The organism is Ancylobacter amanitiformis (assembly GCF_030814815.1).
Taxonomy (GTDB): Bacteria; Pseudomonadota; Alphaproteobacteria; order Rhizobiales; family Xanthobacteraceae; genus Ancylobacter; species Ancylobacter amanitiformis.
In genome coordinates this window covers 1-53767 of the sequence record NZ_JAUSVR010000004.1, presented here as the reverse complement: position 1 = coordinate 53767, position 53767 = coordinate 1, and the positions used below count along the sequence as shown (strand labels likewise).

General features: G+C 65.8%; 63 protein-coding genes and 1 tRNA gene. 11 read left to right on the top strand and 53 right to left on the bottom strand.

Annotated features, from left to right (window positions below; all coding sequences use genetic code 11):
* Window positions 1–41 precede the first annotated feature (41 nt).
* Complete coding sequence (locus tag QOZ99_RS07645; protein WP_306889385.1) at window positions 42–1754, top strand: serine hydrolase; 1713 nt, start codon at window positions 42–44, stop codon at window positions 1752–1754.
* Window positions 1755–1763: 9 nt separating this feature from the next.
* Here the strand turns inward: QOZ99_RS07645 and QOZ99_RS07640 are convergent, their stop codons facing one another.
* Entirely contained in the window at window positions 1764–2462 is a 699-nt protein-coding gene (locus QOZ99_RS07640; RefSeq protein WP_306889384.1) for a DnaJ domain-containing protein, read from the bottom strand.
* On the bottom strand, window positions 2459–3175 hold the full coding sequence (locus QOZ99_RS07635; RefSeq protein ID WP_306889383.1) for a VWA domain-containing protein: 717 nt from the start codon (window positions 3173–3175) through the stop codon (window positions 2459–2461). The genes QOZ99_RS07640 and QOZ99_RS07635 overlap by 4 nt, the downstream gene beginning before the upstream one ends.
* 255 nt (window positions 3176–3430) lie before the next feature.
* Between QOZ99_RS07635 and panC the strand changes: the two genes are divergently transcribed.
* Window positions 3431–4291, top strand: a complete 861-nt coding sequence (gene panC, locus QOZ99_RS07630) for a pantoate--beta-alanine ligase (protein WP_306889382.1) — start codon at window positions 3431–3433, stop codon at window positions 4289–4291.
* 19 nt (window positions 4292–4310) lie between these two features.
* Here the strand turns inward: panC and QOZ99_RS07625 are convergent, their stop codons facing one another.
* The 3 genes from QOZ99_RS07625 to QOZ99_RS07615 all read right to left on the bottom strand — a co-directional run bounded on the left by QOZ99_RS07625 (window position 4311) and on the right by QOZ99_RS07615 (window position 5799).
* A complete protein-coding gene (locus QOZ99_RS07625) occupies window positions 4311–4481 on the bottom strand; it encodes a hypothetical protein (protein ID WP_306889381.1) in 171 nt (56 codons plus the stop codon).
* A gap of 69 nt (window positions 4482–4550) precedes the next feature.
* Window positions 4551–4985: a DUF1489 family protein gene (locus QOZ99_RS07620; RefSeq protein ID WP_306889380.1), complete on the bottom strand. Its 435-nt coding sequence runs from the start codon at window positions 4983–4985 to the stop codon at window positions 4551–4553.
* A gap of 127 nt (window positions 4986–5112) precedes the next feature.
* Entirely contained in the window at window positions 5113–5799 is a 687-nt protein-coding gene (locus QOZ99_RS07615) for a glutathione S-transferase family protein (RefSeq protein WP_306889379.1), read from the bottom strand.
* A 640-nt stretch (window positions 5800–6439) separates the two neighbouring features.
* Here QOZ99_RS07615 and QOZ99_RS07610 point away from each other — a divergent pair.
* Window positions 6440–7168, top strand: coding sequence for a DUF599 domain-containing protein (locus tag QOZ99_RS07610; RefSeq protein ID WP_306889378.1), 729 nt, complete (start codon window positions 6440–6442; stop codon window positions 7166–7168).
* Window positions 7168–7503 (top strand): DUF3253 domain-containing protein, encoded by a 336-nt coding sequence (locus QOZ99_RS07605; RefSeq protein ID WP_306889377.1) that lies wholly within the window; start codon window positions 7168–7170, stop codon window positions 7501–7503. Before QOZ99_RS07610 ends, QOZ99_RS07605 begins: the two co-directional genes overlap by 1 nt.
* Before the next feature lie 2 nt (window positions 7504–7505).
* Here the strand turns inward: QOZ99_RS07605 and QOZ99_RS07600 are convergent, their stop codons facing one another.
* The 3 genes from QOZ99_RS07600 to mgtE all read right to left on the bottom strand — a co-directional run bounded on the left by QOZ99_RS07600 (window position 7506) and on the right by mgtE (window position 12179).
* The gene (locus QOZ99_RS07600) at window positions 7506–8297 is read right to left on the bottom strand and encodes a YdcF family protein (RefSeq protein WP_306889376.1); all 792 of its coding nucleotides are present in this window, start codon (window positions 8295–8297) and stop codon (window positions 7506–7508) included.
* A 12-nt stretch (window positions 8298–8309) separates the two neighbouring features.
* Window positions 8310–10616, bottom strand: coding sequence for a putative bifunctional diguanylate cyclase/phosphodiesterase (locus tag QOZ99_RS07595; RefSeq protein ID WP_306889375.1), 2307 nt, complete (start codon window positions 10614–10616; stop codon window positions 8310–8312).
* A gap of 159 nt (window positions 10617–10775) precedes the next feature.
* Window positions 10776–12179: a magnesium transporter gene (mgtE, locus tag QOZ99_RS07590; RefSeq protein ID WP_306889374.1), complete on the bottom strand. Its 1404-nt coding sequence runs from the start codon at window positions 12177–12179 to the stop codon at window positions 10776–10778.
* A gap of 154 nt (window positions 12180–12333) precedes the next feature.
* On the opposite strand from mgtE, the gene QOZ99_RS07585 reads away from it, so the two are divergent.
* Window positions 12334–12624 carry an acylphosphatase gene (locus QOZ99_RS07585; protein WP_306889373.1) on the top strand — a complete coding sequence of 97 codons (291 nt, stop codon included), beginning with the start codon at window positions 12334–12336 and terminating at the stop codon, window positions 12622–12624.
* An 89-nt stretch (window positions 12625–12713) separates the two neighbouring features.
* Here QOZ99_RS07585 and lipB read toward each other — a convergent pair whose 3' ends face one another.
* Complete coding sequence (gene lipB, locus QOZ99_RS07580) at window positions 12714–13487, bottom strand: lipoyl(octanoyl) transferase LipB (RefSeq protein ID WP_306889372.1); 774 nt, start codon at window positions 13485–13487, stop codon at window positions 12714–12716.
* A gap of 199 nt (window positions 13488–13686) precedes the next feature.
* Here lipB and QOZ99_RS07575 point away from each other — a divergent pair.
* Window positions 13687–13771, top strand: a tRNA-Leu gene (locus QOZ99_RS07575).
* Window positions 13772–13851: 80 nt separating this feature from the next.
* Window positions 13852–15540, top strand: coding sequence for a site-specific integrase (locus QOZ99_RS07570; RefSeq protein ID WP_306889371.1), 1689 nt, complete (start codon window positions 13852–13854; stop codon window positions 15538–15540).
* A 35-nt stretch (window positions 15541–15575) separates the two neighbouring features.
* Here the strand turns inward: QOZ99_RS07570 and QOZ99_RS07565 are convergent, their stop codons facing one another.
* The 3 genes from QOZ99_RS07565 to QOZ99_RS07555 form a co-directional block, all read right to left on the bottom strand.
* A complete protein-coding gene (locus tag QOZ99_RS07565) occupies window positions 15576–16850 on the bottom strand; it encodes a hypothetical protein (RefSeq protein ID WP_306889370.1) in 1275 nt (424 codons plus the stop codon).
* 308 nt (window positions 16851–17158) lie between these two features.
* Window positions 17159–17614 carry a hypothetical protein gene (locus QOZ99_RS07560; protein ID WP_306889369.1) on the bottom strand — a complete coding sequence of 152 codons (456 nt, stop codon included), beginning with the start codon at window positions 17612–17614 and terminating at the stop codon, window positions 17159–17161.
* Between the two features lie 180 nt (window positions 17615–17794).
* Window positions 17795–18397, bottom strand: coding sequence for a recombinase family protein (locus QOZ99_RS07555; RefSeq protein ID WP_306889368.1), 603 nt, complete (start codon window positions 18395–18397; stop codon window positions 17795–17797).
* A gap of 209 nt (window positions 18398–18606) precedes the next feature.
* On the opposite strand from QOZ99_RS07555, the gene QOZ99_RS07550 reads away from it, so the two are divergent.
* Together QOZ99_RS07550 and QOZ99_RS07545 are read left to right on the top strand one after the other, a co-directional pair.
* Entirely contained in the window at window positions 18607–18831 is a 225-nt protein-coding gene (locus QOZ99_RS07550; protein WP_306889367.1) for an AbrB/MazE/SpoVT family DNA-binding domain-containing protein, read from the top strand.
* Between the two features lie 14 nt (window positions 18832–18845).
* Window positions 18846–19223, top strand: a complete 378-nt coding sequence (locus QOZ99_RS07545; protein ID WP_306889366.1) for a type II toxin-antitoxin system death-on-curing family toxin — start codon at window positions 18846–18848, stop codon at window positions 19221–19223.
* Window positions 19224–19665: 442 nt separating this feature from the next.
* Here the strand turns inward: QOZ99_RS07545 and QOZ99_RS07540 are convergent, their stop codons facing one another.
* The 6 genes from QOZ99_RS07540 to QOZ99_RS07515 form a co-directional block, all read right to left on the bottom strand.
* Complete coding sequence (locus QOZ99_RS07540) at window positions 19666–20280, bottom strand: hypothetical protein (RefSeq protein ID WP_306889365.1); 615 nt, start codon at window positions 20278–20280, stop codon at window positions 19666–19668.
* Window positions 20281–20488: 208 nt separating this feature from the next.
* Window positions 20489–21046, bottom strand: coding sequence for a DUF2293 domain-containing protein (locus QOZ99_RS07535; protein WP_306889364.1), 558 nt, complete (start codon window positions 21044–21046; stop codon window positions 20489–20491).
* Between the two features lie 379 nt (window positions 21047–21425).
* On the bottom strand, window positions 21426–25100 hold the full coding sequence (locus QOZ99_RS07530; RefSeq protein ID WP_306889363.1) for a hypothetical protein: 3675 nt from the start codon (window positions 25098–25100) through the stop codon (window positions 21426–21428).
* A 476-nt stretch (window positions 25101–25576) separates the two neighbouring features.
* Window positions 25577–26413, bottom strand: coding sequence for a DUF3102 domain-containing protein (locus QOZ99_RS07525; protein WP_306889361.1), 837 nt, complete (start codon window positions 26411–26413; stop codon window positions 25577–25579).
* A gap of 205 nt (window positions 26414–26618) precedes the next feature.
* On the bottom strand, window positions 26619–26801 hold the full coding sequence (locus QOZ99_RS07520; protein WP_306889360.1) for a hypothetical protein: 183 nt from the start codon (window positions 26799–26801) through the stop codon (window positions 26619–26621).
* A 2-nt stretch (window positions 26802–26803) separates the two neighbouring features.
* Complete coding sequence (locus QOZ99_RS07515; protein WP_306889359.1) at window positions 26804–27517, bottom strand: hypothetical protein; 714 nt, start codon at window positions 27515–27517, stop codon at window positions 26804–26806.
* 719 nt (window positions 27518–28236) lie between these two features.
* Between QOZ99_RS07515 and QOZ99_RS07510 the strand changes: the two genes are divergently transcribed.
* Entirely contained in the window at window positions 28237–28530 is a 294-nt protein-coding gene (locus QOZ99_RS07510; RefSeq protein WP_306889358.1) for a YciI family protein, read from the top strand.
* A gap of 317 nt (window positions 28531–28847) precedes the next feature.
* On the opposite strand, the gene QOZ99_RS07505 is transcribed toward QOZ99_RS07510, so the two are convergent.
* Complete coding sequence (locus QOZ99_RS07505) at window positions 28848–29783, bottom strand: Rha family transcriptional regulator (protein ID WP_306889357.1); 936 nt, start codon at window positions 29781–29783, stop codon at window positions 28848–28850.
* Window positions 29776–30027 (bottom strand): hypothetical protein, encoded by a 252-nt coding sequence (locus tag QOZ99_RS07500; RefSeq protein ID WP_306889356.1) that lies wholly within the window; start codon window positions 30025–30027, stop codon window positions 29776–29778. Before QOZ99_RS07500 ends, QOZ99_RS07505 begins: the two co-directional genes overlap by 8 nt.
* A gap of 669 nt (window positions 30028–30696) precedes the next feature.
* Here QOZ99_RS07500 and QOZ99_RS07495 point away from each other — a divergent pair.
* Complete coding sequence (locus tag QOZ99_RS07495; protein WP_306889355.1) at window positions 30697–31392, top strand: SOS response-associated peptidase; 696 nt, start codon at window positions 30697–30699, stop codon at window positions 31390–31392.
* A gap of 519 nt (window positions 31393–31911) precedes the next feature.
* Here the strand turns inward: QOZ99_RS07495 and QOZ99_RS07490 are convergent.
* From QOZ99_RS07490 to QOZ99_RS07330, 33 genes are all read right to left on the bottom strand, one after another.
* A complete protein-coding gene (locus QOZ99_RS07490; protein ID WP_306889354.1) occupies window positions 31912–32694 on the bottom strand; it encodes a polysaccharide deacetylase family protein in 783 nt (260 codons plus the stop codon).
* 332 nt (window positions 32695–33026) lie between these two features.
* Complete coding sequence (locus QOZ99_RS07485) at window positions 33027–34421, bottom strand: exopolysaccharide biosynthesis polyprenyl glycosylphosphotransferase (protein ID WP_306889353.1); 1395 nt, start codon at window positions 34419–34421, stop codon at window positions 33027–33029.
* A gap of 308 nt (window positions 34422–34729) precedes the next feature.
* Window positions 34730–35947, bottom strand: a complete 1218-nt coding sequence (locus QOZ99_RS07480; protein ID WP_306889352.1) for an RluA family pseudouridine synthase — start codon at window positions 35945–35947, stop codon at window positions 34730–34732.
* 294 nt (window positions 35948–36241) lie between these two features.
* Window positions 36242–37564, bottom strand: coding sequence for a replication-associated recombination protein A (locus QOZ99_RS07475; RefSeq protein WP_306889351.1), 1323 nt, complete (start codon window positions 37562–37564; stop codon window positions 36242–36244).
* 7 nt (window positions 37565–37571) lie between these two features.
* The gene (locus tag QOZ99_RS07470) at window positions 37572–39005 is read right to left on the bottom strand and encodes a DegQ family serine endoprotease (protein WP_306889350.1); all 1434 of its coding nucleotides are present in this window, start codon (window positions 39003–39005) and stop codon (window positions 37572–37574) included.
* Between the two features lie 124 nt (window positions 39006–39129).
* Complete coding sequence (gene rplQ / locus QOZ99_RS07465; protein ID WP_306889349.1) at window positions 39130–39555, bottom strand: 50S ribosomal protein L17; 426 nt, start codon at window positions 39553–39555, stop codon at window positions 39130–39132.
* Between the two features lie 70 nt (window positions 39556–39625).
* Window positions 39626–40666 carry a DNA-directed RNA polymerase subunit alpha gene (locus QOZ99_RS07460; RefSeq protein ID WP_306889677.1) on the bottom strand — a complete coding sequence of 347 codons (1041 nt, stop codon included), beginning with the start codon at window positions 40664–40666 and terminating at the stop codon, window positions 39626–39628.
* A 105-nt stretch (window positions 40667–40771) separates the two neighbouring features.
* Entirely contained in the window at window positions 40772–41161 is a 390-nt protein-coding gene (gene rpsK / locus QOZ99_RS07455; RefSeq protein ID WP_018390623.1) for a 30S ribosomal protein S11, read from the bottom strand.
* A 117-nt stretch (window positions 41162–41278) separates the two neighbouring features.
* Window positions 41279–41647, bottom strand: coding sequence for a 30S ribosomal protein S13 (rpsM, locus tag QOZ99_RS07450; protein WP_306889348.1), 369 nt, complete (start codon window positions 41645–41647; stop codon window positions 41279–41281).
* A 188-nt stretch (window positions 41648–41835) separates the two neighbouring features.
* Window positions 41836–42420, bottom strand: a complete 585-nt coding sequence (locus QOZ99_RS07445; RefSeq protein WP_306889347.1) for an adenylate kinase — start codon at window positions 42418–42420, stop codon at window positions 41836–41838.
* Entirely contained in the window at window positions 42417–43748 is a 1332-nt protein-coding gene (gene secY / locus QOZ99_RS07440; RefSeq protein WP_306889346.1) for a preprotein translocase subunit SecY, read from the bottom strand. Before secY ends, QOZ99_RS07445 begins: the two co-directional genes overlap by 4 nt.
* Window positions 43749–43802: 54 nt before the next feature.
* Window positions 43803–44291 (bottom strand): 50S ribosomal protein L15, encoded by a 489-nt coding sequence (rplO, locus tag QOZ99_RS07435; protein WP_306889345.1) that lies wholly within the window; start codon window positions 44289–44291, stop codon window positions 43803–43805.
* A 19-nt stretch (window positions 44292–44310) separates the two neighbouring features.
* On the bottom strand, window positions 44311–44502 hold the full coding sequence (rpmD, locus tag QOZ99_RS07430) for a 50S ribosomal protein L30 (protein WP_183189300.1): 192 nt from the start codon (window positions 44500–44502) through the stop codon (window positions 44311–44313).
* 26 nt (window positions 44503–44528) lie between these two features.
* Window positions 44529–45080 (bottom strand): 30S ribosomal protein S5, encoded by a 552-nt coding sequence (rpsE, locus tag QOZ99_RS07425; protein ID WP_152301896.1) that lies wholly within the window; start codon window positions 45078–45080, stop codon window positions 44529–44531.
* A gap of 40 nt (window positions 45081–45120) precedes the next feature.
* Window positions 45121–45483 (bottom strand): 50S ribosomal protein L18, encoded by a 363-nt coding sequence (rplR, locus tag QOZ99_RS07420; protein WP_183189299.1) that lies wholly within the window; start codon window positions 45481–45483, stop codon window positions 45121–45123.
* Between the two features lie 12 nt (window positions 45484–45495).
* Window positions 45496–46029: a 50S ribosomal protein L6 gene (gene rplF / locus QOZ99_RS07415; RefSeq protein WP_183189298.1), complete on the bottom strand. Its 534-nt coding sequence runs from the start codon at window positions 46027–46029 to the stop codon at window positions 45496–45498.
* 21 nt (window positions 46030–46050) lie between these two features.
* Window positions 46051–46449 carry a 30S ribosomal protein S8 gene (rpsH, locus tag QOZ99_RS07410; protein ID WP_183189297.1) on the bottom strand — a complete coding sequence of 133 codons (399 nt, stop codon included), beginning with the start codon at window positions 46447–46449 and terminating at the stop codon, window positions 46051–46053.
* 13 nt (window positions 46450–46462) lie between these two features.
* Complete coding sequence (rpsN, locus tag QOZ99_RS07405) at window positions 46463–46768, bottom strand: 30S ribosomal protein S14 (RefSeq protein ID WP_306889344.1); 306 nt, start codon at window positions 46766–46768, stop codon at window positions 46463–46465.
* Window positions 46769–46827: 59 nt separating this feature from the next.
* Entirely contained in the window at window positions 46828–47385 is a 558-nt protein-coding gene (gene rplE, locus QOZ99_RS07400; protein WP_183189295.1) for a 50S ribosomal protein L5, read from the bottom strand.
* Window positions 47378–47695: a 50S ribosomal protein L24 gene (gene rplX, locus QOZ99_RS07395; RefSeq protein WP_183189294.1), complete on the bottom strand. Its 318-nt coding sequence runs from the start codon at window positions 47693–47695 to the stop codon at window positions 47378–47380. Before rplX ends, rplE begins: the two co-directional genes overlap by 8 nt.
* Window positions 47695–48063: a 50S ribosomal protein L14 gene (rplN, locus tag QOZ99_RS07390; RefSeq protein ID WP_018390610.1), complete on the bottom strand. Its 369-nt coding sequence runs from the start codon at window positions 48061–48063 to the stop codon at window positions 47695–47697. Before rplN ends, rplX begins: the two co-directional genes overlap by 1 nt.
* 75 nt (window positions 48064–48138) lie before the next feature.
* Window positions 48139–48387: a 30S ribosomal protein S17 gene (gene rpsQ, locus QOZ99_RS07385; protein ID WP_183189293.1), complete on the bottom strand. Its 249-nt coding sequence runs from the start codon at window positions 48385–48387 to the stop codon at window positions 48139–48141.
* Between the two features lie 10 nt (window positions 48388–48397).
* A complete protein-coding gene (gene rpmC / locus QOZ99_RS07380) occupies window positions 48398–48607 on the bottom strand; it encodes a 50S ribosomal protein L29 (protein WP_306889676.1) in 210 nt (69 codons plus the stop codon).
* 11 nt (window positions 48608–48618) lie between these two features.
* Window positions 48619–49032, bottom strand: a complete 414-nt coding sequence (gene rplP / locus QOZ99_RS07375; protein WP_183189292.1) for a 50S ribosomal protein L16 — start codon at window positions 49030–49032, stop codon at window positions 48619–48621.
* Window positions 49033–49062: 30 nt separating this feature from the next.
* Window positions 49063–49770: a 30S ribosomal protein S3 gene (rpsC, locus tag QOZ99_RS07370; protein WP_183189291.1), complete on the bottom strand. Its 708-nt coding sequence runs from the start codon at window positions 49768–49770 to the stop codon at window positions 49063–49065.
* Complete coding sequence (gene rplV / locus QOZ99_RS07365; protein ID WP_183189290.1) at window positions 49770–50150, bottom strand: 50S ribosomal protein L22; 381 nt, start codon at window positions 50148–50150, stop codon at window positions 49770–49772. The genes rpsC and rplV overlap by 1 nt, the downstream gene beginning before the upstream one ends.
* 10 nt (window positions 50151–50160) lie before the next feature.
* Window positions 50161–50439 (bottom strand): 30S ribosomal protein S19, encoded by a 279-nt coding sequence (gene rpsS / locus QOZ99_RS07360; protein ID WP_306889343.1) that lies wholly within the window; start codon window positions 50437–50439, stop codon window positions 50161–50163.
* Window positions 50440–50456: 17 nt separating this feature from the next.
* A complete protein-coding gene (gene rplB, locus QOZ99_RS07355; protein WP_306889342.1) occupies window positions 50457–51290 on the bottom strand; it encodes a 50S ribosomal protein L2 in 834 nt (277 codons plus the stop codon).
* 23 nt (window positions 51291–51313) lie between these two features.
* Complete coding sequence (locus tag QOZ99_RS07350; protein WP_183189287.1) at window positions 51314–51610, bottom strand: 50S ribosomal protein L23; 297 nt, start codon at window positions 51608–51610, stop codon at window positions 51314–51316.
* Window positions 51607–52230, bottom strand: a complete 624-nt coding sequence (gene rplD / locus QOZ99_RS07345; RefSeq protein ID WP_306889341.1) for a 50S ribosomal protein L4 — start codon at window positions 52228–52230, stop codon at window positions 51607–51609. The genes QOZ99_RS07350 and rplD overlap by 4 nt, the downstream gene beginning before the upstream one ends.
* Complete coding sequence (gene rplC / locus QOZ99_RS07340) at window positions 52230–52967, bottom strand: 50S ribosomal protein L3 (RefSeq protein WP_306889340.1); 738 nt, start codon at window positions 52965–52967, stop codon at window positions 52230–52232. The genes rplD and rplC overlap by 1 nt, the downstream gene beginning before the upstream one ends.
* 22 nt (window positions 52968–52989) lie before the next feature.
* Window positions 52990–53298, bottom strand: a complete 309-nt coding sequence (rpsJ, locus tag QOZ99_RS07335; RefSeq protein ID WP_013166261.1) for a 30S ribosomal protein S10 — start codon at window positions 53296–53298, stop codon at window positions 52990–52992.
* Between the two features lie 97 nt (window positions 53299–53395).
* Window positions 53396–53767: EF-Tu C-terminal domain-related protein (locus QOZ99_RS07330; RefSeq protein ID WP_503128551.1), on the bottom strand; the 372-nt coding region annotated here is incomplete at its 5' end.

Genomic DNA, 53767 nt, shown 5'->3' with positions numbered 1-53767 from the left:
AGGTTCCGGCTCGAACCGGAACCAAATAGCGGGACGGATAGATGCGGGTTCCGGTGATCATTGGCACTTGTCTGGCGCGAGCGGGCGTGGCGCTACTGGCGGTTTCGCTGCTTGGCGCGGGCGTTGCCGATGCCGCGACGAAAAAGAAGAAGCAGGCGCGCAACAAGTCGGTCGTGACCCGCACGGTCGCCACCAGCGGCGTGTGGAAGCGCGGATATTCCGACATCGTCATCGACGCCAATACCGGCAAGGTCCTGCACGAGGACAATGCCGACGCCCTGCGCCACCCGGCCTCCGTCACCAAGGTCATGACGCTCTACGTGCTGTTCGAGCAGCTGGAATCGCGGCGCATGACGCTCGGCACCCAGCTGCGCGTTTCTGCCTATGCCGCGGCGCAGCAGCCTTCCAAGCTCGGCGTCAAGGCGGGCTCGACCATCTCCGTCGAAGACGCCATCCAGGCCTTGGTCACGCGCTCGGCCAATGACGTCGCCGTGGTCATCGCCGAGAACATTGCCGGCGATTCCTCCAGCTTCGCGCGGCAGATGACGCAGCGCGCCCGCTCGCTCGGCATGTCGCGCACCACCTTCAAGAATCCGAACGGCCTGCCCGATCCGCAACAGGTGACGACGGCGCGCGACCTCGCCACGCTCGGCCGCGCCATCCAGGAGCGCTTCCCGCGCTATTATGCGTATTTCTCCACCCGCAGCTTCGTCTATCGCGGCGTCACCATTCCCAGCCACAACCGCATGTTCGGCCGGATCGAGGGCGTGGACGGCATCAAGACCGGCTATACCGCAGCCTCGGGCTTCAACCTGCTGACCAGCGTCAAGCATGAGGGCCACTACGTCATCGCGGTGGTGATGGGCGGCACCAGCGCCGGCTCGCGCGACAACCGGATGGTGGCGCTGCTCAACGACAGCCTGCCCCGTTCCTATGCCGGCCGGCAGATGGTCGCCCGCATGAATGCCGCCCCGGCCCTGTCGACCGATGACGAGGCGCCGGCCGCCGAGGTGGCTGTCGCCGAGGAGCCCGAGGCGGCTCCGGTTCCCGCGCCGCTGCCCCCTCCGGTCGTCGCCACCCGCGCTCCCGCCACGATCGCGGTGCCCACCGCCAGCCCGCGCCTCGCCATGGCTTCCGCCGCCGGCACCGACATGCTGACGACGGCCTCGATCCCCACGCCGGCCCCCGCCCCGGCCCCCGTTGCGCGTGAAGCCGCCCCCGCGGCGCAGGTCGGCACCGCCCAGCCGATCGTCCCCGTTGCGGTCAAGACCGTCCCGGTGGCCCGCCCGGCCGCCCCCACCGCCACGCTCAGCAACCAGCCCGGCATTCTCGGCACGCTGTCCTTCTCGAGCGTGGATGGTTCCAGCCCCGTCGCGATGTCGGCGACAACAGCCCAGACGGCGCCGGCCCAGCGCGCGATCAAGCAGGTCAAGCTTGCCAGCGCCGGTCCGACCGAGCTTCCCCGCCAGGAGGCCGAGGCGGCCGAGACCACGGCCCGTCCCCGTGCCGGCGGATGGGGAATCCAGATCGGTGCCTATGGCAGCGAGGCGGATGCGCGCGCGCAGATGGCGAAGGCCAGGGAGAAGGCGTCCGGCCAGCTCGCCAGCGCCGAGCCTTACACGGAGCAGGTCGCGAAGGGCTCCTCGAAGATCGTTCGTGCGCGCTTCGTGGGCTTCGACGCCCAGGCCGCCGCCCAGAAGGCCTGTCAGGCCCTCAAGCGCAGCGCCTTCAGCTGCATGGTCTTCCGGAACTGACGGGTGAAATCAATGTATCTCGAGCAAGACGTCCTTGGCTTCGTTCACCCGGGCAGCGAGATAGTTCGACCCGCCCTGATCGGGATGGAGTTTCTTCATAAGGGATCGGTGGGCCTTGCGGATGTCATCCGCCCCCGCGCCCGGCTGAAGCCCCAGGATCTGGTAGGCCTCCTCTTTCGTCATCGTGCCGCTGCGCGGCGGATGAGCGCTCCGCCCGCCCATGTCGCCCTGAGCGTGTTCACGCCAGCCGGGCGCCCGGCGGTCAAGATATGCTTCGAGTAGCTGACGGCTCTCGGGGTCGAGGTCGAGGGCGAGCCGGGCAATCTCCGGCACGGGCAACCCTTCGAGCGACTGGCCGGCCAGCGATCCGCTGATCACCGTGCCCGACAGCCGCCCGCTATCATGGTCGAGCACCATGTCGAGCGCGGCGGTGCGGACCGAGGAGGTCCGGCCCTTGCTGGGCTTGAGCCGCTGCCAGGGCAGCGCGTTGCCGAGGTTCCAGCCAATCAGCGACAGGCCGAATATGCCCAGAGGCAGCGCTGTCTCGAAATGACCGCGCATTCCGAGGAAGCCGGCCACCAGCAGGGTGAGCGCGCCCCCGACCATGCGGCCCATGCGCGCCAGCGACTTGGAATCCGCCCGCCCGAAGGCCTTGAGGCCATAATAGAGCAGCGCGACGATGGCCGCGCCGATGAGAAGATTGATCATTGTGAATCCCGCATCGCGGCGAGGAGCTGGCGGGCGCCGGCGGAAGACGCGGACAGCGCGGTGAGGGCCTGCGTGCCGCCCGCGGCATAGCGCGCGGCGGCCCGCAGCAGGGCCCGCAATTGCGCGCTCGCACCGGCATCGAACCGGCACCACGCCCCTTTCGTCAGCCGCGCGATTTCGCGGAAGGCGCGCTCGGCGCCCGGGTCATGCCCCTCCTGGAACAGGAATACCGGGATGCCGCGCACGGCCAGCGGACCGGCCTCCGCGCAGAGGTGATCGAGCGTCTCCTCCATGGCATCGCCGATGAAGACCACCGCGCCGAGCGGCCCGCGCGCGGCTTCGGCGCCGGCGTGCTTGAGCACCCGGCCGATCTGCGTTCGCCCGCCGCGACACGCGATCCGCCCCATCAGCGCGCCGAACCGGGAGGCATCGGCGATCCAGGGCGATGCCCGGCATTCGCCGATGCCGCGATAATAGACCAGCTGAATGTCGAGCCCGCCGACCGCCGCCGCTTCCTCGAACATCTCGGCCTGCAAGGCGCAGGCGAGATCCCAGGTCGGCTGTCGGCTCATCGTGGCGTCGAGCGCGAAGATGAGCCGTCCGCGGCTCTCCACCGGCGCGGGAGGGCGGGCGCGCACCTCCGCGAGGAAGGCCGCGACCTGCGAGGTGGCGGACGGGAGGGGAACTGTGGGTCGTGTCTTGTCTGAAGTCATGATCATCCGCCGGATTCGGCGCGAGTGTAGCGGCGACCTCGCCGTCTCGAACAGCCTCCTCCCGAACGGTTGACCGGCGAAGGCCGCCGGCCCGCCGCGTGCGGCGCAGCATGACGCGCCCGAATGGGCGCGCCCGCCGCATGGGCGCGCCTGCGACGGGCGCCCCCATGCCGGGGAATTCCCTTGGCGACGAAAAGGCATTAGACCACGACGCGCTCTTCCCGCCCCTGCCCTTCCGCCAGCGGATGAACCATCATGCCGTCCTCCTCGCCCCGCATCCGCACCCTTCACACCGTTGCCGAACTGCGCGCGCAGCTGCGTGCCTGGCGCGCGGGCGGCGAGCGGGTGGCTCTCGTGCCCACCATGGGCGCGCTGCACGCCGGCCATGTGGAACTGATGAACGTGGCGCGGACACTCGCGCAGCGGATCGTCGTGTCCATCTTCGTCAACCCGACGCAGTTCGCCCCGACCGAGGATCTCGGTCGCTACCCCCGCACGCTGGCGGCGGACCTGGAGAAGGCCGGCGCGGCGGGCGTGGACATCGCCTTCGTGCCGGATGTCGCAGAAATGTATCCGCCGGGCTTCGCCACCACCATTTCGCTCGCCGGCCCCGCGCTCGGGCTGGAGACCGATTTCCGGCCGACCCATTTCGCCGGCGTCGCCACCGTGGTGGCCAAGCTCATCCTGCAGACGGGGCCGGACGTCGCCCTGTTCGGCGAGAAGGATTACCAGCAGCTGCAGGTGATCGCCCGCATGGCGCGGGACCTCGACCTGCCGGTGGAGATTGTCGGCGTGCCGACGGTACGTGAGCCGGATGGCCTCGCCCTCTCCTCCCGCAATGTCTATCTGAGCGCGGCAGACCGCGCCGCCGCGCCGGCCCTGCATCGCGCGCTGCAGGGCGCGGCGGCGGCGATACGGGCCGGCGGCGATATTGCGGAGGCGGTGGCGACCGCGCGGGCGCAGGTGAGCGCCGCCGGCTTCGCGCTCGACTATCTGGAGGCGCGCCACGCTCGCAGCCTCGCCCCGATCGCCGCGCGCGAGGAAGGGCCGATCCGGCTGCTGGTGGCCGCGCGGATCGGCGCGACGCGCCTCATCGACAATATCGGCGTCGACTGAATGCGGCGGTTTGCTCGGGTCAGACCACGCCGAAATAGCTGACCGCCATGCCGAGGATGACGAGCACGAGGCTGATGCCGAGCACGTAGCGCATCGGTCGCACCTCAACCGCCTGCCGCTCTTCCGGCCGCGCCTTGACAACGACCTCGCCGTCCTCGACCACGCGGCGATCATCCGTATCCTGGGTCATCCGTTCGCTCCGTTGCTGTGGCTTCGGAGGGACAACGCCCAGTGGGGGTGTGAAGTTTCCCCAAGGGGATCAGAGCAGGCCGAGCGCGCGCAGTTCGCGCCGTAATTCGTCCGGCAGCGGAGCCTCCTCGCCGCCGGTGGCGAGGTCGGGCGGCGCATCCTTGGCGGCGAGATAGCGCCAGCCCTGGAACGGACGGCTCGGGCGCGGGCTGACCCGGTGGACGACCGGATCGAGCACCAGCCGGCAGCGGCGGATGCCATCCGCATCCACGAAGGGCCGGATATCGGACAGCACCTGCCGGCAGGCGACTTCGCCCTTGATAACCCAGTAGAGCGAGCCGCCGGCCAGCAATTCGTCATTGCGCGTCGGCACCATGCGGGTGGTGTGGAACGGTTCGGCCGGCTCGCCCCGCGCGATCCTGGCGGCGCCATTCTCGGCGATCCATTCCTCCAGGTCCTGGACCGATTCGGCACCGACACAGAGCTTGAGCAGATGAAGCGGCATGTTCGAACGGTTTCGGGCCAGGGCGTTTTCGAGCGAAGGGGATACCGGTTCACGAGCCTCACCCTGATTCAATGAAGCGGGGAAAGGCTCCGGGGAAGCAGTCGCGGCGCGAACCGCCAGCCGCGCCTTATACGCGCTTCACCACCGGCCAGTCGACCTCGTCTTCCGGCAGCACCTCGCTCTCCGCCAGCGCCAGCGTCTTCCATTCGACAAAGGCGGAATGCGCGTGGATCGCATCGACATAGGCGAGCGCGACCGGGCCGACCTCGATGCCATAGGTGCGGATCCGCGTGGCGACCGGCGCATACATCGCATCCGCCCCGCTGAAGGCGCCGTAGAGGAACGGCCCGGCTTGCCCGTCACCCTGCCCGAAACGCGCGCGCGCCTCGCTCCAGCGGCGCTCCAGCGCCCGCACGTCCTTCAGCGCCGCCTCGGGCAGTTCCCGGGTCTCGATCGGCCGCCACAGGTTCATGGGCGCCACCGAGCGCAGGGCGCCGAACCCGCCATGCATCTCGGTGGCCAGCGAGCGCGCATGCGCCCGCGCCACCGGATCGGCCGGCCAGACGGCCTTGCCCGGAAACCGCTCCGCCAGATGCTCGAGGATGGCGATGGATTCCCACACCACGGCCGGCCCGTCCAGCAGCACCGGCACACGGCCCGCCGGCGAATGCGCCCGCACCTGCTCCTTGAAGTCGGCCGCGCCGAGCGACACCGTGGCCTCCTCGAACGGAATGTCGAAGGCCTTGAGGGCCAGCCAGGGCCGGAGCGACCACGAGGAATAGTTCTTGTTGCCGATCACCAGCTTCAGCGTCATGGTCCGTCTCCCACACGAATGGTTGCGCAGGATCGACCGGGCGACGCCGCGAGGCAAACGCACAGATGAAATGCCGGCCATCAGAAGCGGTGATGGCGCGACCGACCTGCCCCGCTGCCAGGCCGCCTGAATCAGAACGGCCCGGACCTGTGCCCGGGCCGCGATCCGCGGCGGTCATGGATATCCATTGAATGGCTGTCGTGAAGTAGCCCGGTCAGCCCGCAGCCACCTGGACGGCCTGAAAGCCGCCGAACAGGTAAACCAGTGCCACAAGGGCCAGGAAGGCGATGACAGTCCAGCGTGCGACTCCCCAACAGGAGCGCTCGGATACGGAGTTCATCGAAAATCCCTAGATTGATTGGCCTCCGCACGCGCCGGATGCGACTCCGGTCTCAGCGCGCGACGCATTGATATTTAATGAAACGTGAACTTATTCGCAATCGCAAAATGGTCACAATGCCACGCGTCGCGCGCAACCCTGACACGCGGCGGTCGCCGAATCGGGTATTCCTTGAGCAGGTGCTGCCTGCGGAACGGGCCGGCATGATTGCCGGTGCGCCCGGCCAGCGTCGGTGCGGTGCGCCGATCTTCATCCGAGATGTGAGGTTCGTGGCGTAAGGCGATGTTGGGATTTACCGCTTTGGACGGGCTTGCCTTCGCCGCCTTCCTCGTGGCGTGGGCTGCCTATCACCATTTGATGGAGGGTGAATGGGCCGAACGGCGCTCGTTCAACCGCCGCATGGACCTGTTCCGCCTCGAATGGATGCAGCGCATGCTGGCGCGGGAGAACCGGATCGTCGACGCCCAGATCGTCGCTGCGCTGCAAAACGGGACGGCCTTCTTCGCTTCCACCTCGCTGCTCGCCATTGGTGGCACGCTGGCCATCCTGCAATCGGCCGACGCGGTGATGGCGATCTTCTTGGACCTGCCCTTCGTCACCTCCAACCGCTCCAACTGGGAGCTGAAGACGCTGGGCCTGACGCTGATCTTCGCCAATGCCTTCTTCAAGTTCGCGTGGGCCTATCGGCTGTTCAACTACACCACGATCCTGCTCGGCTCGACGCCGCCGCCCGCCGAGGCGGGAAGCGCCCACGCGCATGCCCATGTGCTCAAGGTCGCCCGCATGGCGACGCTGGCCGGCCGCCATTTCAATCGTGGACAGCGCTCCTTCTTCTTCGCCATCGCCTATCTCGGCTGGTACGTGAACGCGTGGGCGTTCATGGCGGCGACCACCGCGATCTTCATCGTCATGACCAACCGCCAGTTCGGCCGGGATGCCCACTGGGTTCTCGACGACGGGGATTCCGATCCACTGGCCATGTCCCGGAATGCCGGGATTCATCGCGACAACGAGCCGGATGCCAGCTGATGAGCGAAACACACCCGCCCGCCCCCACCGCCGAACCGAACTCGCCGGATCTGGAGACGGAGGCGGCGATCCTTCACCTCGCCGCGAATGCCCCCAAGGGCCGGTCCATCGCGCCGGAGGATGTCGCCCGCGCGCTCGTCGACGGGCCGGACTGGCAGGCCCGGTTGCCGCGGGTGCGGCGCGCGGCGCTGCGGCTGGCCCATGAGGGGCGGCTGGTGATCTATCGCAAGGGCAAGCCGATCGACCCGGACGAGTTGCGCGGCGTGTACCGGCTCGGCCTGCCCTCCGGCTCCGATACCGCCGGCACCCATGACACCGAGGGCACGGCCGACTGAGCCTACGGCGCGGGGAACAGCGCGTCGGTGCGCCCGGTCCAGTAATAGGCCGCGAGGCCGATCCACTGCCGCAGCGCGGTATCGAAGAAATCGAGCCCCTGCGCCACGGAATCGAAAGGCTGCCACCCGGGCGCCTGCCCCGTCGTGCGGAAATCGACGGGATAGGCGACCACCGGAAATCCCGCGGCGCGGAAGCAGCCCATGGCGCGCGGCATGTGCAGGGCGGAGGTGACGAGCAGCCAGCGCTCGCCCGGCTTCGGCTCGGCCAGCGCGCGCGAGAACCGCGCATTCTCCGCGGTGTTGCGCGAGCGCGTCTCGAACGCCACCCGCGCGGGATCGACGCCCAGCTGCGGCAGCGCCATCCGCACCACGTCCGCCTCCTGCATCGCTGCCGGAAGGAGCGCGCCGCTGCCGCCCGAGAACAGCAGGCGCGCCTGCGGATAGCGCCGGCTGAGATCGGCCAGCGCGAACATCCGTTCGGCCGATTCCTGGAAGGCCGGCTGGCCGCGCGCGGCGGTGATGCCAGGCAGTTCGGCGCCGCCGAGCACGATGACGCCGTCCACCGGGCGGCCATCGTCGACGAAGGGCGGGAAGCGCTCCTCGAGCGGCACGGTCAGAAGCCGCCCGAACGGCCCGAGCCCGGCCAGAACCAGCCCGATCACCCCGATGGACGTGAGCACGGCGCCGACCCGCTTCCAGCGCGCGAGGACGAGGAGCCCGGCGAGGGCGATCATGGTCAGCAGCGTCGACGGCACGCTGACCATCCAGAGCAGCTTGGACGCGGCAAAGAACATCGCGGTCCCCGCTCAGTTGACGAGGCGGGGGTGCCGGGCGGAATCGGGCCGCTTCGCCCGTTCGAGATAGCGGTCGATGCTGCTGAACGGCACGGGGCTGGCGAGCAGGAAGCCCTGCACATAATGACAGCCGACCGATTGCAGGTAGCGCAGCTGGTCGCGCGTCTCCACGCCCTCCGCCGTGACCGTGATGGCCAGCGCGCGGGCCAGCCGCACCACGCAATCGATGATGGCGGCGGCGTCGTCGCTCTGGCTGATATTCTGCGTGAAGCTGCGGTCGATCTTGATCGTGTCGACCCGAAAGCGGCGGATATAGCCGAGCGATGAATAGCCGCTGCCGAAATCGTCGAGCGCGATGCGGATGCCCATGCTGCGCAGCGCGGAGAGCGCGGCGAAGGCTTCCGCGTGGTTGCCGAACAACAGGTTCTCGGTGATCTCGATCTCCAGCCGCTGCGGCGGGAAACCAGTTTCCCGCAGGATGGCGGCGACGGAACCCGCGAGGTCGTGCGAGCGGAAATCGACCGGGGAAAGGTTCACCGCCAGCTTCACTTCGCCCCAGTCGCGCGCCTGGGCGCAGGCGCGGCGCAGCACCCACATGTCGAGCTCGGTGATGAGGCCGGTCTGCTCGGCGACCGGGATGAACTCGCCGGGCGAAATCAGCCCCTGAAGGGGGTGGATCCAGCGCACCAGCGCCTCGAAGCCGACCACGACCTCGCCGCTGACAGAGAATTGCGGCTGGTAGTAGACGGTGAGTTCGTCGTGCCCCAGCGCCCGCTTGAGCTCCAGTTCGAGATCGCGGCGCCGGATCAGCTCGCGTTCCATGCTGGGCACGAACAGCCGCAGCGCACCGCGCCCCTCGGACTTGGACCGGTAGACGGCGATATCCGAGCGCCGGATCAGCTGGCTCGCCTCCGTCCCGTGATCGGGCGCGATCGTCGCCCCGATCGATCCGCCGATCACGAGCATCTGTCCGGCAATCGATACCGGCTGGCGGATGGCATCGAGCACCACCGCCCCGATCGCCGCCACCTCGTCGTCTTCCGGGCCGACCGTGGCGAGCAGCACGAACTCGTCGCCGCCGAAGCGGGCCGCCAGCATGCCCGGCAGGTCGAGCGTGTTGAGGCGCTTGCCGATCTCGGCGAGCAGCAGATCGCCGGCATAGTGGCCCAGCGTGTCGTTGATGTCCTTGAAGCCGTCGAGGTCGAGGAACAGAACGGCGAGCCGTTGCTGCGGCGTCACGCGCGGAAGACGCTCGGCGAGCGCGCGCATCAGCATGGAGCGGTTGGCCAGCCCGCTCAGCGAATCGATATAGGCGAGCCGCGTGGCCAGCGCCTCGCTGGCGGCAATCTCGCGATTGGCGCGACGGGCGTAGAAGAGGATGATCGCCGCCGCCACCAGCAGCAGCACGGCCGTGCCCAGAAGGGCGGGCAGCAGCGCCCGCAGCAGTGCCGCGCCGGGGTTCTCCGGCTCCCAGTTGAGCCAGGCGGGCGCGATGGCGCCATCGTGAAACGGCACGGCCACCGACAGCCGCTCCGGCGACGGGGGCGTGTCGGACACCGCCGGATTGGTGACATGCAGTTCGGCGACCACGTCCCGCAGGAAGTCCCCATCGAGGAAGATCACCGTCACCGCGACCGGCGGCACCCGCTTGGGCGAGACCACGCGGCCATAATCGGGGGTGATGCTGATGGCCCCGACCAGCGCCGGCCGGCCCTCGATACGCAGATACCCGGCCCGGAAGATAGGCTCCACCTGGCGCGGCCGCGTGTTCTCGCTCGCGCTGCGCGGAGCGACCTGTGCGAGCCGCGTGGCCTGGTCGAGAAAGGCCGCCTGCACCCCGCGCACCAGCGGCATCAGGGCCTCCGAATCGAACGGCGCGCGCTCGACCTTCACCAGTGTTCCGTTGACGGAGGCGTAGCCGAGCCCGCCTTCCAGCACGACATAGGAGCGGTCGTGCCCCTGCGTCTCGTGCAGCCACTGGCCGAAATTCTCGTGAACCCACTCGGTGTCGAGGAAATAGGCGGTGCGCAGCACCGACTCATCCCAATGCGCGAAGCTCGCGAGGTCGCGCTCCATGTCGCCGGCGCGCCGCTGAAGCGAATCCAGCATCAATTCGGCCCAGCGCGCGCGGGACGCGGCATCGACCCGCTCGGCCGCGATCAGCGAGAAGGCGACCATGGCCGCGATCGCCGCCGCGATGACCATGGCGACGGCCAGAATGGTCCGGTCGCTCTTGGGCGACGCCTCGTTCCCGCGTATGCCGGCCGACGGGGTGTCGTGAGGCGGGAAATCGGGAAGACGACCGGTCGGCGCCCTCATCCCTTTGCCTCCATGGATTCGCCGGCCACTCTAGCGAGATCCCCACATATAGCTTCAAGTAAATCAATCTTGGACTGCGCCGTCTACCTGTCGTCGCCGCCCGTCCACGCCTCCCATTGCGCCCCGCGCGCCAGGGCGGCGCGCTAGGACGGCGCGCCGCTAGAACCACAGCGAGGCGATGCCGAGGAAGGCGAAGAAGCCGACCACGTCCGTAATCGTCGTCACGAAGGGGCCCGAGGATACCGCCGGATCGACCTTCAGCCGGTCAAGCGTCAGCGGGATCAAGATACCGCCCAGAGCCGCCGCGACCAGATTGATGATCATGGCGAGGCCGATGACGAAACCGAGATCCATGACGCCGAAGCGGGCGAACACCACCGCCGCCATGATCACCGCGAACACCACGCCGTTGAACAGGCCCACCAGCAGTTCGCGCGCGACGATGCGCCGCGCATTGCTCGGCTTCAGTTCGCGGGTGGCGAGCGCGCGCACCGCGACCGTCATGGTCTGCGTGCCGGCATTGCCGCCCTGGCTGGCCACAATGGGCATGAGCACGGCCAGCGCCACCATGCGCTGAAGCTCATTCTCGAACAGGGCGATGACGAAGGAGGCGAGATTGGCGGCGATCAGGTTCAGCAGCAGCCAGGCGAAGCGGCTCTTGGCGATGTACCAGAAGCTGTCCGACAGTTCTTCGTCGCCCGCCACGCCGCCGAGCGCCTTGAGGTCCTCGTCCGCCTCCTCCTGGATCACGTCGACGATGTCGTCGACCGTGAGCACGCCGACGATGCGCCCGGCCGCGTCCACCACCGGGGCGGAGATCAGGTTGTAGCGCTCGAAGATCCGCGCCACGTCCTCCTGGTCGTCCAGCACGTTGACCACGTGACGGTCGGGCGTGACCACCTCGCCGAGCTTGGTGCCGCGCTTGGTGCGCAGCAGCCGGTCGAGCGGCACCGAGCCGCTGAGGCGGAACGTCGGATCGACGATGAAGACCTCGAAGAAAACCTCGGGCAGCCCCTCGGTCTCGCCGATATAGTCCAGCGCCTGACCCACCGTCCAGAACGGCGGCAGGGCGATGAACTCGGTCTGCATGCGCCGGCCGGCGCTCTCTTCGGGGTAGTCGAGGCTGCGCTGCAGGGCGGCCCGCTCGGGCACCGACAGGCCGGCGAGAATCTCCTGCTTCTCGGCGTCGCCGAGGTCTTCCAGAATATAGACCGCGTCGTCCGAATCGAGGTCGCGCATGCCCTCGACGACGGTCTGGGTCGACAATTCCTCGAGAATGCGGACGCGGGTGGTCTCGTCCAGTTCGGTCAGCGCGGTGAAGTCGAAATCGGCGCCGAGCAGTTCGATCATGCGCGGCCGGTCGGGCGGCGGCAGCGCCTCGATCAGCCGGCCGAGGTCGCTCTCGTGCAGGTCGGCGATGAGGCTGCGCAGAATGTCGCGCTCACCCGCCTCGATGGCGCCGACCACCGCTTCCACGAAGCCTGGCGCCTCGATGCGGTCAATGTCATGCTCCCCCTCGCGTCCCACATGCGCGGATCGGGCGGCGTCGTTCTCTTCGCGCATGCCGCACTCCGGTTGACAGGTTTCTGACGGAGATCGAGATTCGAATGGCTGGAGCCGTTCTTAGGAAGCGACGCGGGGGAAGGCAATTCGAACGGCCCGCAGGCGCCGTCGTGCCCGCGCCGTCGTGCTTCGCGGGCAACAGGACGAGGGCAGGATGGCAGGGGAATACGCGCGTCTGATCATTTCCGGCCGCGTGCAGGGGGTGGGATACCGCGCGTGGTTCGCGCGGGAGGCGGAGCGGCGCGGCCTCACGGGTTGGGTGCGCAATCGCCGTGACGGCAGCGTCGAGGCGCTGGTCGCCGCGGATACCGCGACCCTCGGGGATCTGGTCGCCGCCTGCCGGCAGGGTCCGTCCGCCGCCCGGGTCTTCGAGATCGAGATCCTCGCCGCGGGCGAGAGCGACATCGCCCTCCTCGCCGGCGTCACGGTGCTGCCGACCGCCTAGAGCGCTTCCGTGTTTCACGGACGCGCGCTAGATCTTGTCCGTACGCCTTTTCTTGACGCGAACCGGCATCCACTTCGCTGGAAAAGGCTCTAATCGTCGACCGTCGGGCCGAACACGTCCTCGAAGGCGCGGCGCAGGGCGATGTCGGCATCCTCCATCGTCACCGGCAGGCCGAGGTCGACCAGGCTGGTCACGCCATGCTCGCGCACGCCGCAGGGCACGATGCCGTCGAAATGGCCGAGATCGGGCTCCACATTGAGCGAGATGCCGTGCATCGTCACCCAGCGACGCACGCGGATGCCGATGGCGGCGATCTTGTCCTCGCCCTCCCCGGCCTTGGTGGGATGGCGCACCCACACGCCGACACGATCCTCCCGCCGCTCGCCGCGAACATTGAACGCGGCGAGCGCAGCGATCAGCCATTCCTCCAGCGCCGCCACATAGCGGCGCACATCCGGCGTGCGGCGCTTGAGATCCAGCATCACATAGGCCACGCGCTGGCCCGGCCCGTGATAGGTGAACTGCCCGCCCCGGCCGGTCTGGAAAATGGGGAATCGGTCGGGCTCGACCAGATCCTGCGCCTGCGCGCTGGTACCCGCCGTGTAGAGCGGGGGATGTTCCAGCAGCCACACGGTCTCGTCGGCGCGGCCGCTCGCGATCGCCTCGGCCATCCGGTCCATCTCCGCCAGCGCCTCGGGATAGCCGACGGGTTGCCCGGCCACGCGCCAGCGCACCGGCGCGCTGCCCGGCGCGGGCCGCAGCAGCGCCGCCAGTTCGTTGCGCGGCGGTTGGCGCGGCAGCTGGCGCGGCAGCTGCCGCTTCGTCAGGCCCTGTTCGGCACTCTCGTTTGCATCGTCCTTCATGCTCCCACAGATAATCATCGCCGTGGCATCTGTCTGCCCCGCGTGCTGTCCCGCCCACCGGCACGGCGCGCCCGAGCTATCCACAGGCCGGGACAGGACCCGGGCGGCCCTTGTGGACCCTGATTTGATCTGTTAGACGATGCCCCGCCCGGACGGGCTGCCAACGGCCTCAGGCTTCGGCGGTTCGATGGGGGAAGATGCGGTCGTGGCGGAATTGGTAGACGCGCTGCCTTGAGGTGGCAGTGGGTAACACCGTGGAGGTTCGAGTCCTCTCGACCGCACCAACCTTTCTTGGTGCATTGTCAGTAGGTTATTGATTTTCAAGGCTTTCCGGTCGCCTCCTTGGTCCAGTGAGGCGGTCCAGATGAAGATGGCGTACCCTCCCCCGAAGCGTGATCCGAAGTCCGGCAATTGGCGCTTTCGGAAGGTCGTTCCTGAGAGACTCCGGCAGCAGATAGGGCGCGGCGAGATTGTCCGCTGGCTCGGCACGAACGCAGCCGAGGCCCGGAAGCTAAACGCCGACTTGCATCTCGAATGGGACGCCAAGTTCGCCTCCCTGTCGAAGGGCGTCACGACGCTTACCCGCAAGCAGGCACGGGCACTGGCTGGCCGCTGGTACCGCTGGTTCGTCGCGTCGCGCGAAGATGACCCCGGAACAGACCCCGAAGGCTGGCTCCTTACCCTCGAAACTCTCCGCGATTTAGAGCCCCATGGCGGCGTAGTCGATGATGGCTCCGACATGGAGGAGCACGAACGGCCGCGCGGTCCTCGCACCACGCAGCGGGTGCACGCATTCCTGCATGACCACGGAAACCTCGCTCAGTTCTTTCTGAACGAAGGCGTGACGCTGGCGGACGGGTCCCGGCCGATCTTCATGGAGGAGATGGAGGAAGAATTCTTCGCTGCCCATCACCGCCTCATGAACCTTGCGCGAGGCGACTACCGGAAGGACGATAGGCTTGAGCAGTTCCCAGAATGGAAACACCCCGCACCGGCCGCTACGGCGCCCGTGAAGGCGGCGAAGGCTTCTGCCGATAAGCTTACCCTCCCGGCTTTGTTCAACCTCTGGAAGGCCGGCAATCCGCAGGCATCCCCCGGCACGATCAAGGTCTATGCGCCGAAGATTGAGGACTGTGACGCTTTCCTAGAAGGGCCGGATGCGCGGACCATATCGGTAGATGACATATGGCGATGGGCAGAACACCGTCTCACCGTCAAGAAGCTCTCGCCCAAGACCGTGCGTGATAACGATATCGCCGCGCTGAAGTCCGTCATGGGGTGGGCGACGACGCGCGAGGGCGGGCGCCTCCTGATATCCAACCCGGCCGCCGAAGTGAAGATGAAGGCGGTGAAGCAGGTCCGGGAGCGCGAGCCAGTGTTCCGGGAGGCTGAGGTGCGCGCCATTCTCCGCGCTGCCCTTGCTGTGACCGATGACCCCAAGAACCCCACGAAAGCGTTTGCGAGGCGTTGGGTTCCTTGGCTGTGCGCCTACACGGGTGCGCGCGTGCGGGAGATAACGCAGCTTCGCGGTGCGGATATCTATCAAGAAGCCGGCGTGTGGGTGATGAACATCACGCCTGAGGCGGGCACCGTGAAGAATGGCCATTCTCGGCGCGCCTTCCTGCATGAGCATCTTCTGGAACTCGGGTTCCCGGAGTTCGTTCGTGCTCGGGGACAGGGACCCCTATTCTATGACCCGGAGCGGCGCACCAAGGCAGACGCCAAGACATCGCAGGCGGAAGTCCAAGCCATTCACCTCGCCGCGTGGGTGAGGAAGGAGGCGAAGCTGGATGCCCGCCTCAACCCGAACCATGCGTGGCGCCATACCTTCAAGACACGGCTTCTGGAGGCCGGCGTAGAGCAGGGCGTGCGTGACCTTCTGGTCGGTCACACCGTATTCGGCGTGGCAAGGTCTTATGAACACGCGAGCGCGACGTTCTTCGCGGCTGAGTTGAACAAGGCACCAAGGTACTCGCTTGAGGATGCACCTTCGGCAGGAGCCAACAAGCTCACACCTCGCGAGTTTCCTTCGGATCTTCCGACAACCGATTGATTGTCAATAGTTTTTCGTCATTTTCCTTATGCCTCTTATAAATGGAAGGAAGAGTCTTGTACATAGAGGCCCGTGACGGAGACCGGGATGGTGGTTCCCGCCTTGATCCTCGCCTCCTCCACCATGATCCGCCTCACCTCCTCACTCTTCGACGCTGGCGTGAGGAGGCCATCATGGATGCCGAGGCCGACAATTCCCCGTGCCATCATCTCCTTCAGCACCGAAACCAGTATCTCGCTCTCCGTGTGCATCAGCCTCAGACCAAGGCCCGCGCTGAGACACGGAGCAAGAGCCGGGTGGCGGGCGAGAACAGCCGCCCGCACCTTGGCGACGGTCCAGCCCTCGGGGAGAGACGCCTCAGCGTCCGCCCCATCCCCCGCCTCCGTGAGCGATGAGGGCCACGCGTTCCGCCTGTGCGTGTCGTTCAACAGGACGTTCACCGCCGTCTTCACCGCCGCGCGGTGCCCCTCCAGCCCCGGCAAGGCGTACATGTCGCCCTCGGGAGGTGTCGCCCCCACATGGGCATGGGCCAGCCTCACGGCCATCTGCCCATAGTCCAGTTCGGCAACCGGCTCGCCATTGATGCGGATGCCGGCGCGGCGCTCCGATTTCATGGTCTGCCAGAAGCCCCCGAAGAGGCGCCCCGAGAGGTCGAAGGTGAACGCAGCATCCGTGTCCCCCGCTTGCCGCACGAAATGACGGCGAAGGGTCCGGTTGCTGGTGTCCACCGGCCCTAATCCATCCTCCACGAAACGGATGTCAGCGGATGAGAGGAAGCCGTTCAGGGCCTTCATGTCGTGCCGCATGGCGTCCGCCTCGGCTGCGTCGGGATAGTTCACCAGCTTCCGCAAGGGGGCCTCTCCGGACGGCATTGAAGACCGCACCTTCTGCGACAGGATGATGGTCTCCTCCCCCGGCACCCGGCCGAAGTCCGCCAGGGTGACGCCAGCCCCATGCACCCGCTCACGGAACGCCTCCGTGGGCGCCAGAGACGACGCCTCATGCCGCTTCCCGGTCCATTGCCAATCCAACACCCCAAGCTCGCCAAGAGTCCCCAGCAACGCCCGGAGCGGCTCCCCGAGCGCCCTGTTGGCATAGCGCGTCGCGCCCCTCGCCCCGTTCCCCGTGAGGACCGCAATCCGGCCGGTCTCCGGCGGCACCAGCACGGCATGGGCGAGGTTCGCCACCACGACCTCCACGGCCGTCTCGAAATGCCGCTGATCGACGGGCTTACGGGCTCGCTTTCGGGCACCCGAGGCGGCTTCGTGCGCGTCGACCATGGCGCGGATATCGGCCACCAGCGCCAACAATGCGGGGCCTCTGGCGCCTCGCCAATCATCGAACCAACGGTGCCGAGCCGGCGGGAGTGTGGCGTGTCTCATGGGGACTTCCTGCGGCATCGGAGGGGGACGTTCAAGCGTTAATTCACGAGTGATTTAGGTGGAATAAAAGGGATAGACGCCCCCTCACACGGCCATCCACAACTATCCCCCGCGAGGCCCCGTCAGGCCCGCGTTGGCATCGTCGTTCGGTCCATGTGAGGAGGCGCATAATTCACGCGAATTGTCTGTTATTCCTATAGTGGGGTATTAGCAGACAGTCGCTGTGAATAAGCCCCTCACTCCTCCCAAGGGAGCCCCTCCGGCGGGACCTCCGGGGTCACTGCCGGCACCGGCTTGGGCTTCCGCTTCGGGGCGCCGTTCTCCATCACGTCAGCCATCCACGGGCCGAAGGTCTTCACCTTCTTCGCGGCAGCGTTCGCCACAAGCTGGTCGAGGCCCGCACGGGTGAGGAAAATGGCCTTGGAGAAGGTTGGTGCCTGCCGCCCCTCGGAGGCGTCGAAGTCCTCGCCCTTGAGGAGCAAACGGTTCGCGTCGGCCACCTTGAGGCCCGCGAGGATGGGGCGTGTGCCATGGGGCGGCTTGGGCACGTAGCCGATGGCTAGGAGGACATCCTGCGCCATGAGCATGCGACCATGGGCGGGGTGCCGGGTGGCGCGGATGGCATGGACGCCGAAGCGCAGGGTGGCGAGAATGGGGGACGTAGGGGCGTGCGTGGGGGTGGCATCGGTCATGATGCGGCGGGCTCCGTGGTGTGGTGGGAAGGGATAGGCGCGTGGCGAGTCAGGGATGACCGGTGACGGCCGTGGAGACGTGCCGGCTGGCGGAATACCGGCGCGTGAAAGCGCCCGCTCAGGGACTCGCTAGGGGCTCCCCGAGGCGGGCGTGAAGATCATCAGGGGCTTGGCAGAAGCTCAGGCTCCGGCGGGTTCAGCCGAGACGACACGCTGCACGGCGGACACCCCAATCCCCAGCGTCTTCGCCACCTTCAGGATGCCCATTCCTTCGGCCCGGAGCGCCCGAATGCGGGCCTCCACGTCGGCGCCGATGGTGGGGCGACCAAGCTTGGTGCCGTCCGCCTTGGCGCGCGCGAGGCCGGACTTGACGCGCTCTTGGATCATCGAACGCTCGAACTCCGCGAACACGCCCATCATCTGGAACATGGCCCGGCCGGCAGGGGTGGAGGTATCAAGGGCTTGCTGGTGAAGGTAGAGGTCCGCGCCACGGGCATGCAGTTCCGTGAGGAAGGACACGAGGTCCGGCATGGAGCGGCCGATGCGGTCCACCGACCATGCGGCGACCATGTCCACCTCACGGCGCGTCACGGCCTTGAGCAGGGCATCGTAGCCGGGACGATGCTCACGGCCCTTGGCGCCGGAGATACCCGCGTCCTCGAAGACGGCAACCACGTTCCACCCGGCCCGCTCGGCAACCACCTCAAGCTCGCGACGCTGGTTCGCGGTGGTCTGCTCGCCCGTGGACACCCGGAGATAGAAGGCAACGCGCTTGGTGGACATCGATCAATCCTCGCTCGGAACGACATACCGAATACAAGTGGTTACGGTATGTCGTCAAGAGCCTTCGCGAGGCGTTGAAAATGCTGGAGCGGAAAGAGCGATTTTCGAGGGGGTTATCGGTATGGGGTCCCCGAGCCGCCTATTGCCCCACACACCGTACCTACCTATGTTCGTACGCCATCCCGTCTACGTCCCCCGAGGAGCGCGCCATGGTCGCACTGAAGCTCAGCAAGGTCGGCAACTCCGTGGGAGCCGTGCTTCCCAAGGAGGTCCTCACCCGCCTCAATGTCGGGCAGGGAGACACCCTTTATCTCACCGAGGCCCCGGACGGGTATCGCCTCACGCCCTATGAGCCGGAGTTCGCGGAGCAGATGGAAGCGGCGCGCGCCATCATGAAGAAGCGCCGAAACGTGCTGCGGGAGCTTGCCAAGTAGTGGAACCGCGATGGGTGTCCAAGGCGGTCATGCTGGCGGTTCACGATGCGCAGATAGCCGAGCACGGCGGGGGTTCGGGCCTGCGTGACGAAGGCTTGCTGGAAGCGGCGCTGGATCGACCACGGAACCTCTTCCACTATGGCCGGCCCGATATGGCGGACCTCGCTGCCGCCTATGCCTATGGCATCGCGAAGAACCATCCCTTCGTGGACGGCAACAAGCGCACCTCGCTCGTGGCCTGCGAACTGTTCCTCGCCCTCAACAGCCTTGAGATGACCATGGCGGACACCGAGGCGGTGACGACATGGCTTGCCTTGGCCTCTGGGGAGTTGAGCGAGGAAGACCTTGCCGAGCGCATCCGGCGGGCGATGCGCCCCGCAGGCGAAGACTGAGGTGGACATGGTGATGATGACCATCATCCGTTCACCCTCCCCGGCTTCTCCGGTGCTCTCTAGGTAAGGGCCTCTCCTTCCACCTATGGGAGCCATAAGGGCACCCCTCGGGCTGGCGCTAGGCTGTCTCTGAGAAGGAACGGAGGGTGGGGTTGATGATGATTGTAATCTTCCATCCTCATCAATACCCCCATATCCATCCTTCTCTATGGTCTCCATTCAGCGGGACACCGCAGAAGATAAGTCTATGATTCCCCTTGATCGTGGTCTTACCCCGCACAGGGGCACTCGGGCTCTCCTATAGTGGGGTGTTAGCGCGCAAGGGGTGGATGAATATTTATCTTCATCCCTTGACGATTGGTCGAGGTGTACAGGTTTTACGGGCGAGAGCTTATCCCTTGGCGGGCACGATTGGCGCTCCACGGCGAAGCACCAATCCCGCCTAGTAGGTCGGATCACCCGGAGCCCGATGCTTCGCGGCGCGGCTGGCCTGTTGTTGCAGGCGCTTGCGCTCCTCCCGCTGCTTCTCGAACGGCGTCGGTTCCCTCAGGATGGGCGTTCCGTCCGGCTTGGTCCCGATGACGTTACGCGAGGGCGAGCGGCTGAATTCCCTCATGATGCGGGAATAGTCGTCCTTCTCCTCCCGCATGAGGCGATGCCGTTCCGCAGCCCGTGCCGCAGCCGCGTCAAGCTCCTCCTGTGCCGCCGCGTCCACGGCCACCAGCTTGCCCTCGGAGACCATGGCGAAGGTCTCGGAAATGAGGATGAGGGCGTTGTCGGCGTCGGGAGTGTCCGCCTTGGCGATGATGAACGCGGCCTGCGCCTTGGTGAGGTGATACTCCGTGACCGTCTGCACGCGGCCTTTGCCCGAGACGATTGGCGCTCCACGGTGGCGCACCAATCCCATCGCCTCCAGCAACGGCAAGTGACGTTTGATGAGCTTTCTGATGTCTCCCGGCCGCTTATAGCCGAGCGCCTCGGCAAGCTCGATATCGCGGAAGGTCCGCTCCCCTGCCGCAGGCAAGGGCATGGTGGCCGTGGTCGTGATGTCGTTCATGGATGTCTCCGGTTCCGCTGATGGTGATTGGTGGTGACGTGCAGGGACACAGCGCGCGCCGCAGAGGCGCCCCTGATGGGCAGCTTTCGGGATGGTGTTGATTGGGCTGAGGTCAATTACCAGCGCCCACAACAGGCTCGGAAATGAACCGCAGCACGGCCCCATGAGCCGCCGCAGGGGCGCGCCGGGGACGCGCTACGCCGACAGCTCAGGGCGTTCCAGCCGTCTCTGGAGGGGCTCCTAGGCTGGCCTCCTGCGCCTCGCGGGCAAGCTTGCGCTCCTGCTCCCGCCGCTCCAGCCAGCCCTTCAGATAGGTCGCCATGGCCTCGTTCTCCGTGGCGATGAAGCCGGCATTGCGCTGCCGCCTGCCCTTCTTCTGGCGCCTCCGCGTGAACCGCTGGCGAAGCTCGACATAGCCGGCATCGCCCTCAGCCGAGCCACGGCGCCACATGTCCGCGATATCCGCCACCTCCTGCGCCACGACCATGCGCGCCTCCTCCCGCGTCAGCCCCTCCCCGCCCCCGTTGATGCGCAAGAGGTGGTCGTAGTCGGTGCACTCGTGCCGAATGAAGGTGTTCGCGAGGATGCCCGCGACTTCCCCGAGGCGCCCGTAATAGCCACGGTTACGCGCCCGTTCGATCAACCTTCGGCGGACCCGGTAGCCGCAACGGGGATACATGGCCGTGAGATAGGTACGGAGTTGCTCAAGGAAGGCCGCGCGCTGTTCGGGCGTGGGCACCGTGGCCGGGTTGTCATCAGGTGTCATGGCACCCCGAGAATAGGGCCGGGAGGCGCCACGGTGGAAGGCGTTCAGGGCGAGTCAGATTGACTCACCAGCGGCCTACAGCACGGCATGGCGGGATACATCGCGGCAGCATCAGGCGGGCGCTGGCGGGGCTCTTAGGCTGGCCTGAGGGTGCGCGCCCCGCCATCCGAAGACCCGCGCGATTTCCCAAGTCGCGCGCGCCTTCAGGAAAAACGGGCGCGTCCGCTCGGGAGCTATTCCGTGGGCGCGGGGGCCTGGGGGGTATCGCGCGCTTCTTCCTATTTCAGATACGCGCTCAAATTTTCGCCACGGAATATTCCGGGTCCCCCAAGGCAGCGCTCTCACACCGCCTCGGGGTCTTGTTCATCCGCCGCTCACGTCACCTCGTCGCGGCGGCAGGGGCGTAGTCGGGCAGGCCCTTCGACATGAGGCCGAAGAGCGTCACCACGGGAAGCGTGTTCTGCCAGATCAGCGGGCGCAGGACCGAACGGACTTCCGCCTTCGACATCGCCCGGCCCTGAGCGAGCGGCTGGACAATGGCGTTGATGGCAGCGGGCACGTCGTCGATCAGCCCCGTGGTCGGGTTGCCGAACCACAGGTCCGATGTCTGGTCGGTCGAGCGGCTGTTGAAGACGCCCTTGCGCCCCACCGCGCGCATCGCCGTGTCGACCAGAAGCGGCACCAGGGCGGACATGCCGGTACGCTGGAAGCCACCCAAGGCGATACTCTGGACGGACAGGCGGTCCTCCAACTGCTTCTGTGACAGGCTCGGGGACACCGCGAGGGTCTGCGCCACGTGACCGAGCATGCCCGCCAGCATGGTCCCGAGGAGCGTGGTGACGCTCTCCCTGTCCCACATGTGGATGTTGTGGAGCATCTGCTTCGAATGCGCTCCGATCACGAAGACGCGGAACTGAAGGAGCGTCTGCGCCACCGGATGCGACATCCACGGCAGGAGGAGGCCGGCGGAATTGTCCTGCACCATGCGCCGCCCGCGCGCGTGAACCGCCCGCTCGAAATGGGCGCGCGCCTGAAGGTCCTGCCAGTCGTCCAGATTGAGCCGCGCGAGCTTGAAGCTGGAGCCCGGTTCAAGGGTCCGATGCCGGCGCATCTGCTCGAACACCCGCTCCGCCATGTCATCGGTAAGCCCCATCGCCCGCAGCCGCTGCACCGAGGTCGTGGCTTCCCCGTTCGCCGCGCGGGAGAACCAGTGCAGAATGGCCGACGTGGACCAGCGGTGCAGGAAGGTGTTGATGGCGTTCATGCCGGACACTTCCATGGTGATGCGCTTGGCGATGCCCAAGGTCTTTTCCACCTTCTGCATAAGCGGGCTGGTCTCATAGGCGGTTCCCCATTCCGCCTCGGTCGAAAGCTGCCAATCCCCCGCGCTGCGCAGGCGTTCCGCACCGCGACCGAACACCGCCTCCATTTCCGCCGCGAACTCGCCCTTGAGCTTGCCCGTGCGGACATCGCGAAGCAGCACGCGCAAGTGCGGGAAGCCGGCGAGCGCCGCTTTCCAGCCCGCCGTGAAGATGGCGCCAATCTCCGGGGCCTGAGCGAAGCCGAGCTGGCCCCCAACGCGGACCAGCCCGTATTCCCGCCATAGCCGCAGGGCGTGCGCCGTCGCCGTGCTCTGGTCATAGAGCGGCACACCGGCGGTGCTCGTGTGGAGATACTCGATCTGGCGTTGATCGGCCCTCACCTTGGACTGCGGTTGACCGATATCGTCCGCCACCGCCGCCATCTTCTCCAGCATGTTGTCCAGCTTGCCCGGTCCCCCGAGACCATCGACAAGGACGTGACGCTCGCCATCGACAACCTTCTCAATGCGCACCTGAGCGAGCGCAACCTGTCCCGACATCTGCCTGTTGTAGGAGGCCATGAGCTTGCCCGCGTTCTCCTCCAGAAGCAGTTCCCCGAAGGTGGTCACGGTGCCGTCCGGCAGTTCCACCCGGAGGCCCTCGTCCAGCATCACGCGGTGCTTGGCGCGGGACACGGAACCCTTGTCGATGGGGCGGGAGAGGTGCCCCATGACGCTCTCGACAGCCTCCGGGTCCACGCCGGGGAGGTCCTGAAGCAGCCCGCGAAGGCCCTCCAGATCATCCGCGAACATCGCATTGGCGGCACGGGGGTGCATGTCGCGGGACAGCTTGCGAAGAACCATGACGTAACCCCGGCTGATACTGGCGAGTGCCTTCGGGTCGATATCAGGCTGCATCTGGCGGAAGGACGCGGCAACGACATCCGCCACCCCGCCATGGCCGAACTTCGCCAGGGCTGCATTGAGCTTGGTGTAGGAGAACACCCGGTTCATGTAGTTGGGCAGCGGCGGTATCGCGGGGTCGAAACCGGGAACCGGCGCGCGCTGACCGGGAAGACCTATCGCCCGGCCGGGGTCGACGCCAAGGGCGTGGTAATCGTCCAACCACGCGGCCACCTCCTTCACCGCCTTCATCACCTCCGGGTCGAAGCTGCGTGTCGGATCGAGGTTGCGGCGCGCGCGGGTGATTTCGATCTGGAACGCCTCGCGCAGCTTCTCCCGCTCCCAAGGGCCAAGGTCGCGGGCATCCGCCCACGCCTTGAAATGGGGTTCGATGGCGTGGGCGCGGCGCGTATCCATGACGCTGAAGAGCCGCCCCTGCTCCTGCGATGCCGACCAGTTGACGGGAATGTCCCGGTCGATATTGCCCACCGGCTCCTCGCCAAGGGCGTTGCCGAGCATGCGGGTAAGCGGGTTGTCGGACTTCTTCGCCGCGCCCGTGGAGTCGAGCAACCGCAGCGGCGCCATGGCGGCCTTGGGCGCGTTCTCCTCATCGGCCAGACGAATGAAGTCGTTCGCGTCCTGCCGAAGCGGGACCTGTTCGACACCCTGAGCGGCGCCCACGGAACTGTCCTTCGGGCGCAACGGGACGGCGCTGTACGTGGCCTCGATACCTTCCACGTCCTTCTTGGCGCCCTTGGCAATCTCGGCCGCTTCCTCAGCCATGTGCGGCATCTTGCTCAGTGCCCCGAAGGTGGCCCCGAGGAACGCCCCGCCGGCCGCAGAATACAGCACCTGATCCCATTCCGAGTTCGGCTTCAGGCCCTCCTCAGCCGCCGAGAGGCCGGCATTGACACCCGCCCCGGCCAGCGCAGCCGCACCCACGCGCTCCAGCCGGGAGAGCTTGGAGCCCCACATGATGGCATTCGCGGTGCCGCCCGTGGCGAACCCCACGCCGAGCCCGATGGGGTCCCCGAAGGCCGCCGCGATGCGCGCTGCGGTGCCCGTGATGCCGGCCTCAGAAAGCTCCTGCTGGCGCTGCATCTGGTCAAGGATTTGCTGGCGCGTGGCGAATGCCTGCTCCCGCGAACCGACGCTCTCGAAGGCGCTCCAGCGGTCCCGAGGGATGCCCACGGTGAGCTTGTCCAGTTCCTCCTTGTCGAGCCGGTAGTTCGGATCGTCATGCTTCATCCAATCCATGCCGAGTATCCAGCCCGTGAGGCTGTCCTCGCGCGCGGCGTGGACGATGGTGGTTCCGAGCGACGGCCCGCCAGCGGCCTCCCGCGCGGTGTCCTCGGTCATCTGTTCGGGGACCGTCTTCACCTGCATGGGGGCGTAATCGGCAGACGCGATGTCCGGCACCCCCAGCAAGGCCGCAGCCTTGGACCGGTGCGCGCCCATCTGCGTCTCTACCTTGTCCTTCACGGTCCCCGGAGCGCCACCGTTCGCGGCATCGGAGGCGCCATAACGGCCCACGCCGCCCGCATTGATGGCGCTGTAGATGTCCAGAAGGCCCATGCCGGGTTTCACTCCGGTGTCCTTGAGGTAGCGTTCAGCGGCCTCTACCTGCGCCGTGACGGGCATGTCCTGCGTCACGCCGTATTTCTGGCGCTGCGGCTCGCCCCACTGGATCAAGCCGCGATGCTCGCCCCACTGCGTCGTGGGGCCTTTCTTCCACGGATCGAAGGTGCCGGCGGTCTCGTAGGACATGGCCGTGGCGAGGTCGAGAGGGTCCACGCCAAGGCGCTTCGAGGATGCCTTGATGGCTTCCGAGAGTTCGTTCTGCTGGGTCATGAGGTGCTCGTTCATGCCGGACAGAGGCCGGCGAGAGGACAAAAGAAAACCCCCGCTCATGTGCCGCTCTTGCGGCATGCAAGGTGGGCCTGAACGGGGGCGTGGGCGACGTGAGGGGTTTATGAGTGCAGGCGACAGGGGAAATCTTTGCCAGCCGCTACGTTTCAGTTTAGGTCAGAGGTAAAATGGTCTCCTCACAGAAGGCAGGAGGATTCGTGGGCTCATTCTTTATGGCCGTGGGAACCGTTGGGTCCTTCATTACAGGCTTTCAGGCCGCCGCTTGGCTGTATGCCTTAATTCTCGCAGCGGTTTGGGTCGTCGGCGCTGCGCTTCGCCAGTATCATCAGACACTCGGCATTGCTCGCGATGGCAGTATTGGCGCTTGGGTGGCAATTCAAGGGGCCTTGAGCCTCATCCTTAACTCGATAATCTACGGAGTTGGATACTTGGCCGGTTCGGCTTTCTAGCCTCTTTCATCACGCTCCGAAGCCCTCAAGCTGGAGCTGGGCCGACACGAGGAGGTCGAGGAGTTCTTCCTTGGATTTCCCCCGCAGGTCCTTGAAGAGTTCCTCACGGCGGGCGGACATCTGTCGAACCTTCTCATGAAGTTCTCGGATGGTGGCCGCCTGCTTTTCAGCGCGCGCGTCCCGCTCTTTGGCCTCTCTCTGGAAGGCCGCCTCCCGCTCAGCCTCCCGCGCGGCCCACTCCTCCCGTTCGCGGCTGAACTGTGCTTCCCGCTCTGCGTTGCGCTTCTTCACTTCGTCAGCCGCGCGTTGAAAGTCCGTCTTCTCGGCATCCGGGAGGAACTCGCGCGCCCTCGCAACGGTCGCCTCAGGGGTCATGCCGAACTCCTTTGCGAAGCTGGCGAGCTTGCCTGAGGCGGCCTTCTGCTCCGCTTCCGTGGCGCCTCGGGTGGCGAGGGCGTGGAATTTCAGGGCACGTTCGGCGTCCTCGCGGGTGAAGGAGCGGGTGGTGGAAGGTTCGGGCTGGCGGGGCGTGGAGTGGGCGTCGAGGAAGGCGTTCAGGCTGTCCCCCTGCTCAAAAGAATCATGCGTGATCTTTTTAGCTACGCGCATGTACCGGACGGCTGTCTGGTAGGAGAACGCGCAGTTGTCCGCTACCCACTTCTTAAATTCACCGTGGATACAGCTCCTCTTCGCCTCAAGCAGCGCCTCCCCGGCCCGCTTCGCCTCCATCAGCATCGACTTGCCATGGAACTGCACTTGCCGGTGGGCGTCGTTGATTTCCCGAGCGAGGAACGGGAGGTCGATGACAGGTACCGGAACGGTGCTGGAGATTTCGAGGTTGTTCATGGCGGGGGGCCTTAGGCTGCGGGGCTGAAAACGGAAACGCCCGCCACAACGGCCTTTTCAGGGAGCCGAAGGACGAGCGCTTGACGTATCGGCAGGCGCGCGATGCGTGCCAATTTGTCGATAGTGGGGGGTTAGCCTCTGGACCCGGCCGGCATGGGGCGGGACGATCCATAATTGCGATAGTGAGGGGTTAGCCCTGCCGCCCTCACCCGAGCACCCCGAACACCGTGCTCACCAGCCCATAGGCCGGCACGATGAGCGACAGCACGACACCGAGAAGCCAGCCCTTAGCACCCCAATAGATCATTCCGAGGGGCGCGCTGATGCACCAGCCGATGACAAGGAGCGCGGCACCAATGCCGCCCAAGCGGTCAAGGAACGGGGACATGATCAGGCCCCCGAGGCGGATGCGAGGCGTTCCGCGAGGCGCCGCTCAACCTCGGCTTCAAAGGCCGCTTCACGGGCAGCTTGGCGGGCCGCGTCATCCGCCGCCCATTTCGCCCGCATCAGGCGGGAGGCGCTGGCGTCAACCTCGTCCTGCACCCGCCAAGCGCCCACCTTCGCGTCCATGAAGGCGGGCCGGAGCTTCCACATGAGGCGCATCCAGAGGCGTCGAACGCGCCAGCTATTTTCACCGAAGGCAGCGCGATACAGCATCGCGGGCACCAGCGCGGCAAGCAGCACGGGGACGCCAAGGACACACCAAGGCCAATGACCGATGCGCTGGAGAGCCTCGGGAACGAGAATGTAGGCGCCGCTGCCACGCTCCGGCATCACCATTTGGAAGCGACACCCCAGCGCGCGAAGCTCCACCCATCCCTTTCGAACACACCGGAAGGCGGGCGCATCGTCATCCCCCCGGCGCATATGCGCGCTCCCGAGGACCGGTAGGGTGACGAAGATGCCCTCGCCCCAGAACCACAAGCGCGGTGCCGTCTCGTCGAGGTAGGCTTCACGCTCCTCCTGCGATGGCGGGTTAGGCATCCCACCGCCCATCTTGCGCGCCTCAGCCGCGACAAGGTGAGCCACGTCTTGGTAGAGGTCGGCGTGGCGCGGGGGCGGCAGGATGAAAGCCGGGGTATAGTCAGGCGCAAGCTCAGTCATGGTGAAGATGCCCTTAACGAAAACGTGAGGGCACCTGAGTAGGGGGCCAAGACTCCTCACGTCCAACAAGTTTTCTGAGTCGATCCGGCCGATGGATTCACGGAGGTGATGGATATTGACCAGCGCGCAAGGCCCTCAGCGTCGCCCGCAAAGCATGCGCAGGACGCTCTCACCGGCCTCTGTGAGCGTGTAGCCCTCCGTTCGTCCATCCCGGTGCGGCACGGATCGAATGAGGTGCAGCCCTGCAATCTTCCCGTCACCAGCGCGAAGGCATTGCAGGTGCCGCGACAAGGACGATTTGGGCGATGATGTCTTCGGTAGAAGTTCCGCGAGAGATTTGCCTGAGTGCTCAGTGACAAGAAGCAAGGCTGTTACCAGTTGAAGCGGCATCACGTCGAAGCACAGCGACATACGGATGCAGAACTCAAGAAGCTCTCGTGTCGATTTCGGTGTTGGTTCCTGTCCCATTTCCGCCCTCCATGAGCCATGGATAGAGAGCTATTCGCCAGCCGGTCAATGCCCGTTACACACGCGTGTTGGCACGACCTCGGGCACAAGTGTCACGATTTGTGCCCGCGACGGCGACTAAGCGTTTGACGCGCTTCGATCCGGGGCGGGATAATTTATCCCGTGTTTCGCTCTCGGGTGCGACAGCCTGCCGCAGTTAATCCACGCTGCGCTACAATGCCCCTCACGATCCACCTTCAGGAGCCCTTGCCGTGCAATTCGTGCTGACCGCTTACGACCACCCGAACGCCCTCCCGGTGCGTCTGGAGGCCCGCCCTCTCCATCTCGATTATCTGCGTTCCATCACCGCGCATCTCGTCTTCGCAGGGCCGATGCTGGACACGGAGGGCAAGCCGCTGGGGTCCATCATCGTCTATGAAGCGGAAGACCGCGCGGCAGCGGAGAAGCTCGTGACAGAGGACCCGTACAGCAAGGCGGGGCTGTTCGAACGGGTGGAACTGAGCGGGTTCAGGACGGTGGTGAAAGATGGCGTTGTGGCGGGCTGAAGGGCAATCGTCAGTTCCCCCCGACGCCACGCCGTGAACACCCGAATGACCTCCGCGCGGGCCTGCTTGGCTTTCTCGGTGCGGGACAGGAGGCAGACGAGAAGGGCCTGCTCTTCGTTGAGGTAGTAGGCGGTTCCGGGGCGGCCTCCACGAGGGCCGGAGGTTTTCTCGCGGCGCGAGATAACCCCGAAAGCCGCCAGCTCGGCCATGTTCGGCTTGATGACGTGGGTTCGAATGTTCTCCGGCTTTGCCATCCCGAGGTTCACCGCAAGGTCCGTGTCGAGGATGCGGGGTTCCTCCAGCGCCTTCGGCGCCTGTTATCGATGGTCGCGAGGGTGAGGGCATGACCTCCTCCCGCTCCTCAGGTAAGGACCTTCCTTCCATCTATAAGAGGCATAAGCACCGCGCCACGGTGCCCTATCGGCACCCCGAAGGACATAGCCGCCGGTCTTTCGGATGGTCGGGAGGACCTCCTTCGTCACCCAATCCAGCCGCGCCAGCGGCGCTTGGAACGCCCGAGCCTGCGGCTTGTCGGAACGCATGATGAGCTTGTAGAGGCCACTCTCGGAGATGAGGACAACGTGGCCCCCGAAGCGTTTCCCCGTCCACCCCTCAATCCGATTTAGGGGTTCGCGGCGAACCTCATCCGGGCCGAGAATACGGACCGCCATCGCCGAGTTTGGCTCTCCGCCGCTCATATAGACGCCAATAGCTCGGCACACGTCAGCCGCAATGAACCAGGGGTTCCTCTCCAGCGGCACCACGCGGATGCGATAGGTGGTCGTGGCGTTGCCGGAGCGGGTGGTGAAGTCGACGGTGTGGACCGCCTTCCGCGCCTTGTACTCGTTGCCCCACGCAATGGCGGCCTCTCCGGGGTCTGTGAAGTCCGGCAGAAGCGGCGCGGCGGGGGCGCGAAGCTGCGCCTCCATGCGGTTGAATTCTTCGATGTAGCGGACCTTGAAGGCGAGTGCGGTTTTCCCGGTGAAGCCCATCGCGAGGAGCGTGAAGCCGTCGCGGGTCATGTCGAAGAGGCGAACTTCCTTGCGCGCCTTGTCGTGGTACTCGGAGCGTTCAACGAACAGGCCATCCAAATTTGGAGAGCCTGCCGTAGCCCATATCAGGGCATCGATGTCCCGGAGAACGTGAGCGTGCTGCTTCCCGAAGAACGCCGCAACGTCCCGGCTGGAGGCGTAGACGGTGCCGTTCCGGTTGTACACGGTGGGGGTGGTGGTCAGGGCAACGGCGCTAGACAAGAAAGCGCATGTTCCTATCGGTCAGGCGCACTCCGTCGAGATAAGTCGGTTCTGGCGGGAAACGCCCAACATGCCTAAGCGCTCCTCGCGCGGCACCAAGAGCTAGGCCACCGACGCCAGCCACCGTGATAGAAACCGCTACATCGGCGGCAACTCCGTTCGGCATGTTAGCAGCGCCTTTCAAGAACGTGCCGACCACGCTTTCCGCTGCTGCCTCGACAATCAGCCCAACAAATTTCATCATTGCAACACCCCCGCAGATGCGCGGCCAATACACCCCATGTTCGTTGAAGGATTTAGGCGAAAGTTAGCCCTCTAACACCCCGCCCACGTGCCGCTGAAAGGCCACCGCATCGGCCCTGTTAGCAAAGCATATCAGCACCTCCCGCACACCATTCCTGCGCCTGCTCACGGGCCTTTCCCGATGGGAACGGTAGAAGCTCGCGCCCCGCATATGGTGGCTTGTCACGTCCGCCTCAGGGAACACAACGCGGTACGGATGCCCCCTGAGGATGGCGCAAGGGGCAATCTCACCCTTCCTGCGGCTGCTCATGGCGATTGATCCACCGCGACGGGCGGCCTCTCAGATACCCCCAAGACGCGCCTCTACGGGCCTCGTCCACTCGCCGCTGCAACACAGCCTGCCCAAGCAAAAGGGCGCGTATGGTCGCCCTAGCGTCCCCTGCGCACGTCTCTAGCGCCTCGTCTATGGCCTCCTCGGGGACCGTGAAGTCGTCGTCTTCGGTGGATGATTCGGGGGCCTCAGGCGGGGCGGAAGGCTGGACGTGGGCATTCGCGGGCATGGGCGGCTTTCTTCGTTCGTCATCGAAACACGAGAACGAAGAGAGAACAAGCGAGAACCCCGATCCTTCCCCTGCTACGCTGCCGGGGATGCAGCGAGGGAACTGGAGCCATGTGCGGACGCTACAGCCAGGAATATACGTGGGCAGAGGTACACGCCTTCAGCCAGCCGCTCACGCTCTCAGGACCCGCCTCGAACCTCCAGCCGCATTACAACATCGCGCCGACCGAAATGGCCGGGGTACTGGTTCCCCAAGCGGACGGCTCCCTGCGCTATGAGCGGATGCGCTGGCAGCTTGTGCCGCGCTGGTGGAAGAGGAGCCTCAAGGAGGTTCCCGCCACGTTCAACGCGCGAGCCGAGGAGGTGGCGGGCAAGCCGATGTTCCGGGACGCCTTTCGCTCCCGCCGCTGCATCATCCCGGCCTCGGGCTTCTTCGAATGGAGCGGGCCGAAAGGGGATAGACAGCCTTGGTACATCACCGCCGCATCGGGCGAACTGCTCGGCTTCGCGGGCCTCTATGACCGATGGAGGAACCCCGAGACGGGCGAGGAGGTGCCAAGCTGCACCATCATCGTCACCACTGCGAACAGCTTCATGGGGCAGATACACGACCGTATGCCGGTCATCCTCGACAAGGCGGACTGGCAGGCGTGGCTTGAGGAGCCACGCGAGGATTTGCTGAAGCCGGCCCCGGAGGGACTGTTGCGGCGCTGGAGGGTGACGCAGGCGATGAACAGCAGCCGCTACAAGGAGGCGGATGCGATTGAGCCGGTGGAGGGGGCGGACAGGGCGGCTATCGGGGCTTGATTTTGGTCCAGTGTTTTGGTCCAGTACGACCGTCCGGCGACCTGATGAAATCCAGCAATATCAACGGTTTTCGAGCCTTCATCGAAAATCGAGTCCTCTCGACCGCACCATCTTCTGACGAGCAGAACGTACGGCGGCCCTCGGGTCGCCGTTGTCGTTTTGGGCTCCGGCATTCCCGTTTTCCCGTCTGCTGCGCTTGCGTTTCACCCTCGGGAGCCTGCGCCTCTCGCAAGGCCGCCGCAGGCGAACTGGTCGCAAGGCCTGTCGCAGGCGAACTGGCGGGCGAGCGCCGCGGCTTTGCCCCCTGTGCACGCCGGATGAACGGGATGGACGCGGGCCGGCCCGATACGGCCCTCCGCGTGGCCGGAGCCGCCCGAGCGGCCGCTGGCGGCGTTCCGGGTCTCGGGCTGCCTCTGCGGCTCGGGCTGCCTCCGCGGGATGATCACACAGCCACCGCTCGGCCGTCGCTTGCGCCGCTCGGCCGTCGCGCGGTCACCGCTCGGCCAATGGCGAGGGATGCTACGGCTTCGCCGCCGTGGTCACTCCGGCCGGCACCACGTGCACGACCCGGTAGCCCTTCGCCTTGAGTTCGGCGAGGAAGGCAGGAACCATCCGCGCGGTCTGCTCGCGGGTGTCGTGCAGCAGGATGATGCCGCGCCGCTGGTGGTCGAGCCGTTCCATCAGCAGTTTCAGCTGCTGGTCCGGTGTCATCGGGTTCCAGTCGCTCGCCCACAGATCGGCGCCGAACGTATCGATGCCACGATCGCCGAGATATTTCAGCAGTTCGGGCGAGGAGCCGAATCCGGGAAAGCGGAAGAAGGGCGAGCGCGGGTGCGGGCCGGCACTGCCATAGGCCGCCTTGTCGACGCTGACGAAGCCCTTTTCGATATCCGCCACCGCCTTGTCGAACGGCAGGTCCGCCAGCGTCATCGGGTGGGTCTGGCTATGATAGGCGACCGTGTGGCCCTCGGCGACCAGGCGCCGGGCGAGATCGGGATGGGCGGTGGCATTGCGCCCGATCAGGAAAAAGGTGGCGCGCACGCATTCCTTCGCCAGCGCCCTGAGCACCGCCGGCGTGGTGCCGGGATGCGGGCCGTCATCAAAGGTCAGCACCACCTCGCCATCGGCGAGGTCGAGCGTCTGGGGAAAGTGCTTGGTGCCGAGCTGGAGGCCGGCGGCGGGCACCTCCATCACGCGGGAGGTGCCGAGCGCGCCCTCGCAGGGCGCGGCGGCGCGGGCGGGAAGCGCGAGAAGGCCGAACGCTGCCAGCGTGGCGAGCGCGTGCCTGAGAAGGCCGGGCATGTCGACTCCGGATCGAAACCGAGGAAACGGTTGCCTAGAAGCGAATGGATGGAAAACGCGTGACCCGATCCAACGGAACCGCCATCGGATCGGCGCGTGCTCCAGCTGTTCTGTCCCGGCATTGCGCGGGCGGGGCGACAGCCCGCGCGCAGCGAAATGCCCGGCGCGCGGAGCCATGGATCGCCTTCTGGGCGTTTGGATGGCCGACCGGGTGGGATCGTGACAGCGAACGTGGCAGCGAAACGCGAATCCGTCCCAAGCGCTGCGCGCCACGCACAGCAAGGAGGCCATTCGGGGTGCAGCTTGGCGCCCGCGCGTTCGACCGGACAAGCCTAGTAGGCGTTGGGATGAACCGCGACGCGGATCGTCATGAACAGGATCTTGATGTCCAGCCAGAGCGACCAGCCGTTGATATATTCGAGGTCGGCCGCCACGCGCTGTTCGATGTCGGCCCGGCTGTGGGTCGCCCCGCGCAGGCCCCTCACCTGCGCGAGGCCGGTGACACCGGGCTTCATCGAATGGCGGCTCCAATAGTCCGGCACCAGTTCCCAGAACAGCGCCCCTTCCGCCCGCGAGCCCAGCGCATGCGGGCGCGGGCCGACGAGGCTCATGTCGCCGATCAGCACATTCAGCAGTTGCGGCAGTTCGTCGATGCTGGTGCGACGCAGGATGGCGCCGATGCGGGTGATGCGGGCGTCGCCACGCGAGGCGGAGACCGCCCCGGCGGTATCGACCGTGTCGATGCGCATGGTGCGCAGCTTGAAGCAGCGATAGGTGCGGTTGTTGCGCCCCACCCGCTCCTGAATGAAGAAGACCGGACCGGGGGAATCGAGCTTCACCAGCAGCGCCGCCACGGCGATGATCGGCCCGGCGATCAGCATCAGCCCGCCTGTCACCAGCAGATCAAACAGACGCTTGGCCGCCCGCTCCACCATGTTGAGCGGGCCGCGCGAAATGACCAGCGTGGGATGGCTCTCCCAGTGCGACAGGGCTAGCGGCTGCACGTCGCCCAGATCGGCGACGATCTCGGCATCGAGGCCGCTGAGGCGCATGGCCTCGCTCCATTTCAGCCGCTCCTGCGAATCGGAGAAGGACAGCACCACGCGATCGGCATCGCGCACGGCTCGGCTCAACGTGTCGAAGAAACGGGGATCGGCCAGCGCCGGCACCAAACCCGCCTGCCGTACATCGATCAGCGTGGTGGCGCGGTTGCCGGAACGGCGTCCGAGGCCGACACCGTCGGTGAGAACGATGAAGCGCGGCTCCACGACGGTGCGGAACACACGTCGTATCACAGCAGATCCCACGGCGCGGAACAGCACCAGCAGTGTGGCGGCGAGCAACAGCGAGTAGCCGGTCTCCAGGCGCGAGGTCATCTCGGAGACCTTCAGCGCGAACATGGCGGCGAAGCTGATGCCGGAAGCGATGAGCAGCGCGGAGACTGCCGCCGTCACCGAGCGGCCGAGCGAGCGCAGCGTCCTCAGCCAGTAGCCGTGCAGCACGAGAGCGGCGAGGAGATAGGTCGGCGCGAGCAGAACGAAAGTCTGGGTCCAGTTGCCCCCCAGAAGATCGCCGGTCTTCAGATAGGCACCCAGCCCGCTGGCGGCAACGATGGCGGCCATGTCGACGACGACAGCGCCGCCGACCAGGCCGAGGCGCACGAGATTGCGATGACGCCACAGGAGGCTCTGCCCCTTGCCGACGCCCCCCTGTGCCGCGTGAGACATCCGCCTCGCCACTCCGACAAAGGCTCCCATCTCGGTCATCGGCAACTGCCCCTCACTATCCAGACACCGCAACCAGGTTGCACTGCGGCATAGAAGGTTGCAGCGCCTTTTTCCAGCCACCCAGAGATTGTTCGAATACAGAACTAATTTGTTCTGAGCTCGTCGTCACTGGTTATCGAGTATAGGTCACCATCAACGCCTTATGCGGGGTTAAGCCAATATGAATGCGCTGCGCTCAAGTTTATTTTCGCGCGCATGTTGCTGCAATGCATCGCGCCGTCGATGCGGCGCGTGCATATAACGCAAAGTCAACTTTCCGGCGCGTCCACAATCGGATCGTATTGGCCTGCATCAAAGCCCAGCACGTTCCAGCTTTGCTGCATGTGCGGTGGCAAGGGAGCCGAGACGTCTATCAGCTTATCCGCGCGCGGATGAGGGATGACCAGCCTACGCGCCAGAAGATGCAGCCGGTTTTGGAGCCCCCCCGGCAGCGGCCAGTTCTCGACGTTGAAATACTTGGGATCCCCGACAATGGGATGACCGATATGGGCGGCGTGGGCGCGCAACTGGTGTGTGCGGCCGGTGACGGGCTTCAGCGACAGCCATGCCAGCTTCTGCGCCGCATGATCGACCACGGCATAGTAGGAAATGGCATGGCTCGCCTCGTCGTCGCCATGGCGGGCAATCCGCATGCGCTCGGCCGCCTCGTCCTTGGCGAGGTAGGTCGAGATGCGCCCCTGCGCCGGGCGCGGCACGCCGGGCACCAGGGCCCAGTAGACCTTGCGCGCCGAGCGCGAACGGAACGTCTTGGCCAATGTCGACGCCGAGAGCCGATTCTTGGCGATCAGCAGGATGCCGGACGTATCCTTGTCGATGCGGTGCACGAGACGCGGCTTCTGGCCATCATCGGCGCGCAGCGCTTCCAGCATGCCGTCGACATGGCGATAGGTGCCCGAGCCGCCCTGCACGGCAAGCCCATAGGGCTTGTTCAGCACCAGCACGTCGCGGTCCTCGAACAGCGTCATGGCCCGGAGGGCGGCGGCATCCTTGTCATCGGCGCTGGCGCGCTTCACCGCCGGCGCGGCGAGGTGGTCCGCGCGCGCGCGCGTCACCGGGCGAGAGGCGGGTGAGCGGCGAACCTCGTCATCGGACGTCTCGTCATCAAACGCCATATCTTCCGGAATGTCGTCTTCCGATGCCGGCTCATCAGGCGCCGTGTCGTCCGGCGAGGCCTCACGCGGCGCCCGCCCGCGTGGCACGGTCTCGCCGCGTGCGCGGCGCTCCTCCGCCTCCAGATAATCGGCGGTCGAGAGCTGCGGCTTCTCCTCGAGCGGTGGGACGCGTACGCTCTGGCCGGCAGCCAGCCGCGTGTTGGTCTTCACCCGGCCGCCATCCACGCGCACCTGCCCGCTGCGCAGCAGCTTCTGCAGGTGCCCGAAGGACAGGTCAGGGAAATGCGTCTTGAACCAGCGGTCGAGCCGCATGCCCTCCTCGTCCGAATCGACGCGATGGATTTCAACAGCCATGGGTCGGGTACTCCTCACGCCTGCACATAGCCGAGACGCGGCCTCACGTCACGCGACTGCGCGTGCGAGCGCAAGCCCGGCGAACACGGCACCCCGGAAAATGGAGACCGAACCGCCGCTATTGGACGCAGAGAGGCCGATCTTGCCGCGTTCCGCCAACATCGCGGCATCTGGCGAGACGGAGGAGAGGGTTGGGAAACCGCCGGGCCGACGTGCCGCCTGAACCGCCGACTTCCCCCGAGGCCGACTTCCCCCAATTCCGACTTCCCCCAAGCAAGAAGTCGCGCACGGGACCTACTTGTTGCCGCCCTGTCGCTCCGCCTTGAGGCGGGCCCAGTATTCCAGCCGCTTCTTCACATCACGCTCGAAGCCACGCTCATTCGGCACGTAGAACTCTGCCCGACGATCCCCGGCGAGTTCATCGGGAAAGAACTGCTGTCCCGCATACGCATCGGGATAATCGTGGTCGTAGCGATAGCCGGCGTGGTAGCCGAGTTCCTTCATCAGCTTGGTCGGGGCATTTAGGATGTGCTTGGGCGGCGGCAGCGAACCAGTCGACTTGGCCAGCGCGATCGCCGCGTTGAACGCCGAGTAAGCCGCGTTCGATTTCGGCGCGGTGGCGACATAGGCGATGGCCTGCGCCAGGAACAGCCGCCCTTCCGGCCAGCCGACGCGATCAAACGCGGTCCACGCGGCCACCACCTGCGGCATCGCCTGCGGGTCGGCCATGCCGACATCCTCGGACGCCGCGCAGGCGAGGCGGCGGAACACCGTGCCGGGATCCTCCCCGCCCACGATCATGCGCGCCGCCCAGTACATGGCGCCGTTCACGTCCGAGCCGCGCAGGCTCTTGTGGAAGCAGCTGAGCAGATTGTAGTGCTCGTCTTGCCCCTTGTCGTAGATCGGCGCCCGCTTCTGCATGGTGGCGGAAAGCGCGGCGATATCGAGCTCCGGGCCCGGCGGCAGCGCCAGCAGTTCTTCGGCGAGGCCGAGCAGATAGCGCCCGTCGCCATCCGCCATGCCGGCCAGCGCGGCGCGGGAATCGGGGTCCAGCGGCAGGCGCCTCCCCTCCAGCGTCTCCGCGCGCTGCAGCAGCCGCTCGATCGCCTCCGGGTCGAGCGACTTGAACACCAGCACGCGCGAGCGCGACAGCAGCGCCGCATTCAACTCGAAGGACGGGTTCTCCGTCGTCGCGCCGATCAGCGTGATGGTGCCGTCCTCCATCACGGGGAGAAAGCCGTCCTGCTGGGCACGGTTGAAACGGTGGATCTCGTCCACGAAAAGCAGCGTGCCCTGCCCCACGGCGCGCCGCCCGCGCGCGGCCTCGAACACCTTCTTGAGGTCGGCCACACCGGTGAAGATGGCGGAGATCTGCTCGAAATGCAGGTCCGTCTCGCGCGCCAGCAGCCGCGCCACGGTCGTCTTGCCAGTACCCGGCGGGCCCCAGAAGATCAGCGAGCCCAGCGAATGATGGGCGATCATCCGGGTGAGCATGCCTTCCGGGCCGGTCAGATGCTCCTGCCCGACCACCTCGCCGAGGCGCTGAGGCCGCAGCCGGTCGGCCAGAGGGCGTGGGGCCCCCGTTTCAAGTCCGGCAGTCGCGAAGAGATCGGCCACGGGCGCCTCAACCGGGGAGCATGGCGGTCAGGGTGCGACCGCCACGTTGCAGGGTGATGCGCCACACCCGAGAGGGCGTGGTGGTGGCACGCACCAGATCGGCGGTGCGCGTGATGGGCAGGCCATTCACCTCGCGGATGACGTCACCCACCCGAAGGTTGGTGGCATCCGCTGGCGAGCCTTCCGCCACGGCGGTGACGACCACGCCGCTATCGGCCTCGACCGTGCGCAGCTCCTCGGCAACCGCGGGCGAGAGATTGACCACCGTCGCCCCGCCGAAGGGTGAGCGGGTCGAGACCGTCACCTCCTCGCGCGGGGTCGTCTCCGGCGCGGTGAGCAGCGGGATGGTCAGCGTCAGCGGCTTGCCCTGGCGGATGACCGACACCTCCACCGATCCGCCGATCGGGCGGGTGGCGAAGCGGTAGCCGAACGCGTCCGGATCGTCGGTCTCCTGGCCGGCAATGCCGGTGATGAGATCACCCACCTTCAGCCCGCTCTTCTCGGCCGGACTTCCCGGCCGGATGCTCTGCACCAGAGACCCCACCGGGCGCGGCAGGTCGAGCCCCTCGGCGATATCGGCCGTGACCGATTGCAGGCTGGCCCCGAGCCAGGGCCGGCGCACCGACTTGCCGCCGGTCAGCGCCGATTCGAGCACGACGCGCACCATGTCGGCCGGAATCGCAAAGCCGATGCCCTGCGAACCACCCGAGCGCGAGAAGATGGCCGTGTTGATGCCCACGACCCGCCCGGCACCATCCACCAGCGCGCCGCCGGAATTGCCGGGATTGATCGCCGCGTCGGTCTGGATGAAGAACTGATAGTCGGTAATTCCGACCTGCGTGCGCGCCAGCGCGGAGACGATGCCCTGCGTCACCGTCTGCCCCACCCCGAACGGGTTGCCGATGGCCAGCACGATGTCACCGACCTGCAGGTCGTCCGACGAGCCGAGTTGCGCGGCCGGGAACCCCGCCTTGCCGTCCCTGAGCTTCAGCACCGCAAGATCGGTGCGCGGGTCGCGCAACAGGATATCGGCATCGAACTCGCGCTTGTCGGACAGCGACACGCGCACCTCGTCCGCGCCGTCAATGACGTGATTGTTGGTCACCACAAGGCCCGAGGCATCGACGATGACGCCGGAGCCGAGGGCGCGCTGGATGCGCTCGCTCGGACCACCGAAGCCCGGGCCGTTCGGCGCGCCGAAGAAGCGCCGGAAGAACGGGTCTTCCAGCAGCGAGGGCCCGCGCCGCGCCTGCACGGTGCGCATGGCATAGACATTGACGATGGCCGGCGCGGTCTTGGCCACGATGGGCGCGAAGCTCAGGCCGATCTCGGCGCGCGAGGCCGGCACGCGCGGCTGGGCAGCCAGCGGCGGCGGCGTCTGGGCCACGGCCGGAAGGATGAGCAGGAGACAGCCGGCGAGGAAAGGGGCGATGCGTTGCATGTGCGAGATATAGCCCTCGCCTCGCGGCGGAAAAAGGGTGCACGACGCGTAAGGCCCCTTCACCCGCGAAAAGAAAAAGGGGCGGTGAAAACCGCCCCTTTTCAAAATCACCATATGCCTCAGATCAGGCCGCAGCTTCCGCCGCCTTCGTCGCCTCAAGGCGGGCGAGATCGGAGGCGCCCTTGGCGGCTTCATCGCGATCGACCAGCTCGATCACGGCGATGGCAGCCGAATCGCCATGACGGAAACCCGCCTTGATGATGCGGGTGTAGCCGCCATTGCGCTCCTTGTAGCGCGGGCCGATCACGTCGAACAGCTTGCGGACGACCGCAACGTCGCGGATGTCGGCAATCGCCTGACGGCGGGCATGCAGACCGCCGCGCTTGCCGAGGGTGATCAGCTTTTCCACGACCGGGCGAAGATCCTTCGCCTTCGGCAGCGTGGTGATGATCTGCTCGTGCGTGATCAGGGCCTGCGCCAGGTTGGCGAACATGGCCTTGCGGTGTTCCGCAGTGCGGTTGAACTTCCGATACGTCTTGCCGTGGTTCATGGCGAGTATCCCAAATGCGACGGCTTCGAGCCGGTGTTGAGGAAGGCGGCTCGACCGCCGCGTCTAATGCTCAGTAGTGATCTTCAAAGCGCTTGGCGAGGTCTTCGATGTTCTCGGGCGGCCAGCCCGGCACTTCCATGCCAAGATGCAGGCCCATGCTGGCGAGAACTTCCTTGATCTCGTTCAGCGACTTGCGACCGAAGTTCGGGGTACGGAGCATCTCCGCCTCGGTCTTCTGGATCAGGTCGCCGATATAGACGATGTTGTCGTTCTTCAGGCAGTTCGCCGAACGCACCGACAATTCGAGCTCGTCGACCTTCTTCAGCAGTGCCGGGTTGAAGGGCAGCTCCTGGATGGCCGGGCTCTCGGTCTCGCGCTTGGGCTCCTCGAAATTCACGAAGATCTCAAGCTGATCCTGCAGGATTCGCGCGGCATAGGCGAGCGCATCCTCGGGGCTCACCGAACCGTTGGTCTCGATGGAGAGGGTCAACTTATCATAGTCGAGAATCTGGCCCTCGCGGGTGTTCTCGACCTTGTAGGAGACCTTCTTCACCGGCGAATAGAGGCTATCGACCGGGATGAGACCGATCGGCGCATCCTCGGGCCGATTGCGATCGGCCGCAATGTAGCCCTTGCCGGTGTCGACGGTGAATTCCATGCGGATCTCGGCGCCATCATCGAGGGTGCACAGCACCAGCTCGGGGTTCAGCACCTGCACGTCGCCGACCGTCTGGATGTCGCCAGCGGTCACGACACCCGGTCCCTGCTTCTTCACCACCATGCGCTTCGGGCCGTCGCCGGCCATCTTGATGGCGATGTCCTTGATGTTCAGGACGATGTCGGTCACGTCCTCGCGCACGCCGGGGATCGAGGAGAACTCGTGCAGCACGCCGTCAATATGGACCGAAGTCACAGCGGCGCCCTGCAGCGAGGACAGCAGGATACGACGCAGCGAGTTGCCAAGCGTCTGGCCGAAGCCACGCTCCAGCGGCTCTGCGACGACGGTGGCAAAACGCTTCGGGTCGCTGCCGAGGGCGACCTCGAGCTTCTCGGGCTTGATCAGCTCTTGCCAGTTCTTCTGAATCACGACGTCACCCTTGCTCTCGACGATACCCCGGGCATCCTCGCCCGACTGCACCGTCCCCCGGCTCCGCCGGGAGGGAATGCCAAACGCAGCGGTCCCGACGGCGCCGAGACGTCGCCGGACGGAATGGCGTCAGACGCGCCGACGCTTGCGCGGACGGCAGCCATTGTGCGGAATCGGGGTGACGTCGCGGATCGACGTCACCGTGAAGCCCGCCGCCTGGAAGGCGCGCAGCGCCGACTCGCGACCCGAACCCGGACCCGACACCTCGACCTCGATGGTGCGCATGCCGTGATCGGCTGCCTTACGGGCGCAATCCTCGGCAGCCACCTGCGCGGCATACGGCGTCGACTTGCGCGAACCCTTGAAGCCCATGGCACCGGCCGACGACCAGGCAATGGTGTTGCCCTGCGCATCGGTGATGGTGATCATGGTGTTGTTGAACGAGGCGTTCACATGCGCGACGCCCGAGGCGATGTTCTTGCGTTCGCGGCGCTTGATACGGGCAGCTTCTTTAGCCATTTGACCTTCGATCCTTCAGGCGCGCCCGTCGTTCCAGGCGCTCGGGACAATATGCTTGGTTGCGGTGCCGGCCGCTCGCGCCGCCGGCGGGGAGAAGGCGGGCCAGGGCCCGCCCGATCACTTCTTCTTGCCGGCGATCGGCTTGGCCGGACCCTTGCGGGTGCGGGCATTGGTATGCGTGCGCTGGCCGCGAACCGGCAGGCCACGACGGTGCCGCAGGCCGCGATAGCAGCCCAGGTCCATCAGGCGCTTGATGTTCATCGACACTTCGCGGCGCAGGTCGCCCTCGACCAGATAGTCGCGATCGATGGTCTCGCGGATCTGGGACACTTCCTGGTCGGTCAGCTGGTTGACGCGGCGCTCCAGCGGAATCCCGACCTTCGACACGATGTCGGCGGCGTGCTTGGCGCCAATGCCGTGAATATACTGAAGCGCGATGATGACGCGCTTGTTGGTCGGGATGTTGACGCCTGCAATACGAGCCACTTCGCTCTCTCCATGTACGCCGGCAGTGCCGGTGATGATTGACCCCGCGTCCGGTGGAGACCGGCCCCTGCGGAGATACATGCAATGTCGCCCGGCATCAGCGAATGATGTCGGAAAGTGACGATCGCATGAGTGAAGCGCGGCACATAGAGCGATTCCGCTCACATGTCAAGCCGCGCCGTGTTTCGTCAGACCGTTTCGAGAACGTCCGAAATCGCCCGCGTCACGTCGTCGATCGGCTTCATGCCGTCGACCTCAACCAGCAGCCCGCGCCCGGCGTAATAGGGCGCCACGACCGCGGTGTCGCGATTGAAGGCTTCCAGGCGGGTCTTGAAGATCTCCGGATCGTCGTCCTTGCGCACCGGCTCCCCGCGCGCGGCGGTTTCGCGCGCGCGCTGCAGGATGCGGTCCACCAGCTTTTCCTGATCGACCTTGAACTCGATCACCGCATCGAGCTTGAGGCCCTTCTCGGCCAGAATGCGGTCAAGAGCCTCTGCCTGCGCCACGGTGCGGGGAAAGCCGTCAAGGATGAAGCCCTTCGATCCGTCGGGCTGGTCGATCCGGTCGGAGATGATACCGATCACGATCTCGTCCGAGACCAGCTGGCCGGCTTCCATGACCGCCTTGGCCTTGAGGCCGATCGGCGTCTCGTTTCGCACCGCCTCGCGCAGCATGTCCCCCGTGGACAGCTGCACGATGCCGTGGCGCTCGACCAGGCGCTGGGCCTGGGTGCCCTTGCCCGCCCCTGGCGGTCCGAGCAGAATCAACCTCATCGACGCTTCCCCCTGAGCTTGGCCTTCTTGACCAGACCCTCATATTGATGCGCCAGCAGGTGCCCCTGGACCTGAGCCACCGTATCCATGGTCACGCTCACCACGATGAGCAACGAGGTGCCACCGAAATAGAACGGGACTGCGGCATACGAGATCAGGATCTCGGGGAACAGGCAGACGATCGCAAGGTAAGCCGCACCGATGACGGTGATGCGAGTCAGCACATAGTCGATATACTCGGCGGTCCGCTCACCCGGGCGGATACCCGGGATGAAGCCGCCATGCTTCTTGAGGTTGTCCGCGGTCTCGGTCGGGTTGAACACGATCGCGGTGTAGAAGAAGCAGAAGAACACGATCAGCAGCACGTAGAGCAGCATGAACAGCGGCTGCCCGTGGCCGATCAGCGTCGTCACCGTTGTCAGCCAGGACGGTCCCTGCCCCTGCATGAAGCTCGCGACCGTGGTCGGGATGAGCAGCAGCGACGAGGCGAAGATCGGCGGGATGACGCCCGAGGTGTTCAGCTTCAGCGGCAGATGTGAGGACTGCCCCTCATACAGCTTGTTGCCGACCTGACGCTTCGGATACTGGATCAGCAGCCGGCGCTGGGCGCGCTCCATGAACACGATGAAGGTGATGACGGCGACGACCATCACGATCACGCCGAGGATCACACCGGTCGACAGGGCGCCCTGACGGCCGAGCTCCAGGGTGTTGGCCATAGCCGACGGCAGTTCGGCCACAATCCCGGCGAAGATGATCAGCGAGATGCCGTTGCCGATGCCGCGCGAGGTGATCTGTTCACCCAGCCACATCAGGAACATCGTGCCGCCGGTCAGCGTGACGACGGTCGAGATGCGGAAGAACCAGCCCGGATCCGACACGACGGCGCCCGAGCCCTCGAGGCCGACGGCGATGCCGTAGGACTGGAACACGGCGAGCACCACGGTCAGGTAGCGCGTGTACTGGTTGATGGTCTTGCGGCCCGACTCGCCTTCCTTCTTCAGCGCTTCCAGCGTCGGCGACACGGTCGTCAGCAGCTGGATGATGATGGAGGCGGAGATGTAGGGCATGATGTTCAGGGCGAAGATCGCCATGCGCGAAACCGCGCCGCCCGAGAACATGTTGAAAAGGCCGATAATGCCCTGCGACGCCGTGCGGAACACGTCGGCAAGCGCATCCGGATTGATGCCGGGCATCGGAATATAGGTGCCGAGCCGATACACGAGAAGCGCACCCAGCGTGAACCAGATGCGCTTCTTGAGTTCATCGGCTTTCGCCAGAGCACCGAAATTGAGGTTTGCCGCGAGCTGTTCTGCTGCCGAGGCCATGGGGCTTCGCTCCCTCACCTGTGCCCTGAAAAGGCGGAAGGCCTGACGTAATCGTCAGACCGCCATTTCGCCAGCGTCGCCCTTGGACGCCAGCAGCGTCACAGTGCCGCCGGCCTGCTCGACCGCCGCCGTGGCCGACTTGGTGGCATAGGCCACTTCAAGCACGACCTTGCCGGTCAGCTCGCCGCCCAGCACGCGCACGCCGGCCTTGACGCGGCGCAGGACGCCCGCCTCGACAAGCGCCGCCTGGGTGATGGCGACCGTCGCATCCAGCTTGCCAGCATCGATCGCGATCTGGATGCGATCGAGGGAAACCTCGTTCCAGTCCAGTGCGAAGATGTTGTGGAAGCCGCGCTTGGGCAGGCGACGATGGATCGGCATCTGGCCGCCCTCGAAGCCCTTGATCGCGACGCCGGTGCGCGAGGTCTGACCCTTCACGCCACGCCCGCCGGTCTTGCCCTTGCCGGAACCGATGCCGCGACCGACGCGCATGCGCTTCTTGCGCGAGCCGGCGTTGTCCTTGATATCGTTAAGGCTGCTCATCGCCAATCTCCTTGCGTCGTCACGCTTCGACGACGCGGACGAGGTGGCGAACCTTCTGGATCATGCCACGCACGGCCGGGGTGTCTTCGAGCGTCGAGCGACGCCCAAGCTTGTTGAGGCCGAGGCCGATGAGGGTCGCCCGCTGATCTTCCGGACGGCGGATCGCGCTGCCGGTCTGCTCGACGGTAACCGTCTTGCTGCTGTTCGCCATGATAAGCTCCACTACCTCTCAGGCGCTCAGTCGGTCGCTTCGGCGTCGTCGACGCGACGGCGCGACTGAAGCTGCGAGACCTTCAGGCTGCGGCGGGCAGCCACCAGACGCGGGCTGTCCTGGTTCTTCAGCGCATCGAAGGTCGCGCGAACCATGTTGTACGGGTTGGACGAGCCGAACGACTTCGCCACCACATCCTGCATGCCGAGCGTCTCGAAGACGGCGCGCATCGGGCCGCCGGCGATGATGCCGGTACCGGCCGGAGCCGCGCGCAGGATGACCTTGCCCGCGCCATGATGGCCATGCACGTCATGATGCAGCGTCCGTCCCTCGCGCAGCGGCACGCGGATCAGCGCGCGCTTGGCGGCTTCCGTCGCCTTGCGGATGGCTTCCGGCACTTCACGCGCCTTGCCGTGCCCGAAACCGACGCGGCCCTTCTGGTCGCCGACGACGACGAGCGCCGCGAAGCCGAAGCGACGGCCACCCTTCACAACCTTCGCGACACGATTGATGTGGACCAGCTTGTCCACGAACGTGTTGTCGCGATCCTCGCGTTCACGCTCACGTTCACGAGCCATGATCTTATCCTTGTCGTTCTGCGGGAGATCCCGCTCGTGATTAGAAGTTGAGACCGCCCTCGCGGGCGGCCTCGGCGAGCGCCTTGACGCGGCCGTGATAAATGAAGGCGCCGCGGTCGAAGACCACGTCCTTCACACCGGCTGCGACGGCGCGTTCCGCCACGAGCTTGCCGATCGCCTGAGCCGCCGCGACATCCGCGCCGGTCTTCAGGCTGTCCCGCAGATCCTTCTCAAGCGACGACGCGGCGGCGATGGTCACGCCGCGCGCATCGTCGATGATCTGCGCATAGATGTGCTTCGACGAGCGATGCACCGAGAGGCGCGGCCGCCCGTTCGCCGTCGCGCGCAAGGCACGGCGGACACGCGCCTTACGGCGCTCGGTAGCGTCCTTATACTGAGCCATGGTTCGGGTCCGTTACTTCTTCTTGCCTTCCTTGCGGAAGATGAACTCGCCCGCGTATTTCACGCCCTTGCCCTTATAGGGCTCGGGACCGCGGAATTCGCGAATTTCTGCGGCGACCTGGCCGACCTTCTGACGGTCGATGCCCGACACCACGATTTCGGTCGGCTTCGGCGTGACGATCTGGATCCCTTCCGGGATCGAGTAGATCACGTCGTGGCTGTAGCCGAGCGCCAGGTTCAGGTTCTTGCCCTGAACCGCCGCGCGATAGCCGACGCCGCTGATCTCGAGCTTCTTCTCGAAGCCCTTGGTCACGCCTTCGACCAGGTTCGCCACCAGCGTGCGGGACAGGCCCCACATCGCGCGATGGCGGTTGGTCTCGCCGCGCGGTGCGAACAGCACCGTGCCGTTGTCGAGCGTGACGCCGATTTCCTCGACGACGTTCACTTCAAGGGCGCCCTTGGGGCCCTTCACCGTGACCGTCTGGCCATCCACGCTGGCGGTGACGCCGGCCGGGATGGTGATGGGGGCTTTACCGATCTTGGACATGTGCTCTCTCTCCCTCCCCGATCAGAAGACCGTGAAGAGGACCTCGCCGCCCACGTTCTTCTCGCGGGCTTCGTGGTCCGCCATCACGCCCTGCGGCGTGGAGACGACAGCGACGCCGAGACCGTTGGCGACGCGCGGAAGGGTCTTGACCGACGAATAAACGCGCCGGCCAGGCTTGGACACGCGGGAGATCTCGCGGATCACCGGCTCGCCATCGTAATATTTCAGCTCGATCTCGAACTCGGTGCGGCCGTTCAGCGGCTCCGAGGCGGAGTAGCCCCGGATGAAGCCTTCAGCGGCGAGCACTTCGAGAACGCTGGCCCGCAGGCGCGAACCGGGCGTGGAGATCTTCTCCTTGCGACGGAGCTGCGCGTTGCGGATGCGGGTGATGAGATCGCCGATCGGATCAGTCGTGGACATGGTCAGACCCTCCTCACCAGCTCGACTTGACCAGGCCGGGGATCTGCCCCTGCGACCCGAGCTCACGAAGCGCGATGCGGCTCATCTTGAGCTTGCGGTAATAGGCGCGCGGACGACCGGTTACTTCACACCGGTTGCGGATACGCACCTTCGCGGAATTACGCGGGAGCTGCGCGAGCTTGAGGACCGCGGCGAAGCGCTCCTCAATCGGCAGTTCCTTGTCGTTCACGAGGGCCTTGAGACGCGAACGCTTGCCGGAATAGTTCTTTACGAGCTTCCGGCGGTGTTCGTTCTTCTCGACCGCGCTCTTCTTCGCCATATGACTTTGCTCCTAGTCTCCGCGTTTGGGGCCTTGGCCCCACTGCCGGAAGGGGATGCTTACTGACGGAACGGGAAGTTGAGGGCCTTCAGAAGCGCGCGCGCCTCGTCGTCCGTCTTCGCCGTCGTGCAGACGATGATGTCCATGCCCCAGGCCTGATCAACCTTATCGTAGTTGATCTCCGGGAACACGATATGCTCCTTGATACCGAGAGCATAATTGCCCCGGCCATCGAAGCTCTTGGGGTTCAGGCCGCGAAAGTCGCGAACCCGCGGCAGGGCGATGGTGACGAGTCGATCGAGAAACTCGTACATGCGCACCTTGCGAAGGGTGACCTTCGCGCCGACGGGCTGGTTTTCACGCAGCTTGAAGTTCGAGATCGCCTTGCGGGCCCGGGTGACGACCGGCCGCTGGCCGGCGATCAGCGCGAGGTCCGCCGCGGCGGTCTGCACCTTCTTCGTGTCGGCAGTCGCCTCGCCGACACCCATGTTGATGACGATCTTGTCGACCGTCGGCACCTCGAGAGCGTTCTTGTAGCCGAACTGCTCGATCAGGGTCTTGCGAACCTCGTCCTCGTAGAAGGACTTCATCCGCGGGGTGTAGCTGGTCTCAGCCATCGATCTTCTCCCCCGAGCGCTTGGCGACGCGCACCTTGGTGCCGTCTGCCTGCACAAGGAAACCAACGCGGGTCGGCTTGCCATCCTTGGGATCGGCAATCGCGATGTTCGACAGGTCGATGGAAGCCTCCTTGGAGATGATTCCGCCTTCCTGGTTCGCGCTCTGGCGCTGGTGGCGCTTCACCAGGTTCACACCGCGCACCTTGGCGGTGTTCTCCTTCGGAAGCACCTCGATCACCTCGCCGCTGCGGCCCTTGTCGCGGCCGGCGAGGACGACGACCTTGTCGCCCTTCTTGATTTTCGCGGCCATCAAAGCACCTCCGGCGCCAGCGAGATGATCTTCATGTGGTTCTTCGCGCGCAGCTCGCGCGGAACCGGCCCGAAGATACGCGTGCCGACCGGCTCCTTGTTGTTGTTGATCAGCACGGCCGCATTGCGGTCGAAGCGGATCACCGAACCGTCGACGCGACGGATGTCCTTGGCGGTGCGAACGACAACCGCCTTCATCACGTCGCCCTTCTTGACGCGGCCGCGCGGGATAGCTTCCTTCACCGACACCACGATGATGTCGCCGACATGGGCATATTTACGCTTGGAACCGCCAAGCACCTTGATGCACATGACGCGACGCGCGCCGGAATTGTCCGCCACGTCGAGATTGGTCTGCATCTGGATCATGACGCACCTATTTCTCGCAAAAACTGCGCGCACCAGTCATGCCGGCACGCGCCCCTCAATCCCGTTTCCGGGCGCTCAGACTTCAGCCCGCTTCTCGCCCTGGACCACGATCCAGTTCTTGAGCTTGGACAAGGGGCGGTGCTCCTCGATCCAGACGGTGTCGCCTTCCTTCCACGCATTGCCCTCATCATGGGCATGGTACTTCTTGGAACGACGGACGGTCTTCTTCAGCAGCGGATGGGTGAAACGGCGCTCGACCCGGACCACGACGGTCTTGTCCTGCTTGTCGCTCACCACGACGCCCTGCAGCAAACGCTTCGGCATCGCTATCTCCTCACTTCGCCTTGGCCGCAGATGCGGCCTTCTGCGCCTGGATGGTCTTGGTCCGCGCGATGTCGCGGCGGACCTGACGCACCCGCGCCGTGTTCTCGAGCTGGCCCGTCGCCTTCTGGAAGCGCAGGTTGAACTGCTCCTTCTTCAGGGACAGCAGTTCGTCCTGGAGTTCGTCCACGGTCTTCGTCCGAATGTCGGAAGCCTTTGTCATCATCTCCCCCGTCACTCAGCGATACGTTCGACGAAGCGCGTCTTGATCGGCAGCTTGGCCGCGGCAAGCGTCAGGGCCTCACGCGCGATCTCCTGGCTGACGCCATCGATCTCGAACATGATTCGGCCCGGCTTGACCTTGGCCGCCCAATATTCCGGGGCGCCCTTGCCTTTACCCATACGAACTTCGGTCGGCTTGGACGACACCGGCACGTCGGGGAACACGCGAATCCACACCCGGCCCGCACGCTTCATGTGACGGGTGAGCGCGCGACGCGCGGCTTCGATCTGACGCGCGGTAACGCGCTCCGGCTCCAGGGCCTTCAGCCCGAACTGGCCGAAATTGAGGTCAGTTCCGCCTTTCGCAGCACCGTGGATACGGCCCTTGAACTGCTTGCGGAACTTCGTGCGCTTCGGTTGCAGCATGACGCGCCTCTTATTCCTTCTTTACCGATCTCACGCCGCGTCGCGGCGCGAGGAACGACCACCCGAAGATTCACTCTCCGCCTGGCGCTTGTCCTGCGCCATCGGGTCGTGCTCCAGGATCTCGCCCTTGAAGATCCAAACCTTGACACCGCAGGTGCCGTAGGTCGTGAAGGCGGTGGCCGTACCGTAATCCACGTCCGCGCGCAAGGTGTGAAGTGGCACGCGCCCTTCACGATACCATTCCAGACGCGCGATTTCCGCGCCGCCGAGGCGGCCCGAGCAGTTGATACGGATACCTTCCGCGCCCAGACGCATCGCCGACTGCACCGCGCGCTTCATGGCGCGACGGAACGCCACACGGCGCTCCAGCTGCTGGGCGATCGATTCGGCAACGAGGCGCGCATCGATTTCCGGCTTGCGAATCTCGACGATGTTGATGAAGACCTCCGAGGAGGTCATCTCGGCAACCTTCTTGCGCAGCTTGTCGATGTCCGCGCCCTTCTTGCCGATCACCACGCCCGGACGCGCCGAGTAGATGGTGACGCGGCACTTCTTGTGCGGGCGCTCGATGACGATCTTCGACACCGCAGCCTGCTTGAGCAGCTTGTGCAGCACTTCGCGGATCTTGATATCCTCGTGCAGCAGCTGCCCGTATTCGCCCTTGCTGGCGAACCAGCGCGAATCCCAGGTGCGGTTGATGCCGAGCCGCAGCCCGACGGGATTAACCTTCTGACCCATCAGACCTTCTCCTCGACTTCACGCACCACGATCGTGATATGCGAGAACGGCTTCTCGATACGGCTGGCACGCCCGCGCGCACGCGCCGCGAAGCGCTTCATGACCAGCCCCTTGCCGACATGAGCCTCGGCGACGATCAGATCGTCGACATCGAGTTCATGATTGTTCTCGGCATTGGCGATCGCCGATTCCAGGCACTTCTTCACGTCGCCGGCGATCCGCTTACGCGAGAACTGAAGGTCGGCGAGCGCTGTCGCGACCTTCTTGCCCCGGATGAGACCCGCGACGAGGTTGAGCTTCTGGGGGCTGATTCGCAGATTGCGAGCAACCGCCTTGGCTTCCGTATCCGCGAGCGAGCGCGGACGAGCTGCCTTACCCATGACCCTGCCTCTACTTGCGCTTGGCTTTCTTGTCCGCCGCATGCCCGTAATAGGTACGGGTCGGGGCGAACTCGCCGAACTTGTGGCCGACCATGTCCTCGGTCACCGCGACCGGAACATGCTTGTTGCCGTTATAGACGCCGAAGGTAATCCCGACGAACTGCGGCAGGATCGTGGAGCGACGGCTCCAGATCTTGACGACGTCGTGACGACCCGACGAACGTGCGGCTTCCGCCTTCTTGAGGAGGTAGCCGTCGACGAACGGACCTTTCCAGACCGATCGAGACATAATTCAGTTCCCCTCGCTCACTTCTTGCGGGCGTGCCGGCTGGACACGATGAACTTGGTGGTCGACTTGTTCTTCCGGGTCTTCTTGCCCTTCGTGGGCAGACCCCACGGGGTGACCGGATGACGGCCGCCCGACGTACGGCCTTCGCCGCCGCCATGCGGATGATCGACCGGGTTCATCGTGACACCGCGGTTATGCGGGCGACGGCCCAGCCAGCGCTTGCGGCCGGCCTTGCCGAGGTTGGTGTTCATGTGGTCGGGGTTGGACACCGCGCCCACCGTGCCCAGGCATTCGCCATGAACAAGGCGCTGCTCACCCGAGTTGAGGCGGATGATGACATAGCCCTGGTCGCGGCCGACGATCTGCGCATAGGAACCGGCGGAGCGGGCAATCTGGCCACCCTTGCCGATCTTCAGCTCCACATTGTGCACGATCGTGCCCACGGGGAGATTGCCGAGCGGAGCCGCGTTGCCGGGCTTCACGTCCACGCTCTTCGACGCCACAACCTTGTCGCCGACAGCCAGGCGCTGCGGCGCCAGGATGTAGCTGAGCTCGCCGTCCTCATACTTGATGAGAGCGATGAAAGCCGTGCGGTTGGGATCATACTCGATCCGCTCCACCACCGCCGTCACATCGCGCTTGGTGCGCTTGAAGTCGACGAGGCGGTAGGCCTGCTTGTGGCCGCCGCCGCGGAAACGGACGGTGATCCGCCCCATATTGTTGCGGCCGCCCGCTTCCGACTTGCCCTCGGTCAGCGTCTTGATCGGCTTGCCCTTGTACAGGCCCGAGCGATCGACGATGACGAGCTGACGGAGGCTCGGCGTTACCGGCTTGAAGGTTTTGAGCGCCATGTCTCTGATCCCTTAATCCCGGCTCACAGACCCGACGTGATGTCGATGGTGTGCCCCTCGGCGAGGGTCACGACCGCCTTCTTCACGTCGCTCTGCACGCCCTTGCGGCCCTTGAAGAACTTCGTCTTCCCCTTGCGGACCAGCGTGTTGACGCTCTCGACCTTGACGTCGAAAAGCTTCTCGACCGCCTCCTTGATCTGCGGCTTGGTAGCCGTCAGAGCAACCTTGAAGACGACCTTGTTGTGCTCGGACGCCGCCGTGGCCTTCTCGGTGATGACCGGGGACACGATCACGTCGTAGTGGCGCGGATCGAGACTCATTTGAAGCGCGCCTCCAGAGCGTCGACAGCCGCCTTCGTCAACACCAGGGTGTGACGGCGCAGGATGTCGTAGACGTTGATGCCCTGGACGGGCAGAACGTCGAAATGGCCGATATTGCGGGAGGCAAGGCCGAAATTGGCATCGACTTCCGCGCCCGAAATCACGAGCGCGTTCGACAGGCCGAGACCCGCCAGGCGCTCCTTGAGCAGCTTCGTCTTCGGCTCGGCCAGCGTGGCGTCGTCCAGAACGAAGATCGCCTGCTCCCTCGCCTTGGTCGACAGCGCATGCTTGAGGGCAAGCGCGCGGACCTTCTTCGGCATGTCGCTGGCATGGCTGCGCTGGACCGGACCGAAGGCCCGGCCGCCGCCGCGGAACTGCGGAGCCGACGCGGCGCCGTGGCGAGCGCCGCCGGTGCCCTTCTGCTTGTACATCTTCCGCTTGGTGCGGTTGATGTCCGCGCGCGACAGGGTCTGGTGCGTGCCGGCCTGGCGGCGGGCAAGCTGCCACACCACCATGCGGTGAAGGATGTCCTGACGCGGCTCGAGACCGTAGATCTCATCCGAGAGCGTCACGGAGCCGGCTTCGGCTCCTTCAAGGGTTTTTACGGCGAGTTCGACCATCACACATTCTCCTCGGCCTGAGCCTCGGTGGCGGGGGCCGCGTCGTTCGCCGCCTCGGTGCCCGGCAGCCGGAACTTGCCCGGCTGCGGCGCCTCGGCCGGAAGCTTCTTCTTCACGGCATCGGCGACCAGGATCCAGCCGCCCTTGTTGCCGGGAACCGCTCCCTCGACCGCGATCAGGCCACGCTCCACGTCGGTCAGCACGACCTTGAGGTTCTGCGTGGTCACCGTATCGGCGCCCATGTGGCCCGGCATCTTCTTGTTCTTGAAGGTCTTGCCGGGGTCTTGACGACCACCGGTCGAACCGATCGAACGATGCGAGACCGACACGCCGTGGGTGGCGCGCAGGCCACCGAAATTGTGGCGCTTCATGCCACCGGCGAAGCCCTTGCCGATGGAGGTGCCCGTCACGTCGACGAACTGGCCGACCACGAAGTGATCGACAGTCAGCTCGGCGCCGACCGGGATCAACTCGGCCTCCTCGACGCGGAACTCCGCCATCTTGCGCTTGGGCTCCACCTTCGCCACGGCGAAGTGGCCGCGCAGCGCGCGGGTGGTGTTCTGCGGCTTCGCCTGACCGACGCCAAGCTGGACGGCCGTGTAGCCGTTCTTCTCGAGCGTACGGTGGGCAACCACCTGGCAATTATCGACTTTCAGCACAGTGACCGGAACATGTTCACCTGCATCATTAAAGATGCGGGTCATGCCGACCTTCTGGGCGATGACGCCTGACCGCATGGCCGTGTCCCTTCGCCTTCTCTCAGAGCTTGATCTCGACGTCGACACCCGCAGCGAGGTCGAGCTTCATCAGCGCGTCCACGGTCTGGGGGGTCGGGTCGACTATGTCCAGCAGACGCTTGTGCGTCCGCATCTCGAACTGCTCACGCGACTTCTTGTCGACGTGGGGAGAACGATTGACCGTGAATTTCTCGATCCGCGTCGGCAGCGGAATGGGGCCGCGAACCTGGGCGCCCGTGCGCTTCGCCGTCGAAACGATTTCACGCGTCGAGGCGTCGAGTATGCGATGATCGAACGCCTTGAGGCGAATCCGAATGTTCTGGCCGTTCATTGACTTCAGGCTCCCAGAGGGCTCGTCAATAGGGCTCTATTACGAGCACCACGAAAAAGGGGCGCAGGCGATCCCGCGCCCCTCGGGATTGGTTAGATCACTCGATGATGGATGCGACGACACCGGCGCCGACGGTGCGACCGCCTTCGCGGATGGCGAAGCGCAGCTTCTCTTCCATCGCGATCGGCACGATCAGTGCAACGTCAACCGAGATGTTGTCGCCCGGCATCACCATTTCCGTGCCTTCCGGCAGCGTCACGATGCCCGTCACGTCCGTGGTGCGGAAGTAGAACTGCGGACGGTAATTGGTGAAGAACGGCGTGTGGCGGCCGCCCTCTTCCTTCGTCAGGATATACGCCTCGGCCTTGAACTTCGTGTGCGGCTTCACCGTACCCGGCTTGCACACGACCTGGCCGCGCTCCACGTCCTCGCGCTTGGTGCCGCGCAGGAGAACGCCGACATTGTCGCC

What these genes read in the sequence shown, in the direction of transcription:
- rplD (WP_306889341.1), bottom strand. Translation starts at nt 52,230, where the DNA reads ATGGTCGAACTCGCCGTAAAAACCCTTGAAGGAGCCGAAGCCGGCTCC.
- QOZ99_RS07585 (WP_306889373.1), top strand. Translation starts at nt 12,334, where the DNA reads ATGGCAGGGGAATACGCGCGTCTGATCATTTCCGGCCGCGTGCAGGGG.
- QOZ99_RS07615 (WP_306889379.1), bottom strand. Translation starts at nt 5,799, where the DNA reads ATGACGCTGAAGCTGGTGATCGGCAACAAGAACTATTCCTCGTGGTCG.
- QOZ99_RS07625 (WP_306889381.1), bottom strand. Translation starts at nt 4,481, where the DNA reads ATGACCCAGGATACGGATGATCGCCGCGTGGTCGAGGACGGCGAGGTC.
- rplQ (WP_306889349.1), bottom strand. Translation starts at nt 39,555, where the DNA reads ATGAACCACGGCAAGACGTATCGGAAGTTCAACCGCACTGCGGAACAC.
- QOZ99_RS07535 (WP_306889364.1), bottom strand. Translation starts at nt 21,046, where the DNA reads ATGACACCTGATGACAACCCGGCCACGGTGCCCACGCCCGAACAGCGC.
- QOZ99_RS07445 (WP_306889347.1), bottom strand. Translation starts at nt 42,420, where the DNA reads ATGAGGTTGATTCTGCTCGGACCGCCAGGGGCGGGCAAGGGCACCCAG.
- panC (WP_306889382.1), top strand. Translation starts at nt 3,431, where the DNA reads ATGCCGTCCTCCTCGCCCCGCATCCGCACCCTTCACACCGTTGCCGAA.
- rpmC (WP_306889676.1), bottom strand. Translation starts at nt 48,607, where the DNA reads ATGACAAAGGCTTCCGACATTCGGACGAAGACCGTGGACGAACTCCAG.
- QOZ99_RS07525 (WP_306889361.1), bottom strand. Translation starts at nt 26,413, where the DNA reads ATGAACAACCTCGAAATCTCCAGCACCGTTCCGGTACCTGTCATCGAC.
- rplE (WP_183189295.1), bottom strand. Translation starts at nt 47,385, where the DNA reads ATGGCTGAGACCAGCTACACCCCGCGGATGAAGTCCTTCTACGAGGAC.
- QOZ99_RS07490 (WP_306889354.1), bottom strand. Translation starts at nt 32,694, where the DNA reads ATGCCCGGCCTTCTCAGGCACGCGCTCGCCACGCTGGCAGCGTTCGGC.
- QOZ99_RS07495 (WP_306889355.1), top strand. Translation starts at nt 30,697, where the DNA reads ATGTGCGGACGCTACAGCCAGGAATATACGTGGGCAGAGGTACACGCC.
- QOZ99_RS07595 (WP_306889375.1), bottom strand. Translation starts at nt 10,616, where the DNA reads ATGAGGGCGCCGACCGGTCGTCTTCCCGATTTCCCGCCTCACGACACC.
- QOZ99_RS07600 (WP_306889376.1), bottom strand. Translation starts at nt 8,297, where the DNA reads ATGTTCTTTGCCGCGTCCAAGCTGCTCTGGATGGTCAGCGTGCCGTCG.
- QOZ99_RS07500 (WP_306889356.1), bottom strand. Translation starts at nt 30,027, where the DNA reads ATGATGAAATTTGTTGGGCTGATTGTCGAGGCAGCAGCGGAAAGCGTG.
- rpsK (WP_018390623.1), bottom strand. Translation starts at nt 41,161, where the DNA reads ATGGCTAAAGAAGCTGCCCGTATCAAGCGCCGCGAACGCAAGAACATC.
- QOZ99_RS07520 (WP_306889360.1), bottom strand. Translation starts at nt 26,801, where the DNA reads ATGTCCCCGTTCCTTGACCGCTTGGGCGGCATTGGTGCCGCGCTCCTT.
- rplR (WP_183189299.1), bottom strand. Translation starts at nt 45,483, where the DNA reads ATGGCTCAGTATAAGGACGCTACCGAGCGCCGTAAGGCGCGTGTCCGC.
- QOZ99_RS07470 (WP_306889350.1), bottom strand. Translation starts at nt 39,005, where the DNA reads ATGCAACGCATCGCCCCTTTCCTCGCCGGCTGTCTCCTGCTCATCCTT.
- rpsQ (WP_183189293.1), bottom strand. Translation starts at nt 48,387, where the DNA reads ATGCCGAAGCGTTTGCTGCAGGGCGTCGTGGTGAGCGACAAGCAGGAC.
- rplO (WP_306889345.1), bottom strand. Translation starts at nt 44,291, where the DNA reads ATGAGCAGCCTTAACGATATCAAGGACAACGCCGGCTCGCGCAAGAAG.
- QOZ99_RS07645 (WP_306889385.1), top strand. Translation starts at nt 42, where the DNA reads ATGCGGGTTCCGGTGATCATTGGCACTTGTCTGGCGCGAGCGGGCGTG.
- rplP (WP_183189292.1), bottom strand. Translation starts at nt 49,032, where the DNA reads ATGCTGCAACCGAAGCGCACGAAGTTCCGCAAGCAGTTCAAGGGCCGT.
- QOZ99_RS07350 (WP_183189287.1), bottom strand. Translation starts at nt 51,610, where the DNA reads ATGAGTCTCGATCCGCGCCACTACGACGTGATCGTGTCCCCGGTCATC.
- rplB (WP_306889342.1), bottom strand. Translation starts at nt 51,290, where the DNA reads ATGGCGCTCAAAACCTTCAAGCCGGTAACGCCGAGCCTCCGTCAGCTC.
- lipB (WP_306889372.1), bottom strand. Translation starts at nt 13,487, where the DNA reads ATGAAGGACGATGCAAACGAGAGTGCCGAACAGGGCCTGACGAAGCGG.
- QOZ99_RS07485 (WP_306889353.1), bottom strand. Translation starts at nt 34,421, where the DNA reads ATGTCTCACGCGGCACAGGGGGGCGTCGGCAAGGGGCAGAGCCTCCTG.
- QOZ99_RS07555 (WP_306889368.1), bottom strand. Translation starts at nt 18,397, where the DNA reads ATGTCCACCAAGCGCGTTGCCTTCTATCTCCGGGTGTCCACGGGCGAG.
- rpsS (WP_306889343.1), bottom strand. Translation starts at nt 50,439, where the DNA reads ATGTCTCGATCGGTCTGGAAAGGTCCGTTCGTCGACGGCTACCTCCTC.
- rpsN (WP_306889344.1), bottom strand. Translation starts at nt 46,768, where the DNA reads ATGGCGAAGAAGAGCGCGGTCGAGAAGAACGAACACCGCCGGAAGCTC.
- rplX (WP_183189294.1), bottom strand. Translation starts at nt 47,695, where the DNA reads ATGGCCGCGAAAATCAAGAAGGGCGACAAGGTCGTCGTCCTCGCCGGC.
- rplF (WP_183189298.1), bottom strand. Translation starts at nt 46,029, where the DNA reads ATGTCCAAGATCGGTAAAGCCCCCATCACCATCCCGGCCGGCGTCACC.
- QOZ99_RS07570 (WP_306889371.1), top strand. Translation starts at nt 13,852, where the DNA reads ATGAAGATGGCGTACCCTCCCCCGAAGCGTGATCCGAAGTCCGGCAAT.
- QOZ99_RS07560 (WP_306889369.1), bottom strand. Translation starts at nt 17,614, where the DNA reads ATGACCGATGCCACCCCCACGCACGCCCCTACGTCCCCCATTCTCGCC.
- QOZ99_RS07635 (WP_306889383.1), bottom strand. Translation starts at nt 3,175, where the DNA reads ATGACTTCAGACAAGACACGACCCACAGTTCCCCTCCCGTCCGCCACC.
- rpsH (WP_183189297.1), bottom strand. Translation starts at nt 46,449, where the DNA reads ATGTCCACGACTGATCCGATCGGCGATCTCATCACCCGCATCCGCAAC.
- mgtE (WP_306889374.1), bottom strand. Translation starts at nt 12,179, where the DNA reads ATGCGCGAAGAGAACGACGCCGCCCGATCCGCGCATGTGGGACGCGAG.
- rpsE (WP_152301896.1), bottom strand. Translation starts at nt 45,080, where the DNA reads ATGGCTCGTGAACGTGAGCGTGAACGCGAGGATCGCGACAACACGTTC.
- QOZ99_RS07605 (WP_306889377.1), top strand. Translation starts at nt 7,168, where the DNA reads ATGAGCGAAACACACCCGCCCGCCCCCACCGCCGAACCGAACTCGCCG.
- rpsC (WP_183189291.1), bottom strand. Translation starts at nt 49,770, where the DNA reads ATGGGTCAGAAGGTTAATCCCGTCGGGCTGCGGCTCGGCATCAACCGC.
- QOZ99_RS07550 (WP_306889367.1), top strand. Translation starts at nt 18,607, where the DNA reads ATGGTCGCACTGAAGCTCAGCAAGGTCGGCAACTCCGTGGGAGCCGTG.
- QOZ99_RS07515 (WP_306889359.1), bottom strand. Translation starts at nt 27,517, where the DNA reads ATGACTGAGCTTGCGCCTGACTATACCCCGGCTTTCATCCTGCCGCCC.
- rplV (WP_183189290.1), bottom strand. Translation starts at nt 50,150, where the DNA reads ATGGGTAAGGCAGCTCGTCCGCGCTCGCTCGCGGATACGGAAGCCAAG.
- rpmD (WP_183189300.1), bottom strand. Translation starts at nt 44,502, where the DNA reads ATGGCGAACAGCAGCAAGACGGTTACCGTCGAGCAGACCGGCAGCGCG.
- QOZ99_RS07540 (WP_306889365.1), bottom strand. Translation starts at nt 20,280, where the DNA reads ATGAACGACATCACGACCACGGCCACCATGCCCTTGCCTGCGGCAGGG.
- QOZ99_RS07620 (WP_306889380.1), bottom strand. Translation starts at nt 4,985, where the DNA reads ATGCCGCTTCATCTGCTCAAGCTCTGTGTCGGTGCCGAATCGGTCCAG.
- rplN (WP_018390610.1), bottom strand. Translation starts at nt 48,063, where the DNA reads ATGATCCAGATGCAGACCAATCTCGACGTGGCGGACAATTCCGGCGCG.
- QOZ99_RS07640 (WP_306889384.1), bottom strand. Translation starts at nt 2,462, where the DNA reads ATGATCAATCTTCTCATCGGCGCGGCCATCGTCGCGCTGCTCTATTAT.
- rplC (WP_306889340.1), bottom strand. Translation starts at nt 52,967, where the DNA reads ATGCGGTCAGGCGTCATCGCCCAGAAGGTCGGCATGACCCGCATCTTT.
- QOZ99_RS07530 (WP_306889363.1), bottom strand. Translation starts at nt 25,100, where the DNA reads ATGACCCAGCAGAACGAACTCTCGGAAGCCATCAAGGCATCCTCGAAG.
- QOZ99_RS07480 (WP_306889352.1), bottom strand. Translation starts at nt 35,947, where the DNA reads ATGGCTGTTGAAATCCATCGCGTCGATTCGGACGAGGAGGGCATGCGG.
- rpsJ (WP_013166261.1), bottom strand. Translation starts at nt 53,298, where the DNA reads ATGAACGGCCAGAACATTCGGATTCGCCTCAAGGCGTTCGATCATCGC.
- secY (WP_306889346.1), bottom strand. Translation starts at nt 43,748, where the DNA reads ATGGCCTCGGCAGCAGAACAGCTCGCGGCAAACCTCAATTTCGGTGCT.